Annotated in this window: 61 protein-coding genes (1 of these 61 cut by a window edge); 25 read left to right on the forward strand and 36 right to left on the reverse strand. The window is 60.5% G+C overall.

All coding sequences use genetic code 11. The features are described 5' to 3' along the window. The 6 genes from LH464_RS12885 to LH464_RS24550 all read left to right on the forward strand — a co-directional run. Positions 1 to 39, forward strand: the 3' portion of a protein-coding gene (locus LH464_RS12885; RefSeq protein WP_226786791.1) for a hypothetical protein. It extends 633 nt beyond the left edge of the window; 39 of the gene's 672 nt are visible here — the last part of the coding sequence; its start codon lies beyond the left edge, outside the window; its stop codon occupies positions 37 to 39. A 107-nt stretch (positions 40 to 146) separates the two neighbouring features. Further along, positions 147 to 2036, forward strand: a complete 1890-nt coding sequence (locus tag LH464_RS12890) for an ABCB family ABC transporter ATP-binding protein/permease (RefSeq protein ID WP_226786792.1) — start codon at positions 147 to 149, stop codon at positions 2034 to 2036. 15 nt (positions 2037 to 2051) lie between these two features. Further along, a complete protein-coding gene (locus LH464_RS24545; RefSeq protein WP_255648362.1) occupies positions 2052 to 2180 on the forward strand; it encodes a hypothetical protein in 129 nt (42 codons plus the stop codon). A 126-nt stretch (positions 2181 to 2306) separates the two neighbouring features. Next, positions 2307 to 3005, forward strand: coding sequence for a phosphatidylserine decarboxylase (locus LH464_RS12895; protein WP_226786853.1), 699 nt, complete (start codon positions 2307 to 2309; stop codon positions 3003 to 3005). A 19-nt stretch (positions 3006 to 3024) separates the two neighbouring features. Further along, entirely contained in the window at positions 3025 to 3846 is an 822-nt protein-coding gene (gene pssA, locus LH464_RS12900; RefSeq protein ID WP_226786793.1) for a CDP-diacylglycerol--serine O-phosphatidyltransferase, read from the forward strand. 172 nt (positions 3847 to 4018) lie between these two features. Then, a complete protein-coding gene (locus tag LH464_RS24550) occupies positions 4019 to 4150 on the forward strand; it encodes a hypothetical protein (protein WP_255648364.1) in 132 nt (43 codons plus the stop codon). Between the two features lie 8 nt (positions 4151 to 4158). On the opposite strand, the gene LH464_RS12905 is transcribed toward LH464_RS24550, so the two are convergent. From LH464_RS12905 to LH464_RS12915, 3 genes are read right to left on the reverse strand one after another with little or no spacing between them, the layout of a single operon-like run. After that, positions 4159 to 4776: a LysE/ArgO family amino acid transporter gene (locus LH464_RS12905; protein WP_226786794.1), complete on the reverse strand. Its 618-nt coding sequence runs from the start codon at positions 4774 to 4776 to the stop codon at positions 4159 to 4161. Positions 4777 to 4809: 33 nt separating this feature from the next. Further along, the gene (locus tag LH464_RS12910; RefSeq protein ID WP_226786795.1) at positions 4810 to 5577 is read right to left on the reverse strand and encodes an SOS response-associated peptidase; all 768 of its coding nucleotides are present in this window, start codon (positions 5575 to 5577) and stop codon (positions 4810 to 4812) included. Positions 5578 to 5621: 44 nt separating this feature from the next. Further along, entirely contained in the window at positions 5622 to 5945 is a 324-nt protein-coding gene (locus tag LH464_RS12915; RefSeq protein ID WP_226786796.1) for a YnfA family protein, read from the reverse strand. Between the two features lie 56 nt (positions 5946 to 6001). On the opposite strand from LH464_RS12915, the gene LH464_RS12920 reads away from it, so the two are divergent. From LH464_RS12920 to LH464_RS12955, 8 genes are all read left to right on the forward strand, one after another. Then, a complete protein-coding gene (locus LH464_RS12920) occupies positions 6002 to 6469 on the forward strand; it encodes an NUDIX hydrolase (protein ID WP_226786797.1) in 468 nt (155 codons plus the stop codon). Positions 6470 to 6524: 55 nt separating this feature from the next. Next, positions 6525 to 6890, forward strand: a complete 366-nt coding sequence (locus LH464_RS12925) for a TIGR02301 family protein (RefSeq protein WP_226786854.1) — start codon at positions 6525 to 6527, stop codon at positions 6888 to 6890. A 100-nt stretch (positions 6891 to 6990) separates the two neighbouring features. Beyond that, positions 6991 to 7248, forward strand: coding sequence for a hypothetical protein (locus tag LH464_RS12930; protein ID WP_226786855.1), 258 nt, complete (start codon positions 6991 to 6993; stop codon positions 7246 to 7248). Between the two features lie 16 nt (positions 7249 to 7264). Further along, entirely contained in the window at positions 7265 to 7999 is a 735-nt protein-coding gene (locus LH464_RS12935; RefSeq protein ID WP_226786798.1) for a hypothetical protein, read from the forward strand. Positions 8000 to 8075: 76 nt separating this feature from the next. Beyond that, a complete protein-coding gene (ygfZ, locus tag LH464_RS12940; RefSeq protein WP_226786799.1) occupies positions 8076 to 8921 on the forward strand; it encodes a CAF17-like 4Fe-4S cluster assembly/insertion protein YgfZ in 846 nt (281 codons plus the stop codon). A 32-nt stretch (positions 8922 to 8953) separates the two neighbouring features. Beyond that, positions 8954 to 9532 carry an HD family hydrolase gene (locus LH464_RS12945; RefSeq protein ID WP_226786856.1) on the forward strand — a complete coding sequence of 193 codons (579 nt, stop codon included), beginning with the start codon at positions 8954 to 8956 and terminating at the stop codon, positions 9530 to 9532. Beyond that, complete coding sequence (locus LH464_RS12950; protein ID WP_226786800.1) at positions 9529 to 10050, forward strand: tyrosine phosphatase family protein; 522 nt, start codon at positions 9529 to 9531, stop codon at positions 10048 to 10050. The genes LH464_RS12945 and LH464_RS12950 overlap by 4 nt, the downstream gene beginning before the upstream one ends. A gap of 125 nt (positions 10051 to 10175) precedes the next feature. Continuing rightward, positions 10176 to 11048: a mechanosensitive ion channel family protein gene (locus LH464_RS12955; RefSeq protein WP_226786801.1), complete on the forward strand. Its 873-nt coding sequence runs from the start codon at positions 10176 to 10178 to the stop codon at positions 11046 to 11048. 161 nt (positions 11049 to 11209) lie between these two features. On the opposite strand, the gene LH464_RS12960 is transcribed toward LH464_RS12955, so the two are convergent. The 3 genes from LH464_RS12960 to LH464_RS12970 all read right to left on the reverse strand — a co-directional run bounded on the left by LH464_RS12960 (position 11210) and on the right by LH464_RS12970 (position 14005). Continuing rightward, the gene (locus LH464_RS12960; RefSeq protein WP_226786802.1) at positions 11210 to 12028 is read right to left on the reverse strand and encodes an ABC transporter permease; all 819 of its coding nucleotides are present in this window, start codon (positions 12026 to 12028) and stop codon (positions 11210 to 11212) included. Next, positions 12025 to 12813: an ABC transporter ATP-binding protein gene (locus tag LH464_RS12965; RefSeq protein ID WP_226786803.1), complete on the reverse strand. Its 789-nt coding sequence runs from the start codon at positions 12811 to 12813 to the stop codon at positions 12025 to 12027. Before LH464_RS12965 ends, LH464_RS12960 begins: the two co-directional genes overlap by 4 nt. Positions 12814 to 12970: 157 nt before the next feature. After that, positions 12971 to 14005, reverse strand: coding sequence for an ABC transporter substrate-binding protein (locus LH464_RS12970; RefSeq protein WP_226786804.1), 1035 nt, complete (start codon positions 14003 to 14005; stop codon positions 12971 to 12973). A 241-nt stretch (positions 14006 to 14246) separates the two neighbouring features. Here LH464_RS12970 and LH464_RS12975 point away from each other — a divergent pair, with 241 nt between their 5' ends. The 5 genes from LH464_RS12975 (at position 14247) to LH464_RS12995 (ending at position 20811) form a co-directional block, all read left to right on the forward strand. Then, positions 14247 to 16955 (forward strand): DUF2339 domain-containing protein, encoded by a 2709-nt coding sequence (locus tag LH464_RS12975; protein ID WP_226786805.1) that lies wholly within the window; start codon positions 14247 to 14249, stop codon positions 16953 to 16955. Continuing rightward, complete coding sequence (locus LH464_RS12980; RefSeq protein WP_226786806.1) at positions 16952 to 17602, forward strand: HD domain-containing protein; 651 nt, start codon at positions 16952 to 16954, stop codon at positions 17600 to 17602. Before LH464_RS12975 ends, LH464_RS12980 begins: the two co-directional genes overlap by 4 nt. Before the next feature lie 9 nt (positions 17603 to 17611). Continuing rightward, positions 17612 to 18460: an MOSC domain-containing protein gene (locus LH464_RS12985; protein ID WP_226786807.1), complete on the forward strand. Its 849-nt coding sequence runs from the start codon at positions 17612 to 17614 to the stop codon at positions 18458 to 18460. A 125-nt stretch (positions 18461 to 18585) separates the two neighbouring features. Further along, positions 18586 to 19482 (forward strand): DMT family transporter, encoded by an 897-nt coding sequence (locus LH464_RS12990; RefSeq protein WP_226786808.1) that lies wholly within the window; start codon positions 18586 to 18588, stop codon positions 19480 to 19482. Positions 19483 to 19584: 102 nt separating this feature from the next. Next, positions 19585 to 20811, forward strand: coding sequence for an MFS transporter (locus LH464_RS12995; RefSeq protein WP_226786809.1), 1227 nt, complete (start codon positions 19585 to 19587; stop codon positions 20809 to 20811). 13 nt (positions 20812 to 20824) lie between these two features. On the opposite strand, the gene recO is transcribed toward LH464_RS12995, so the two are convergent. Further along, positions 20825 to 21577 carry a DNA repair protein RecO gene (recO, locus tag LH464_RS13000; RefSeq protein WP_226786810.1) on the reverse strand — a complete coding sequence of 251 codons (753 nt, stop codon included), beginning with the start codon at positions 21575 to 21577 and terminating at the stop codon, positions 20825 to 20827. Positions 21578 to 21725: 148 nt separating this feature from the next. Here recO and LH464_RS13005 point away from each other — a divergent pair, with 148 nt between their 5' ends. Further along, positions 21726 to 22091, forward strand: coding sequence for a hypothetical protein (locus LH464_RS13005; protein WP_226786811.1), 366 nt, complete (start codon positions 21726 to 21728; stop codon positions 22089 to 22091). A 5-nt stretch (positions 22092 to 22096) separates the two neighbouring features. On the opposite strand, the gene era is transcribed toward LH464_RS13005, so the two are convergent. The 7 genes from era to rpoZ all read right to left on the reverse strand — a co-directional run bounded on the left by era (position 22097) and on the right by rpoZ (position 28205). Next, positions 22097 to 23035: a GTPase Era gene (gene era, locus LH464_RS13010; RefSeq protein WP_226786812.1), complete on the reverse strand. Its 939-nt coding sequence runs from the start codon at positions 23033 to 23035 to the stop codon at positions 22097 to 22099. Between the two features lie 8 nt (positions 23036 to 23043). Next, positions 23044 to 23760 (reverse strand): ribonuclease III, encoded by a 717-nt coding sequence (gene rnc / locus LH464_RS13015; RefSeq protein WP_226786813.1) that lies wholly within the window; start codon positions 23758 to 23760, stop codon positions 23044 to 23046. Then, positions 23761 to 24507 carry a signal peptidase I gene (lepB, locus tag LH464_RS13020; RefSeq protein WP_226786814.1) on the reverse strand — a complete coding sequence of 249 codons (747 nt, stop codon included), beginning with the start codon at positions 24505 to 24507 and terminating at the stop codon, positions 23761 to 23763. Positions 24508 to 24580: 73 nt separating this feature from the next. Beyond that, positions 24581 to 24985, reverse strand: a complete 405-nt coding sequence (gene acpS / locus LH464_RS13025) for a holo-ACP synthase (protein WP_226786815.1) — start codon at positions 24983 to 24985, stop codon at positions 24581 to 24583. Between the two features lie 191 nt (positions 24986 to 25176). Beyond that, positions 25177 to 25329: a DUF3563 family protein gene (locus tag LH464_RS13030; RefSeq protein ID WP_226786816.1), complete on the reverse strand. Its 153-nt coding sequence runs from the start codon at positions 25327 to 25329 to the stop codon at positions 25177 to 25179. A gap of 140 nt (positions 25330 to 25469) precedes the next feature. Beyond that, on the reverse strand, positions 25470 to 27701 hold the full coding sequence (locus LH464_RS13035) for a RelA/SpoT family protein (RefSeq protein WP_226786817.1): 2232 nt from the start codon (positions 27699 to 27701) through the stop codon (positions 25470 to 25472). A gap of 102 nt (positions 27702 to 27803) precedes the next feature. Next, positions 27804 to 28205 carry a DNA-directed RNA polymerase subunit omega gene (rpoZ, locus tag LH464_RS13040; protein WP_226786818.1) on the reverse strand — a complete coding sequence of 134 codons (402 nt, stop codon included), beginning with the start codon at positions 28203 to 28205 and terminating at the stop codon, positions 27804 to 27806. Positions 28206 to 28489: 284 nt separating this feature from the next. Here rpoZ and LH464_RS13045 point away from each other — a divergent pair, with 284 nt between their 5' ends. Then, a complete protein-coding gene (locus LH464_RS13045; protein WP_226786819.1) occupies positions 28490 to 29065 on the forward strand; it encodes a LabA-like NYN domain-containing protein in 576 nt (191 codons plus the stop codon). Positions 29066 to 29118: 53 nt separating this feature from the next. Here LH464_RS13045 and LH464_RS13050 read toward each other — a convergent pair whose 3' ends face one another. The 4 genes from LH464_RS13050 to dapA form a co-directional block, all read right to left on the reverse strand. After that, positions 29119 to 30081: a lysylphosphatidylglycerol synthase domain-containing protein gene (locus LH464_RS13050; protein WP_226786820.1), complete on the reverse strand. Its 963-nt coding sequence runs from the start codon at positions 30079 to 30081 to the stop codon at positions 29119 to 29121. Between the two features lie 73 nt (positions 30082 to 30154). After that, positions 30155 to 30280 (reverse strand): hypothetical protein, encoded by a 126-nt coding sequence (locus LH464_RS24555; RefSeq protein ID WP_255648365.1) that lies wholly within the window; start codon positions 30278 to 30280, stop codon positions 30155 to 30157. 52 nt (positions 30281 to 30332) lie between these two features. Then, the gene (smpB, locus tag LH464_RS13055) at positions 30333 to 30809 is read right to left on the reverse strand and encodes an SsrA-binding protein SmpB (protein ID WP_226786821.1); all 477 of its coding nucleotides are present in this window, start codon (positions 30807 to 30809) and stop codon (positions 30333 to 30335) included. Between the two features lie 112 nt (positions 30810 to 30921). Then, positions 30922 to 31806: a 4-hydroxy-tetrahydrodipicolinate synthase gene (gene dapA, locus LH464_RS13060; protein WP_226786822.1), complete on the reverse strand. Its 885-nt coding sequence runs from the start codon at positions 31804 to 31806 to the stop codon at positions 30922 to 30924. 223 nt (positions 31807 to 32029) lie between these two features. Here dapA and LH464_RS13065 point away from each other — a divergent pair, with 223 nt between their 5' ends. Continuing rightward, complete coding sequence (locus LH464_RS13065; RefSeq protein WP_226786823.1) at positions 32030 to 34141, forward strand: lytic transglycosylase domain-containing protein; 2112 nt, start codon at positions 32030 to 32032, stop codon at positions 34139 to 34141. Between the two features lie 170 nt (positions 34142 to 34311). Here the strand turns inward: LH464_RS13065 and LH464_RS13070 are convergent, their stop codons facing one another. Then, positions 34312 to 35307 carry a porin gene (locus LH464_RS13070; RefSeq protein ID WP_226786824.1) on the reverse strand — a complete coding sequence of 332 codons (996 nt, stop codon included), beginning with the start codon at positions 35305 to 35307 and terminating at the stop codon, positions 34312 to 34314. 162 nt (positions 35308 to 35469) lie between these two features. Next, positions 35470 to 36453, reverse strand: coding sequence for a porin (locus tag LH464_RS13075; RefSeq protein WP_226786825.1), 984 nt, complete (start codon positions 36451 to 36453; stop codon positions 35470 to 35472). A gap of 539 nt (positions 36454 to 36992) precedes the next feature. On the opposite strand from LH464_RS13075, the gene LH464_RS13080 reads away from it, so the two are divergent. Together LH464_RS13080 and LH464_RS13085 are read left to right on the forward strand one after the other, a co-directional pair. Further along, positions 36993 to 37688, forward strand: coding sequence for a GntR family transcriptional regulator (locus tag LH464_RS13080; RefSeq protein WP_226786826.1), 696 nt, complete (start codon positions 36993 to 36995; stop codon positions 37686 to 37688). Between the two features lie 191 nt (positions 37689 to 37879). Next, complete coding sequence (locus tag LH464_RS13085; protein ID WP_226786827.1) at positions 37880 to 38842, forward strand: dihydrodipicolinate synthase family protein; 963 nt, start codon at positions 37880 to 37882, stop codon at positions 38840 to 38842. Between the two features lie 139 nt (positions 38843 to 38981). On the opposite strand, the gene LH464_RS13090 is transcribed toward LH464_RS13085, so the two are convergent. The 4 genes from LH464_RS13090 to LH464_RS13105 all read right to left on the reverse strand — a co-directional run bounded on the left by LH464_RS13090 (position 38982) and on the right by LH464_RS13105 (position 43092). Beyond that, a complete protein-coding gene (locus LH464_RS13090; RefSeq protein ID WP_226786828.1) occupies positions 38982 to 40019 on the reverse strand; it encodes an Ldh family oxidoreductase in 1038 nt (345 codons plus the stop codon). Between the two features lie 173 nt (positions 40020 to 40192). Next, positions 40193 to 41182, reverse strand: coding sequence for a TRAP transporter substrate-binding protein (locus tag LH464_RS13095; RefSeq protein WP_226786829.1), 990 nt, complete (start codon positions 41180 to 41182; stop codon positions 40193 to 40195). Positions 41183 to 41206: 24 nt separating this feature from the next. After that, entirely contained in the window at positions 41207 to 42472 is a 1266-nt protein-coding gene (locus tag LH464_RS13100; RefSeq protein WP_226786830.1) for a TRAP transporter large permease, read from the reverse strand. Further along, positions 42472 to 43092, reverse strand: a complete 621-nt coding sequence (locus LH464_RS13105) for a TRAP transporter small permease (protein ID WP_226786831.1) — start codon at positions 43090 to 43092, stop codon at positions 42472 to 42474. Before LH464_RS13105 ends, LH464_RS13100 begins: the two co-directional genes overlap by 1 nt. A gap of 76 nt (positions 43093 to 43168) precedes the next feature. On the opposite strand from LH464_RS13105, the gene LH464_RS13110 reads away from it, so the two are divergent. Continuing rightward, a complete protein-coding gene (locus LH464_RS13110; protein WP_226786832.1) occupies positions 43169 to 43831 on the forward strand; it encodes a GntR family transcriptional regulator in 663 nt (220 codons plus the stop codon). Between the two features lie 142 nt (positions 43832 to 43973). Here the strand turns inward: LH464_RS13110 and LH464_RS13115 are convergent, their stop codons facing one another. The 12 genes from LH464_RS13115 to LH464_RS13170 form a co-directional block, all read right to left on the reverse strand. Further along, positions 43974 to 44207, reverse strand: coding sequence for a hypothetical protein (locus LH464_RS13115; protein ID WP_226786833.1), 234 nt, complete (start codon positions 44205 to 44207; stop codon positions 43974 to 43976). Positions 44208 to 44307: 100 nt separating this feature from the next. Then, a complete protein-coding gene (locus LH464_RS13120) occupies positions 44308 to 44532 on the reverse strand; it encodes a hypothetical protein (RefSeq protein WP_226786834.1) in 225 nt (74 codons plus the stop codon). 68 nt (positions 44533 to 44600) lie between these two features. After that, positions 44601 to 44816, reverse strand: coding sequence for a hypothetical protein (locus LH464_RS13125; protein WP_226786835.1), 216 nt, complete (start codon positions 44814 to 44816; stop codon positions 44601 to 44603). A 195-nt stretch (positions 44817 to 45011) separates the two neighbouring features. Further along, positions 45012 to 46706 carry a S8 family serine peptidase gene (locus tag LH464_RS13130; protein WP_226786836.1) on the reverse strand — a complete coding sequence of 565 codons (1695 nt, stop codon included), beginning with the start codon at positions 46704 to 46706 and terminating at the stop codon, positions 45012 to 45014. Between the two features lie 43 nt (positions 46707 to 46749). Further along, positions 46750 to 47547, reverse strand: coding sequence for a phosphatase PAP2 family protein (locus LH464_RS13135; RefSeq protein WP_390624975.1), 798 nt, complete (start codon positions 47545 to 47547; stop codon positions 46750 to 46752). Positions 47548 to 47763: 216 nt separating this feature from the next. Next, the gene (locus LH464_RS13140; protein WP_226786838.1) at positions 47764 to 49575 is read right to left on the reverse strand and encodes an SARP family transcriptional regulator; all 1812 of its coding nucleotides are present in this window, start codon (positions 49573 to 49575) and stop codon (positions 47764 to 47766) included. A gap of 277 nt (positions 49576 to 49852) precedes the next feature. After that, complete coding sequence (locus tag LH464_RS13145; RefSeq protein ID WP_226786839.1) at positions 49853 to 50686, reverse strand: sulfite exporter TauE/SafE family protein; 834 nt, start codon at positions 50684 to 50686, stop codon at positions 49853 to 49855. Between the two features lie 127 nt (positions 50687 to 50813). Then, positions 50814 to 51521: a fumarylacetoacetate hydrolase family protein gene (locus tag LH464_RS13150; protein WP_226786840.1), complete on the reverse strand. Its 708-nt coding sequence runs from the start codon at positions 51519 to 51521 to the stop codon at positions 50814 to 50816. Continuing rightward, positions 51521 to 52273: an ABC transporter permease gene (locus tag LH464_RS13155; RefSeq protein WP_226786841.1), complete on the reverse strand. Its 753-nt coding sequence runs from the start codon at positions 52271 to 52273 to the stop codon at positions 51521 to 51523. The genes LH464_RS13150 and LH464_RS13155 overlap by 1 nt, the downstream gene beginning before the upstream one ends. Before the next feature lie 6 nt (positions 52274 to 52279). Next, a complete protein-coding gene (locus tag LH464_RS13160) occupies positions 52280 to 53086 on the reverse strand; it encodes an ABC transporter ATP-binding protein (protein WP_226786842.1) in 807 nt (268 codons plus the stop codon). Position 53087: 1 nt separating this feature from the next. Further along, the gene (locus tag LH464_RS13165) at positions 53088 to 53855 is read right to left on the reverse strand and encodes an ABC transporter permease (protein WP_390624976.1); all 768 of its coding nucleotides are present in this window, start codon (positions 53853 to 53855) and stop codon (positions 53088 to 53090) included. Between the two features lie 79 nt (positions 53856 to 53934). Next, the gene (locus LH464_RS13170) at positions 53935 to 54924 is read right to left on the reverse strand and encodes an ABC transporter substrate-binding protein (RefSeq protein ID WP_226786844.1); all 990 of its coding nucleotides are present in this window, start codon (positions 54922 to 54924) and stop codon (positions 53935 to 53937) included. Between the last annotated feature and the right edge of the window lie 258 nt (positions 54925 to 55182).

Raw genomic sequence — 55182 nt, forward strand, 5'->3', positions numbered from 1 at the left:
CCGGACGCCGCAAAGCCTGGCGTCAGCATTCAGATCTGAAGCCTTTTCGGGCGAAAACCGCCAGCGGAAGGGTGAAACCGTCGTTGCAAGATCCCGCACCGGAGCTTATGTGCGGGGTGCGCCTTGTACGCCGCGCGGAGAATTGAATGACTGACAGGAAGAAGACCGTCTCGGCGGATTCCAGCAATCCGATGGAGACCCTCGTCAACCTGTGGCCATACATGTGGCCACATGGCCGCCGCGATCTCAAGCAGCGCGTCATCTGGGCAACCGTCTTCCTGTTCCTGGCCAAAGTCATCCTGCTGGGCGTCCCCTATTTCTTCAAATGGGCAACGGATGCTCTGAATGGTCGCCTCGACATGCAGGGGATCCTGCCGGTCTTCATGCTCGGTGCCGTGGTCCTGGTGATCGCCTACAACCTGACACGAATCCTGCAGGTGGGGCTGAACCAACTGCGCGACGCCATGTTTGCGAGCGTCGGCCAGTACGCTGTACGGCAGCTCGCCTACAAGACATTCGTGCACATGCATAAACTATCCTTGCGCTTTCACCTGGAACGCAAGACGGGCGGTCTTTCGCGCATCATCGAACGCGGCACGAAGGGCATCGAGACGATCGTCCGCTTCACCATCCTGAACTCGGTGCCGACCTTCGTCGAGTTCCTGCTGACAGCCGTGATCTTCTGGCTCACCTACGGCCTCTCCTACGTGGCAGTCACCGCAATTACCGTCTGGGCTTATGTCTGGTTCACCGTGCGGGCGAGCGACTGGCGCATCGCCATCCGCCGCTCGATGAACGACAGCGACACCGACGCGAATACCAAGGCGATCGACTCGCTGCTCAACTTCGAGACCGTCAAGTATTTCGGCAACGAGGAGATGGAGGCGCGTCGCTTCGATACCTCGATGGAGCGTTATGAAAAGTCCGCCACGCAGGTCTGGACGTCTCTTGGCTGGCTGAACTTCGGCCAGGGCGTGATCTTTGGCCTCGGCATGACCGCGATGATGGTGATGTCGGCGCTGGCCGTGCAGCGTGGCGAGCAGACCATCGGCGACTTCGTCTTCATCAACGCCCTGCTGTTGCAGCTCTCCGTCCCACTGAACTTCATCGGTTTCGTCTACCGCGAAATCCGCCAGGGGCTCACCGATATCGAGCAGATGTTCGAACTCCTTGAAGTGGAAGCGGAAGTACTCGACAAGCCGGGTGCCGCGCCGCTTAAGATCGCACGCGGCTCCATAGCCTTCAGGGATGTCCACTTCGCGTACGATGCCGACCGACCGATCCTGAAAGGACTTTCGTTCGAGGTGCCCGCGGGCAAGACCGTTGCTATCGTCGGGCCATCCGGCGCCGGCAAGTCAACCATTTCCCGGCTTCTCTACCGGTTCTACGACGTCCAGTCCGGCACGATCACCATCGATGGCCAGGACATCCGCGATGTGACACAGACATCCCTCAGGTCCGTCATCGGCATGGTGCCGCAGGACACGGTGCTGTTTAACGACACGATCGCCTACAATGTCCGCTACGGCCGCCCGTCCGCCACGGACGATGAGGTCCGCGCAGCCGCCGAGGTGGCGCAGATCGGCACCTTTATCGAAAGCCTGCCGCACGGGTTCGAGACCATGGTGGGTGAACGCGGCCTCAAACTGTCAGGCGGCGAAAAGCAGCGTGTCGCGATTGCGCGAACGATCCTCAAGGCCCCGCCCATCCTCATTCTGGACGAGGCGACCTCGGCGCTCGACACCACGACGGAGCACGAGATCCAGACCGCACTGGACGTGGTTTCGGAGAACCGCACCACGCTGGTCATCGCGCATCGGCTTTCCACCGTCATCAACGCCGACGAGATCATCGTGCTTCGCGACGGCAAGATCGCAGAACGCGGCACACATGCAGCGCTGCTTTCAGCAGGCGGGCTCTACGCCTCCATGTGGAACCGCCAGCGCGAGGCGACCCAGGCGGAAGAACAACTCAGGAAGGTGCGCGAGAGCGACGATCTCGGCGTGGTCGAGCGCGGCGCACCAGCAGCCGAATAAGGAGAAGACCGGGTCATGAAATATTTATCCAAGAGATTGATCATCACTTGCAGCATTGCGCTTGCGTATATGCTGGTGCTGATCTTCTTCGGCTCGCCGCTTCTGGCGCTGACCACATGGCTGGGCTGGGTGAAGCCTCAATAGGCGTGCCCGCGGCGGAACAAGAACGCCGCCGTTCCATGGTCATAAGGGCGTTGGCGGAACCGCATTGCCCCCTTATCTGTTTGCCTGTAGTCAGCAACAACTGACAATTCGAGGAGAACCTTGTTGATCAACCTGTTCGACACCATCCGCAACACGCTCGTTCCGATCCACAAGGAAGGATACATCTTCGTTGCAGCCTTCTTCATCGCCTCCCTGATCCTCGGCTGGATTGCCGAACCGCTCTTCTGGGTCGGTCTCGTGCTGACGCTGTGGTGCGCCTACTTCTTCCGGGATCCCGAGCGCCTCGTTCCGCAGGATGATGATCTCGTGCTGAGCCCGGCCGATGGACGGGTATCGTCGGTGCAGATGGTCGTGCCGCCAGCGGAACTGAACCTCGGCACCGAGCCCATGCTGCGCATCTCGGTTTTCATGAACGTCTTCGACTGCCACATCAACCGCGCACCGATGCGGGGCCAGGTGACCGACATCCAGTACCGCGCCGGTCAGTTCGTGAATGCCGAACTCGACAAGGCAAGCGAAGACAACGAACGCAACAGCATGGTGATCGAATCCAGCCACGGAAAGATCGGCGTCGTGCAGATCGCGGGTCTGGTGGCGCGCCGCATCGTCTGCTGGGTCAAGCCGACCGAGCCGCTGACTGCCGGTGAACGCTTCGGTCTCATCCGTTTCGGTTCGCGTCTCGACGTCCTGTTGCCAGCCGGTGCGCAGCCGCGGGTATCCGTCGGGCAGCAGACAATTGGCGGCGAGACCATCCTTGCAGAGTTCGGCTCCACCAAGGGCCCGACAATCAGCCGCCGCAGCTAACAGCATAGAAGGAGACGTCATGGAGACGCCGGTACCGACGCCCGAGACATCCCGGACCGACACGAGCGGCCGGGGACCCCGGCTGAGGGAAATTCCGCTCCGTCTGATGGTGCCGAACCTGATCACCGTCCTGGCGATCTGCGCGGGCCTCACAGGCATCCGACTCGCCTTCGAAGGGCGTTTCGAGCTTGCGGTCGCCATGGTTCTCCTGGCCGCCTTCCTCGACGGCATCGATGGCCGGGTCGCACGCCTTCTCAAAGCGACGTCGAAGTTCGGGGTGCAGATGGATTCGCTCGCCGATATCATCAACTTCGGCGTCGCACCCGTTCTGGTCTCCTATGCCTTTCTGCTGGACAACGCCCGATCCTTCGGCTGGATCGCGGCACTCATCTATGCCATCGCGGCAGGACTTCGCCTCGCACGCTTCAACGTGATGGCCGAGCGTGAGGAAAAAGCGGCGTGGCAGTCTGAGTTCTTCGTCGGCGTGCCCGCCCCTATGGGCGCCATGCTGGTCCTCCTGCCCGTCTATCTCGGCTTCCTCGGCGTCGGCCCTTCGCCGATCTTCGTTTACGGCAGCGTCGCCTACACGATCCTCATCGGTTATCTTCTGGTGAGCCGCCTGCCGGTATGGTCCGGCAAGTCGGAAACCAAGATCCGCCGTGACCTGATGCTGCCCCTCCTTCTCGTCGTCGTTCTCTACGTCGCACTGTTGATGAGCTACACGTGGCAGGTCCTCGTCGTAACCGTACTGGCTTACCTCGCCTTCCTGCCGTTCAGTGCGCGCCTCTGGCACAGGCGCTACGGAACCCTTACGATCGAGGACGACAACGTCTCCGTATGATCCGTATGCAGGGTCGCCCACGCGGCGGCTCTGCAACATCTCATAGGGTCGATCGAGCAGCGCCGGCGGGCGTGGAACATTCGCCCCTCGCCGCCATTATTCCGCCGATTTTCGAGATGAAATCCCTGCGCGCAATCAGGTCCATTACCGGACTGGCGTGGAGGAGATACCAATGAGCAATGAAAAGCCGGCAGAGCACTCAAAGACCGAGCAGGCTCACCCCTATCGGCCCCTCGGAATCAAAGCCGTCATCGCAGCAGCCCTCATGCTGAAGCCGAAACAGGCACTTAAGCCGGCCGGCTGATCAATCGCTCAACTGTTCTGTCCGAGGCTGAGCAACAGCCCGCCCGCCAGCAGGCTCATGACCAGTCCGATCAGGACGTCCAGGACCCGCCAGGCTGAGGGCCTCGCAAAGAGTGGCGCGAGCAGACGCGCGCCATAGCCCAGTCCGAAAAACCAGACGAAGGATGCAGTGACGGCGCCTGCACCGTAGGCGACGCGCTCCTGCCCCTCGAATGCGGCGGACAGACTGCCAAGCAGGATGACCGTATCCAGGTAGACGTGCGGATTGAGGAAGGTGAAGGCGAGACACGTCAGTACCGCCGCTTTGAGCCCCATGCTTTCGGGAGCACCCGCCACCATCACGGCCGGGCGCCAGGCGCGACGGAATGCCAGGATCGCATATGCGGCCAGAAACGCCGCCCCACCCAGCGAAACGACAGCAATCAATGTCGGGGATCGCGCCACGATCGTTCCGAGACCGGCCACGCCGGCGGCGATGAGTAGGGCGTCCGACGCAGCGCAAATCAGGCTGAGCACGAAGACGTGGCTGCGGATCAGCCCCTGCCGCAGGATGAAGGCGTTCTGTGCGCCGATTGCTATGATGAGCGATGCGCCGAGCGCGAAGCCGGAAAGGGTGGCAGACAGCATGAGGAATGTTCCGAGTGAGGGCGTCCTGCAGGACTAGAAAAGCGACATCTGGCCGGAGCCCGTTTTGGCGGCTGCCTTGGGAGGCTGGGCTGGCTCGGCGAGAGGAACCGGCTTTTGGACGTCCGGCCCCATGTTGCTGACCTTGTTGACGAGATCGGAAACCGGGATGGCTTCGAAGAAGTCCTCCTGCACCGGTTGCATCAGATCGGCAACCGCCCGCGGCTCCTGTGTCCTGCAATCCAGCCAACGGGAGAATTCCTCCGGGGGGATGACGACCGGCATCCGATCATGAATGCCACGCATCGCCGCGTTTGCCTTCGTCGTCAGGATCGCAGCCGTATCGAGTTCCGATCCCTCGGCGGACGAATAGGTCTCCAGCAACCCTCCGAATGCCACAAGTCCGCCGGCCCTGGGACGTATCCAGTAAGCCTGCGGTTTGACGCCAGTGTCCTTCGGCGGCCGTCGCCATTCATAGAAACCGGAAGCGGGAATGAGGATGCGTCTATGCCGCATCGCGGCCCGGAAGGACGCCTTCTCGGACGCTGTTTCCATGCGAGCGTTGATCAGCAGCGGGAAGTCGGCGGGATCCTTTGCCCAGCCGGGAATGAACCCCCAGCGAGCCAGCAATGCTCGCCGGTCGGGCAGGTTGCTGCCCGGAGGGCCGCGCTCGGACGACGCGACGACGAGAATCGGCTGCGTCGGCGCGATGTTGTATCGCTGCGGAAAGTCTTCGATGTCGATGACGCTCAGGAAGTGCAGGATCTCTTCCGGCGTTGCGGTAAGGGCATAGCGTCCACACATGTGATTGTCATCGCACCGCCGCGAGGGGCGGTCAAGAACAAGCCTCAGCCGCGCGGGCCGAACAGAATGACGGTCGCTCCGGCAAGGCAGATCAGGCCGCCGCTCATGTCCCACCGGTCGGGAAGACGCCCTTCCACGAGCCAGAGCCAGAGGATCGAAGCGACGATATAAATGCCTCCGTAGGCCGCATAGGTCCGCCCCGCGGCTTCGCTGGGAACGAGGGCAAGCAGACCCGCGAACAGTAGCAGCGACACCATGCCGGGCGCCAGCCACCACACAGGCTTGTCGAGGCGCCACCATGCCCAGAAGGCAAAGCAACCGGCGATTTCGGCAAGAGCCGCAGCGGCAAAGAGGATGTATGTCTTCATGCGACGAGCGGTGTCCCCGGTTTCTCTTCATGGTGTTTCGTTCTACCTTGGCATCAATGACCGACCAAGCATCACCGGAACATTCGTCCGCATTTGTTCGACTGGCGTCCTCCGCCATCCTGGAACGGGAGGGACGCTTCCTGCTCATCCGCCGGCGCAATCCGCCTTCGGCAGACCTGTTCGCGTTTCCGGGCGGACGGGCCGAGCCGGGAGAGACACCGGAGCAGACTGCATTGCGCGAATTCCGGGAGGAAACGGGGATAGAGGCACACAACCCGGAACTGTTCGCCACATATGATCTGAAAACGGAAGCCGAGGACGGGGTCGAGAACCACTTCTTCCTGTCCGTCTTCCGCGTGAAGGCCGACGAATCGGCCGAAGCGGTCGCTGCGGATGATGCAGCCGATCAGGGGTGGTATACGGTGGAAGAGATTCGCGGCCTCCCCGTTCCACCCAGCGTGCTCGACTGCGCGGAAAAGCTTGCAGCGCTGGTCGCACCATCTGAGACAACGTCAAACAACTGAGAGAAACATGGCCTTTACACCGCGTGCGTGCGCAAGCCTGATCCTGCTGAGCGTCATGACCTCGACCGCTGTCGCGCAGGGTACCGCGCCCGCCCCGCAGCCGCCTGCCGAGGAGTTGCCTGCTCCCTACGACATGCAACTCTCCCGACTCGCCGAGGTTCTGGGCTCGATCCAATACCTGCGCTCGCTATGCGGAAAAGAGAGTGATGACTGGCGTACATCCATGCAGGAACTGCTGAGCGCGGACACGGCAAAGGAGCCAAAAAGGCGTGAACGCCTTACCGCTGCCTTCAATCGCGGCTATCGCTCCTTTGCTTCTGTGCATACGACATGCACGGACTCCGCACGGACAGCGGAAGAGCGATACCGTAACGAAGGCGCAACACTCGCCGCAGAAATTGCCGCACGCTTCGGAAATTAGAGCATTATTTACCTCTTTCGCCAGCACCCCGTGTCGTTTTGGTAAAAGGCTGCTAGAGTTCTTAACGGGGAAGTAACCCAAGAGTACCGAGGATGACATGATGCAGACAGGCCGCAACGAGATCGACGACATGATTGTCCACGAGAAGATGCAGGTTGCCCTGGAGTACCAGAATGAAGCCTGGGCTGACGGCGTAGCCGACGGCATCGAACCCGAAATCATTGCCGATGCGGCCTTCGCGCTCGCAATGCGGGAGACCATTCGCATTCATGGTGAAAATGGCGCTGAAGCCATGCTGGAAGCGCTTCGTGAGCGTATGCTTGCCGGTGAATTTTCTCCTGAACGCATCATTCAATAACTGCTGAGGCATTTCCATGCCAAGCGCGCGTGATTGTCAGCAAGAGCCAGGGCGAGTTTCGCTCGCCGCCTTCCTGATCAGCCTTACGATATTGCTGCTCCCCTTTGATTCTGCTGCCCTGTCAGAAGTCGGACCTGTTCGTGATTCGCGCGCTCAGGAGCAAGAGGCAATCGATAACGAATCGTCCCCCCACCTTCCCCTTCCCGATCCCCTCATCAATCGCTCGCCGGACGAGCCGACCGAATCATCGGACGGCGCAGACGAGACCGGCGCGCCCGCAGCTCCCGTCGACGCCGAAATCATTCTGGAATCATCCGCTCTTCCCGAGCCGGTGCGGCGGATGCGTGAACTGATTGTCGAGGCTGCCGCATCCGGGGATATAGAGAAACTGCGCACGCTAACCAATCCCGGCCCGCGTCAGACGCAAGTCAACGGCGAAATCAGCGATCCCATCGAAGCCATGAAAAGCTACTCCGGTGATCCGGATGGGCTGGAGATCCTCGCGATCCTCCTGGATATTCTCTCCACCGGCGCTGCCCGCATCGATGCAGGCACGCCAGAGGAGGTTTATGTCTGGCCTTATTTCGCCGGGAAGTCGCTCGCGACACTGACGCCTCCAGAGCGGGTAGAACTGCTGCGTATCGTGACCGCCGGCGACCTGATCGGGATGGAGGACGCCGGCAATTACAACTTCTACAGGCTCGCCATCACTCCCGACGGCGAATGGAAGTCGTTTACCGGCGGCGACTGATTCGCGCTCACCCCGAGCCCTTGCCGCGACCGCAGCAAATGCCTAACTGTCAGGCTTCTCAAAACGAGTTTTCCAGATGCCAGCCGCCTACCTTCCTGAGCGCCGCTTTCTTCGCACTTCCGGACAGGAGGCCGAGAGCTTCCTGCAGAATCTGATCACCACGGATGTCGCCTCGCTACCCTTGAGCGAAGCGCGTGGCGGCGCCCTCCTGACGCCGCAAGGCAAGATTCTCTTCGATTTCCTCATCTGGCGAGAGGCCGACGGCTTTTTCATCGAAACAGAAAGCTCGCAGCTCGAAGCACTCAGCCGTCGCCTGACCATGTACAAGCTGCGCTCTGCCGTTGAAATCGAAACGACCCCGGATGAAGGCGCGACTGTTTTCTGGGGTGAGCAGGCAGCCCGTGAGGGGGCCGCCGACGCCCGATTCGGCCAGGCAGGCATCCCCGTCATACGCGTTCGAGGCCAGGCAGGGGCCGAGAGCTTCGATGGGGACTACAATGCTTTGCGCGTGGAAGCCGGTGTTGCAGCCTCGGGTGCGGATTACGCGTTGCAGGATGCCTTTCCTCATGACGTCCTGATGGATATCAACGGCAGCCTTTCGTTCCGCAAGGGTTGCTATGTGGGCCAGGAGGTGGTGTCGCGCATGCAGCATCGCAGCACCGCCAGGCGCCGTCTCGTCCAGATCAGTGCCGAAACCGATCTTCCCGCCACGGGCACGGAAATTACGGCCGAGGGTAAAGCGGTCGGTACGCTCGGAACCGTCTGCGGGCGTTCGGGGCTCGCCATCGTTCGTACCGATCGTATCGGCAGTGCAATGTCGGCAGGAATTCCTGTGCTTGCCGGCGACGTGGCGGTGACGGTTGCGCTACCGGCGTGGAGCGGCCTTTCGTTCCCCAGCAGTGAAGAAGAGGCCGGACCGTGAGCCTGGGCAAATCGGCCCGCGCCTGGCAGCGCATGCTGTCGGGTCGCCGCCTCGATTTACTGGATCCCTCGCCTCTCGATATCGAGATCGCGGATATTGCCCATGGGCTCGCCCGCGTTGCGCGGTGGAACGGCCAGACACGTGGTGACCATGCGTTTTCTGTCGCCCAGCATTGTCTCGTTGTGGAGGAGATCTTTCGGCGAAACCATGGCGATGATTGCCAGCCGCTTCTGATGACCCTGCTGCATGACGCGCCCGAATATGTCATCGGCGACATGATATCCCCCTTCAAGTCTGTGGTCGGCGGCGGCTACAAGACCGTCGAGCATCGACTGGAGGCTGCCATCCATCTGCGTTTCGGCCTGCCCGCCCACGCCAGCCGGGAATTGAAGACGCAGATCAAGAAGGCCGATACCATTGCCGCCTTTTTCGAGGCGACCGAACTGGCCGGGTTTTCAGCCGAAGAGGCCCGCAAGTTCTTCGGGCAGCCGCGCGGCATCACGACGGACATGCTGCCGATCGAGCCCATGCCGGCGCGTGAGGCGCAGCAAGCCTTTCTCAAGCGCTTCGAGGAGCTGGAAGCCGGGCGTCGGCAGGATTGCGGGCCATGACCGCGATCGTCGTCTGTCCCCTCGGCAGCATCGCGGAACTGGCTGTGCGCCACAAAGCAAGCCACATGATCAGCCTGATGGCGGAAAAGCACGCGTTCCACCGCCCGGGGATCATTGCCGCGGACCGGCACCTCACGTTGAAGATGAACGACATCACCTTTGCCGGGACAGGCGACCTCATCGCGCCGGCGGAAACGCATGTGGAACAGCTCATTCAGTTCGCGCGCCAGTGGGACGGCGTCGCTCCGATTGTCATCCATTGCTGGATGGGTGTCTCCCGCTCGCCGGCAGCCGCAATGATCGCGTCGCTCGCCGTCGATCCGGAAGAGGACGATTTCGCTCTGGCCGCACGGATGCGCACCGTTGCGCCGCATGCGACGCCAAACACGCGCCTGATCGAATTCGGCGACCGCCTGCTGGAGCGCAATGGCCGGCTCGTGGCGGCAATCAAGTCCATCGGCCGAGGCGCTGAAACCGATGGCCGCGCATCGTTCGTGCTGCCGCTCCGGCTATCCTGATTCAGCGAAACATCAGCATTATCAACAGAAGGCCCCGCCTCCCTAAAAGTCTGGCTGCTTCGCTTGACCTCAACGACACCTGCTCCAATTAGGGGGCAGATCGAGGGAAAGGAACAGGCACAGGTATGGAACAGGCATCTGATGCAGTCGTCGCCACAAGGGCGGCCCTCGCGCAACTGATGGCACTGGCCGTCCAGTACTCGTTCTCGATTATCGGCGCCCTCATCCTCATCACCATCGGCTGGATCGCGTCCGGCATGCTGAGCCGCTGGGCTTTTAACGGCATGTCGCGCATCCACGGTATCGATGCTACCTTGGCGCATTTCTTCTCCAAGGTCGTGCGCTACGGCGTGCTGATCCTGGTGTTCGTGATGGCGCTCGGCCAGTTCGGCGTCCAGACGGCATCCATTCTCGCCGCTCTCGGTGCGATCGGCCTCGCGGTCGGCCTGGCGCTACAGGGCACGCTGCAAAACATTGCCGCGGGCATCATGCTGCTGGTGCTGCGTCCCTTCCGGGTGGGCGAGACGATCGAGACCAGCAGCGTCAACGGCACCGTCATCGAGGTCGGCCTGTTTGCCACCGAACTGCGCACCGCCGAGGGCGTATACCGACTGGCGCCGAATTCGACCCTGTGGAACGTGCCGATTACCAATTTCAGCCGTCTGAAGACCCGCCGCCACGAGGTCACCATCAGCATCGATGCCGGTGAATGCATCGACAAGGCGCAGCAAAAACTTCTGGCGACGGCGACCGCTGAAAAACACGTTCTGAACAACCCGGCGCCGACCACCTACGTCGCCGAGTTCGATTCCGGCAGCGCCAAGGTGACCCTGCGTTACTGGATGAATGCCAGCCAATGGTGGGAGACGAGCCGCCATGTGACGAAGGCGGTGAAGCTCGCCTTTGACAAGCAGCCCGAGCCTGAAAAGAAACCGGCAGCGAAGCCTGAAACCGCCCCGGAAAGCCTGTTTCCAGACCTTCAGTCGCCGACAGGATGACGCATGCGGACCCGTCGGGCCGGCCAACCGCTCGGCACGACGGCGTCATCGGCCTGATGGAACGGAGGCATCGGGTCCGGCTTTTTACGAGGAAGCCGGACCCGATGCCCAATTATCCAACTTAGGCGGCAGGCATGCGACCGCGCAGGGTCATTCTACGCTCAGTTCGCCATCGTGGAGCGATGCGCCCAGCCGGTCATGCGCTTCTCGATCCAGGCCATCAGCGCGTACATCGCGATACCCTCGATTGCGAGCGCCAGCAGTCCGGCAAAGACCAGCGGCACGTTGAACTGACTCTGTGCAGAACTCATCATGTTGCCAAGACCGTAGTTCGAGGCGACGGTCTCGCTGAGGACCGAACCGACGAATGCCAGGGTGATGGCGATCTTCAGCGAACCGAAGAAATAGGGCATCGAACGGGGGATGCCGACCTTCAACATGATGTCGATCTTCCTGGCGCCGAGGGCGCGCAAAACATCCTCCGTTTCCGGCTCGATCGTGGCCAGCCCCGTCGCCACGTTCACGACGATCGGGAAGAAGGAGATCAGGAAGGCGGTGATGACGGCGGGGATGGTGCCAATCCCGAACCAGATCACCAGGATCGGCACGACGGCCACCTTGGGGATCGCGTTGAAGCCGATCATCAGCGGATAGAGCCCGGCATAGATGGTCTTCGACCATCCGATGAACAGGCCGATCGCCAATCCTCCAACGACGGCCAGCCCGAAGCCCAGCGTAGTCGTAAACAGCGTTTGCAGCGAGTTCTTCAGGAGCGGCGACCAGTACTGCACCACCGCTTCGAATATGCGGCTGGGCGCCGGCAGGATCGTCACGGGCATGTCTAAGGCAATGACCAGCAGTTCCCACGCAAGGAACAGGCCGAGCGTATATAGCCAAGGCGCAGCCTTGACCCAGTTGATCCTGGCCGGCTCCCGCCTGGTGATCGACGCGGGCTTCGTGTTGTCCGTCACGATCGTCATGCCACTACCCTCGCCTGCGCGATCTCTCCGTGCAGCTGTTGCACGAGATCGTTGAATTCCGTGTGGTACATGATCTCGAGATCCCGCGGCCGGGCGAACGGCACAAGGTGCTCTCGAAGGATGCGGCCGGGCCGCGCGCTCATAACGAAGATCTTGTCGGCCAGGAATGCGGCCTCGCGTAGATCGTGGGTTACGAGAACGATCGTGACACCCTGCGCCGCATGCAGGTCGCGGATGACGCACCACAGCTCCTCACGGGTGAAAGCATCCAGCGCACCGAATGGTTCGTCCAGCATCAGCAATTCCGGCTCGTGGATCAGCGCCCGGCAGAGATTGGCACGCTGCTGCATGCCGCCGGAAAGCTGCCACGGAAACTTCGAACCGAACCCCTTGAGGCCGACGAGTTCGAGCAGGTGCTCGGCCTTCGCGACGTATTCCTTCTTGTTGGCGCGCAGCCGGTGGCGGTGTTTCTCCACGATCTCAAGCGGCAGGAGAATGTTCTCCAGCGTCGTGCGCCACGGCAGCAAGGTCGGGTTCTGGAAGGCCATTCCGACGATCGACACCGGCTTCGTCACATGCTGGCCGGCGACGATGACGGTGCCAGCCTGCGGAATATGCAATCCCGTGACGAGCTTCATCAACGTGGACTTGCCACAGCCGGACGGACCCACCACGGCAGCAAATTCGCCCTTGGCGACCCTCATGGTCAGTTGCGACACCGCCAGGGTGCCTTCCGCGCCGCCATAGCGCATATCGACATCGTCGATGGAAACGAGGTGGGACATATGTTGGTTCTTTCTTGAGCCAGCCTGGGTACGACCACCTCCCCCTTGATGGGGGAGGTTATCGCGAAGCAATGGGCGGGGATGACACATAAACGGCCGTTCACCCCACCCCCGGCACTCCGTGCCGATCCCCTCTCAAGGGAGGGCAATGCTTCGATCAGGGAAGCATCCGTTCTTCCTTGGCCGGCAGGAAGCTCGCATCGAACACCTGCTCAGCCTTGATGTCGCCCTTGAGACCCATGGAAACCTTGAGCGTTGCGATGGATGCGGTCAGGCGGTCCATATCGACACCGCCGAAGCCGTTCTCGACCACATACGGCGTCTTGATGTTCATGGCGTTGGCCATGTTCAGGCGCTCCAGCTCGATGTCGGAATTCAGGGTTTCATTGCGTGCGAGAACGGCAGCCACTCCTTCTTCGGGATTGGCAACGGCAGCAGCAAAGCCCTTGGCGAGCGCCTTCATGAAGCCCTTCACTGCTTCCGGATTTTCAGCAGCGAAATCAGTGTTCACCATGACAGCGTTGCCATAGAGGTTGAGACCATTCTCAGCCATCAGGATCGTCGCAATGTCGTCGTCCTCGATGCCCTGTGCCTTCAGGTTGAGGATGACGGAGAACGCGAAACCGAACACGGCATCGACATCGCCCTTGGCGAGCATCGGCTCACGGACCGGAAATCCGATCGATTCGATCGTGATGGCGCTGTCGTCGATCTTGGCCGCTTCCTTGAAGGCCTTCCACTGGGCAAAGGCGCCATCCGGCGGCGGCGCGCCTAGCTTCTTTCCTTCGAGCGACTTCGGATCCTCGGTGACGCCGAGCGACTTGCGGCCAACCACCGCAAAGGTCGGACGCTCGTAGACCATCATTGCGGCCTTGATCTTCTGCGACGGATCCTCATCCAGGAACTTGATGAGCGAGTTGATATCGCCAAAGCCCACCTGGTAGGTGCCGGTCGCCACCCGCGGGATCGCCTCGACCGAGCCGTTTCCGGTATCGACCGTCACATCCAGGCCTTCTTCCTTGAAGTACCCCTTGTCTACAGCCAGAAGGAAACCTGCGGCCGGCCCCTCGAACTTCCAGTCGAGCGTCATCTTGATGGCCGTCTCAGCGAATGCCGGTGCCGAGAACCCGGCACTCAGGGCTATCGCGGCGGCGGCGCCGAGTTTTGACAAGTGTCTGCGCGTCATCATCATTTCATTGGTCCCCTGCTGGTTGGAATTGCCACATTCAAAGCGGCAAACACCGACCTAAGCAAGCAATTTCTGCACATAAAATCATCGTTTTACATATTGCCTAAATACGAGCCATTGCGTGACGCAAAGTTGTGCAAGGAGCCCGATAAGGCGGCGGCAACCTCGTAGCCCGGCGCCTACTCTTCCCTTCCGGCAATCTGCGCATGTATAAGCAACTCACTTTTGCCGGGGGCGGGATCGAATGGAACTTCTACTTCTACTGCTGTTGGTGCTCGGCATCGCGTGGCAGCGAAAGACATCGCAGCGGTTGGCCAGGCTCGAGGACGAAGTCACGAAGCTGCGGGCGGATTTTTCGGCTGCGCCTGCATCGACGTCTCTCGGCCAGCACGAAGCCGTTCAGGTCGCACCACCTCCACAGATAGAGGCAAGCGAACCACAATCCGGAGAGGCAGGTGTCGTTCAGGCCGATATCGCTGCCCGGGAACCCATCGAATCGCCGCCGCTGGCTGAGCCTTCCGCAAAACCCGAGGGGCGCGAAACGCTGGAGAGCAATCTCGGTGCACGCTGGGCCGTGTGGGTTGGCGGCGTGGCGCTGGCGCTGGGTGGCATCTTCCTGATCCGCTACTCCATCGAAAGTGGCCTGATCGGCCCGGAGACGCGGCTTGTGCTGGCTGGCATCTTCGGCCTCGTCCTGATTGGTGCCGGCGAAATCGTCCGACGCCGCATCCTGCCACAGGTGGCGGATCGCTACGGCAATGCGATGATACCCGGTGCGCTGACGGCAGCCGGATCCATCACCCTTATCGGCGCAACCTATGCCGCCCACGGCTATTACGGCTTCATCGGCCCAACGCTTGCCTTTGCCCTGCTTGCCCTGGTCTCGCTTGGGACCCTCGCCCTCTCGCTTCTGCATGGACAAGGTCTGGCCGGTCTGGGCCTTGCCGGCTCGATGATCACCCCGGCATTGGTTGCGTCCACCGCGCCGAGTGCGACGGTTCTGTTCACCTTCCTCTCGATCTCGTGGCTGGCGACAGCAGCCGCTGCACGGGTCCGCAGGTGGACAATCGTGCCGGCGCTGGCCAACCTCGGACTGGCTGCCTGGGCCATCGCTTATGCGTTCGAGACCTATATCTTCGACCCGCTACCCCCGACCCTTGCCCTGCTCGCCATGGTGGCCGGAACGGGTTTCATCTGGCCGGCAGCACAGCTTGGCTTTGCGCCCGCAACGAATGAAACCTGGTGGCGCTTCCTGCGGCGCAGGCCGCTCGGCATCAACCTGTCGCTGTCGCTTGCCATTCTTCTGCCTGTACTGGCGTTCCTCGCGATCGGCGGCACGGATTCCATCCTGCCGGCCTTCGCAGCGGCATCGCTCGTCGCCGGCCTTGCCGCGATCGGGGCAAGCCGATCCTACGCCGTATGGCCGACGATCCTTTCCGCGTTCGGGGCCGTAATGTGCGTCGGCCTCATGGCCCTCATCCTTCTCGATTACGTCCCCGTCCCGGCCGCTGACAGTGGCACGGCACCTTTGGTGACATTCGGTCGGGAGATCGCGATCAGCCTGCTTTTGGGTGCAGTCTTCTCCGTCCTCGGCCTGATCTTCCTGCGCCGGCATGGGGACAACGATCCTAGGCTCGGCGCAATCTGGGCCATCCTGATGTCCGCGGTTCCGGTTACGTTGGCGACGATCAGCTTCCTGAATTTCGGCCTGCTTGGCCGCGACTGGACGCATGGCCTCTACGGCCTGGTCCTCGGAGGCGCCTTGCTGGCGGCGGCGCAATGGCGATTCAGGCGGAGCATTGCCGGCGAGTTCGACCGGCCTGCCAACCTCATCGTGCTCGGCTCGTTTGCCGGTTTCGCCTTCAGCCTCCACGCGCTGACCAATGGCATGACCACGACGATCCTGCTCGCCGTTCTCGGCTTTGCCTATGTCCTGGCGACCCGCCTGCGGCAGTGGCCCGCATTGCCGTGGGCCATGGCCGCGGCGCTTGTCCTCATCTTCGGGCGGATCGGCTGGGAACCGACACTTGTCGGGCCGAACCAGCTTGGCACGACACCGTTCTGGAACGCGCTGCTGGCGGGTTACGGCATCCCTGCCCTGTTGGCAGTCCTTGCAGCCTACGAGATGCGCAACTGGCGCAGCAGCCGCATCCGCAACGTCCTTCAGGCGCTGGCCTCGCTTTCGGTCATGATGGCACTAGCCGTACTCGTTCGCCATGCGATCAGCGGCGGCGTGCTGGACGATCGCATACCGACACTCAGTGAACAGTCGATCTACACGCTGCTCGCCATCGGCTTCTCGGCAACGCTGATGACATTGGACCAGCGCGCGCCGAGCCCGGTCTTCCGCTATGGCTCCATGATCGCCGGCGTGCTGGCCACGATCAACGTGCTCTCGCTGCACGTTTTCGCGCTCAATCCCTATTTCAGCGGCGAGAGCACCGGCGGCTGGCCGTTCATCAACCTGCTGCTCATCGGCTATCTCATGCCGGCGCTCGCCTATGCCGGGCTCGCCTATTTCGCCAGTGACAAACGGCCGAAACCCTACGTGATGATGCTCGCCATTGCCGGTGCGGCACTCGGCTTCCTGTGGGCGACGCTTTCGGTGCGCCGCTTCTGGCACGGCGAGAACATCGCCGACTGGAAGGGTTTCCTGGAAAACGAAACCTACACCTATTCCGTCGTCTGGCTGGTGATCGGCGTCGCCCTGCTCGTCCTCGGCTCCCGGTTCGATGCCCGCAGCCTCAGGATCGCGTCGGCAGCCCTCGTCATCATCACCGTACTGAAGGTCTTCCTGATAGACATGTCCAACCTCGAGGGTATCCTCCGGGCACTGTCGTTCATCGGCCTTGGCCTGGTGCTTATGGGTATCGGACTGTTCTACCAGAAGATACTGGCGAAGAAGTCCGCGGCCGCCATCAGGGTTGAAGCAGAACCGGAGGCCAAGGCGTGACCCCCTCTCTTGCAGCAGCGTTTTTCCCCTACGAGGAGCTGGCCGCGGCACTGCTGCCGCATGCCGCCGAAGGGGACGACGGATCCCACGATGTCGCCCACATCCTGCGCGTTTTCCGCAACGCAATGCGCATCCAGGCCGAAGAAGCCGGCGATGCACGGATACTCGCAGCCGCGGTTCTTCTGCATGACTGTGTCGCGGTCGAGAAGAACTCCCCGTTCAGGGCACAAGCATCCCGGCTTGCAGCCGAAAAGGCAGCCAAGGTTTTGACCAGCATGAGATGGGCGGATGCGGACGTCGCCGCTGTTGCGCACGCCATCACCGCCCACAGCTTCTCGGCCAATATCCCGCCGGAAAGCAAGGAGGCGAAGATCCTGCAGGATGCCGACCGTCTGGACGCAATCGGCATGGTTGGTGCCGCCCGTTGCTTCTATATCGCCGGCCGCATGGGATCCGGCCTCTACGACCCCGCCGACCCCATGGCCCAGGAACGCCCGCTCGATGACAAGGCCTTCGCCATCGATCATTTCGAGACGAAGCTCTTCAAGCTCGCGGACGGCTTCCAGACCGCGACCGGCCGGGCACTCGCCACCGAACGGCACGAGCGCTTGAAGCACGTGCTCGACCTCTTCCTCGACGAGATATGAGAGACTTCCATGCGGGTCAGTGAACTCAACTATTATCCCCTCAAGAGCGCCCGTGGCATCGCTTTGCCGGAAGCCGAGATCGGCCGCACCGGCATTCCCGGCGACCGCCGCATGATGATTACGGATGCCGCGGGCAAGTTCATCACGCAGCGCGAGCTTCCCCTCCTTGCGCGGCTGACGGTCACTCCCCGGGGCGCGTCGGTGCACTTGGCAATGGACGGCCAAGGAGATCACTACGCCCAGCAGCCCGACCCGCGGCGGCGCATCGACGTCGTCGTCTGGCAGTCGCCTGTAAGCGCAGCGCTGGCGGACGACGTCACAAACGCCAGACTTTCGGACTGGCTGGGCCGGGACACGCGGCTGGTCTTCTTCGACGATCAGGCCGAGCGCACCGCAAGTACGGAATGGGCCGGCGAAGGCACCCCCGTCACATTCGCCGACGGTTACCAGGTTCTCGTTACGACCACCGCTTCCCTCGCGACTCTCAACGCCGACATGCGCGCGCATGGCGAAGGGGAAGTCGGCATGGAGCGGTTCCGCCCGAACATCGTTGTCGAGAGCGACGAACCTTGGGCAGAAGATGGCTGGTCGTCGATCGAAATCTCCGGCGTGACCTTCGATCTTGTAAAACCCTGCGCCCGCTGCATCATGACCACCCAGGACCAACAAAGCGGCTCGCGCGAGGTGACCAACCCCATGCCGGCCATGGGCCGTCTGCGCATGTCTGCAGATCGCCGCGTGCCCGGCCCCCTCTTCGGCTGGAACGCCGTGCCCCGACACACCGGCCATATCAAGGTTGGCGATCCGGTGCGGGTCATCGCGAGCCGCGAAACGACGTGGGCGATCAAGAAACGTTGATTTTGGGCTTGCGCCTGCGACAAGATGGTCGTTATCTCTAGCCAAGGTTGTCATACAACCTTGGTTTTTTTTGTTTTTTTCGACTTAGCCGGTGCAGCCGCCAGCCATCAGGAATTCGATCCTTCATGACACCTCGGGCGACCGGCCTCGCATTCGCGCTTCTGGCAGTAACGATCTTTTCCATTCAGGACGGCATTTCCAAGCATCTGGCGGATAATTATCCCGCCATTTTTATCACGATGATGCGGTACTGGGCCTTCGCGGCCTTTGCCCTTCTCCTGGCCAGCCGGTCGCGAGGTGGCATATCGGGTACGGCGACGACACCTCGTCCCGCATTGCAGATTTTCCGAGGCGTGCTTCTGTCAGTGCAGATCGTCGTGGCCATCACCTCGTTCGCAGTCGTCGGCCTTGCGTCAAGCCAGGCGATCTTTCAATCCGCACCGCTGATCGTTGCCCTGCTGTCCATGCCGCTGCTGGGCGAGCGCGTAGGCTGGCGCAGGTGGACGGCCATTGCCGTCGGCTTCCTCGGCGTGCTCCTGATCCTCAAGCCTGAAGCGGGTGGTTTCGACATCAGCCTGCTGCTGCCGCTCACCGGAGCATTTCTTTACAGTCTGTATTCGATCACCACCCGGCTCGCGAGCCGCACGGATACGGCAACGACCAGCTTCTTCTACACGGGCGTCGCCGGTGCGTTGGCAATTTCGCTGGTTGGCCCCTTCTACTGGATAAGCTTCGAAGGCAACGACATCTACTGGATGCTCTGCCTCTGCGTATCGGGCGTGGTGGGGCACTATCTGCTGATCCGCGCTTTCGACTACATCGATGCCGTCATCGTACAGTCCATGTCCTATCTCCAGCTGGTGCTTGTCACCCTGATCGGCGTGTTCATCTATAACGAGACCCTGGGCTTCAACATGATCGTCGGCTCGATGATTGTCGTGTGCGCCGGGCTCTTCACCATCTATCGCGAAGCGCGCACCGGCCGCAGGGCAGTCAAGATCGATCCTCCCGGGGAAATCTGACTGCCATCAATTCGGGTGATAGGTCGCCTGAGCAAAACTGATTATGGGAATGGTCGGCTCGGCATTATGTTCGAGCACGTCAATCACACAGGAGACATCACGATGACCCAGGCCGCTCGAACATCAATGCCCTGGCTGATCATCGTCGCCGGCTCGCTCATTGCCATGCTGACCTTCGGCCCGCGCTCGGCAATGGGCTTCTTCCAGCTTCCAATGCTGGCGGAGACAGGCTGGGACCGTTCGACCTTCGGCCTCGCCATGGCGTTGCAGAACCTGTTCTGGGGCCTCAGCCAGCCCTTCTTCGGGGCGCTTGCCGACAAATATGGAACGGGCCGCGTGCTGGCTACCTCGGGCGTTCTCTATGCCGCCGGCCTTATCCTGATGGCCAATGCCGATGCGCCGATCTGGCTCCATGTCGGTGGCGGCATTCTTGTGGGCACGGCGATCGGTGCCGGTTCCTTCAGCGTCATCCTGTCCGCCTTCGCTCGCAACGTCACTCCGGAGCAACGCTCGATGGCGTTCGGCTTCGGCACGGCCGCCGGTTCTGCCGGCATGTTCCTGTTCGCGCCGCTGAGCCAGGCGCTGATCAGCAACTTCGGCTGGTCCGACAGCCTGGTCTACATGTCGATCATGATGCTGATCGTGCCGCTGCTGGCCTTTCCGCTCCGTGGCAACGCAAACTCCGGTACCCAGTCACAGAGCCAGTTCAAGCAGTCGGTGGGCGAGGCCCTGCGGGAGGCCCTTGGCCACAAGAGCTATCTTCTGCTGACGACCGGCTTCTTCGTCTGCGGCTTTCAGGTTGCCTTCATCACCGCGCATTTTCCGGCCTATCTCGGCGACATCGGGATCGATGCCCGTTACGCTGTCATCGCCATGGCGCTGATCGGCTTCTTCAACATCATCGGCTCGCTCGCCGCCGGTTTCATCGGGCAGCGCTATTCCAAGCCCTATTTCCTGGCATACATCTACGTTGCCCGGTCGATCGCCGTCAGCGCTTTCCTGCTCCTGCCTCAAACGCCTGCTTCCGTCGTCATCTTTGCGGCCGTGATGGGCCTTCTGTGGCTATCGACCGTTCCGCCGACAAATGCACTTGTCGCCATCATGTTCGGCACGCGGCATCTCGGACTGCTCGGCGGGCTCGTCTTCCTGTCGCACCAGATCGGATCATTCCTCGGCGTGTGGATGGGCGGCTATCTCTATGACCGGTTCGGCTCCTACGATTCGGTCTGGTGGCTGGGCGTAGCGCTCGGCATCTTCGCTGCCGTCGTCCACTGGCCGATCAGGGAACAGGCGGTCGAGCGTCCGGCCCTTGCAGCACAGCCGGCCTGACCGACTGCCTTGATCAACCCGCCTGGCGAGCATCCTGCAGTGCCAGAGCCTTCAACACCGCCTGGACAAAGCCGTCCCGGGCGGCGTTTTCCGTGATCCCGCGCGGCTCGTAAACGTGGCGGTGCAGGAAGAAGCCCGTGAGCCGGAACGCTGCCGCCATGTTTTCGGGAGTTGCCGCAGACTTCGCGCCTTCGCAGAGGAAGGCCGGCAAGGCGAGCATACGATCCGCGTAGGGTGCTCCCGCTTCGCGGCAGACGGCGCGGCCGGACTTCGGAGAGACGTATTGCAGGTTCTCTCTGGTGCCGGTCGCCGCGCATTCGGTCAGGTCCAGACCGTAGCCCAGGTCGTTGAGGACCGCGAGCTCGAAACGGATGAAAAGCTCTCCCGCATCGGCGGGATCGTCCATCGTCTCCAGGATGACATCCAGTGTCTCATAAAGATGTGGATGCGGGTCCCGCTCCGCGAGCAGCCGCAACAGGGCGCCCATAGCCTGAATGCCATAAACCGAGGTCGCCTTTTCCATCAGTCGGGCGGCGCGCAGGCGGATCGGTTCCAGCTTGAACTCGCCCAGATGCTCATCGAGCCGCGCTCGCCACACGACCTCGACGCGATTGCCCGGCTGGAGCACGGGCTGCATGGTGCGGGAGCGTCCGGAGCGGACAAGACCGAGGTGGCGGCCACGCGAACGTGTCATCACCTCGGCGACGACACTTGTCTCGCCGTGGCGCTTCACCCCGATGATGATTGCTTCATCCTGCCACTGCATGGCGCTTCGACTACTTCCTGATCCGATTCAACATTAGCCGATAAGCCGCTGCACCTGAATCGAATTTACCGAAACTTTATCGCGGAGATCTTGGAACAAATTGCCCGTCTCCGGAATTGCCCCGGCGAATTCCGACCCGGGAGCTTCCATGAGATATTTTCCGTTCGCCCTTCTCCTCGCAGCCTCGCCGGCCATGGCGCAATCGCCCGAACTCGAAAAGGCCTGCGTTTCCGTGGCGCAGAATTTCCTGCTCGTACCTGCGCTCAAGACAGGGGTCGTGCAGTCATTTCCGGAACTGGATCCGCCGGGCGCCCGGTTGACCTACTCCACGCGGGAGAACGCCACGGCAACCGATTTCACCAACGAGATCGAGTGCGAGTTCACCGGCGCCACCCCGCCCCTCAATCTCAGCCGCTTCTGCATTTCCGATACGTGCTATTCGGAGAACGAGCAGGAGCCGGAAAACCGGCGCCGCTACATGGAAGTCAAGGCATTGATGGACCGGCAGAAATAGCCGGTTCAACCCTTGGGGAATTCAAGTCCCATTTCGCGGAAGCGCGCCGGATCGTCGCCCCAGTTCTCACGCACCTTCACGAACAGGAAGAGGTGTACGGGCTGTTCGAGGATTTCGGACAGCTCCTTGCGGGACGCGGTCGAGATAGCCTTGATGGCATCACCGTTCTTGCCGAGCGCGATCTTCTTCTGGCTGTCACGTTCGACGTAGATCACCTGCTCGATGCGAACGGAGCCGTCCTTGCGCTCCTCCCACTTCTCGGTCTCCACATGCGAGGCATAAGGGAGCTCCTGATGCAGCCGCAGGAAGAGCTTTTCGCGGGTGATTTCCGCCGCGAGCTGACGCATCGGCAGGTCCGAGATCTGGTCTTCCGGATAATACCACGGGCCTTCCGGCAGACGCTTCGCCAGGAAGTTCATCAGATCGCCGCAGCCCGAGCCGCCTGTGGCCGAAACCATGAATGTCTGCTCGAACTCGACGGATTCGTTGGCCTTCGCGGCGAGTGCCAGCAGGTCTTCGTGCTTCACCCGGTCGATCTTGTTCAGCACAAGGATCTTCGGCTGCTTGACCTCCTTGAGGCCCTCCAGGATGGCTTCCGCATCACCGCGCAGACCGCGTTCGCTGTCGATCAGCAACATGATCAGGTCGGCATCCTTGGCGCCGCCCCAGGCGGATGTGACCATGGCGCGGTCGAGCCTGCGGCGCGGCTTGAAGATGCCGGGCGTGTCCATGAAGACGATCTGGGCATTGTCGTGAATGGCGATGCCACGAACGATGGCACGGGTCGTCTGCACCTTATGGCTGACGATCGATACCTTCGCGCCGACAAGGCGGTTCAGAAGCGTCGACTTGCCAGCGTTGGTGGGGCCGATCAGGGCCACGAAGCCGGAGCGGGTCGCAGCTCCTTCAGTCTCGGCGCCCTGGATGTTTTCGTTGTCTGTCATGGTTCCAATCAACCTTCGGCAGAATTTTTCTGCCATACGCGTTCGCGTTCGAGCATTTTCGTGGCGGCGACCTGTTCGGCAGCACGCTTGGAGCGATCAACGCCTGTCTCCGGCGCCACGCCCTTCACTTCCACGGTCACCGTGAAGCGCGGATCATGATCCGGCCCGGCACGGTCATCGATGCGGTAGGACGGGGTCAGGCCGAATTTGGCATGCGCCCATTCCTGCAGTTCTGTCTTTGCGTCACGCCGTGCACCGTCGGCTCGGGCGGCCCGTTCTTCCCAGTTGCGAAGGATGAAGATGCGGGCAGCTTCCAAACCACCATCGAGATATAGGGCAGCGATCATGCTTTCCACCACATCGGCGCGGACGTTCTGCATCCGTTTGTCCGTCAGCTTCTTCACATCCGAACCTGTACGAATGTAACGGTGAAGCTCCAGCTCGTCGGCGACCTGGGCACAGGTGTCCGCGCTTACCAACTGATTCAGGCGAACGGAAAGCTCGCCTTCGGCGGCCGTTCTGAACCTCTTGAACAGGAGTTCGGCAACGCAGAGACCGAGGACCCGATCGCCCAGAAATTCCAGGCGCTCATAGTTCGCGGCCTTGGCGGACCCGGTGCTGGCATGGGTCAGGGCACGGTCCAGCCATTGCTTGTCGACGAACTCGTAGCCAATCAACTGTTCGAGCTTGGACCTGTCCTCCGCCGATAGCGTCTTTGACTTCATTCAGTTGACACCCTTGAACAGGCGGTCCCAACGCATGTTGGCCGGCCACTTCCAGAACTCACGGAAGGACGTATCGTTACCGACGGAGAAGAAGATGACGCTAGCACGGCCGATCAGGTTTTCAGCGGGCACGAAGCCAACGTCGAAACGGCTGTCGAGGGAGTTGTCGCGATTATCGCCCATGAAGAAGTAGTGGCCCTCGGGAACGATGAATTCGCGGGTGTTGTCGCCGCGCGAATTTTCCACCTGGTCCAGCGTGTCGTAGCTCACGCCATTGTCGAGCGTCTCACGGAAGATCGGCACGTCGGCGCCCGGATCCAGCCGGTAGTCGGACGTGAACGTTCCGTTCGGCTGCCTCGGAATCGGCTGACCGTTGATTGAAAGCACGCCATCCGTCACCTGGATACGGTCGCCGGGCAGACCGACGACGCGCTTGATGTAGTCGATATCCGTATCGGTCGGCAGTCGGAAGACGATCACGTCCCCACGCTCCGGCTCGCTTCCGAAGATACGCCCCTCGAACAGGTCCGGCGAGAACGGCAAGGAATACTTGGAGTAGCCGTAGGAAAACTTGTTCACAAAGATGTAGTCGCCGACCAGCAGCGTCGGCATCATCGAGCCCGAGGGGATGGTGAAGGGCTGGAAGAAGACGGTGCGGATCACCATCGCCAGGAGCAAGGCCTGGATGATGACCTTTATATTTTCCCAAAGGGCGCTCTCGTGCTTCTTGTCGGCTCTATCTGACACGTGGGGTCTTTCTCTTCGGTCAACTCAAGTTGGTGCCGCTTCTCTAGACTTTTCGTCCAGCGGCGGCAATGGCTCAATCGGCCACGGGCAGCGCCTCGATTATCACGAAGGCCTGAGCATAGGGATATTCGTCGGTGATCGTCACGTGAATGACCGGATCGTGCTTGGCCGGCATCATAGACGCCAGTCGCTCGCCCGCCCCTCCGGTCAGGATCATAGTGGGTTTGCCGCCCGGAAGATTGACGACCCCCATGTCCTTCCAGAACACACCTTGCGCAAGGCCTGTCCCCAAGGCCTTCGAGCAGGCCTCCTTGGCCGCAAAGCGCTTCGCGTAGGACGCTGCGCGATTGCGGCGGCGATCCGACTTGGCTTTCTCGATTTCGGTAAAACAGCGGTCGGTGAACCGCTCGCCGAAGCGCTCAAGCGACTTTTCGATGCGGCGGATGTCTATAAGATCGCTACCCATGCCAATGATCACGGCCCCTCCTTCCGGGAGGGTCCCGGCGTCTTCGGATGCTTCATGGACATGAATTGAGCATTCCCTGACGTTACGTCAAGCTTCAAAGCTTGCGAGGCACGCTCATCAACGTTCAGGGTATCGTCCGGCGCGTACGCCGGAGACCAAATGCCGACCGGAATCCGGCCGGAAATTGCGAGCCGGCCTGAAGCTTAGAACCCGCGGCTGAACATGCCGCGGTCGATCTGCCGCTGACGGTATTCAAGGTCTACGCGATCAATTGCGCCGTTGAGGTAAGCAAGCTCGCGCTCCTGGATAGTCTGCCCACGGAGAGCGCGGGCGATCTTCTTTACAGGTCCAAACATTGTCGTATTCTTTCGTCTTCGATCTTTATTGCACTGCAGCAATATAAGATGTGCGGACGGGCTTTACCAACGCCGAGGATGCGAGCCTGCCCTGCTTGTGAAGCATGGCAGGTCGCATTTCATGCCCATAACGGAGGCAATCAGTCGTAGACGCGCTTCACAGTCGAGATGCAATCCAGCTCCTTCAGCTGCGTCAGCAGCTGGTTGAGCTGGCGAAGATCCCAGACCTCCACATCAAGCCCGATCTCCGAAAAGTCCGTGGCGACACGGCCCATGTCGAGATTGCGGATATTGATGTCCAGACCGGCGACCGTCTGGGCGACCGTCGCAAGAGTGCCCGGCTCATTCAGCGCGTTCATGAATATCCGCGCCATGAAGCGTGACTTGTTCTCGTCATCGAGATCCCAGCGCACGTCGATCCAGCGCTCCGGTTGATCGTCGAAGCGTTGCAGCGCCGGCGCCTGGATCGGGTAAATGGTAATTCCACTGCCATCCTCCACGATCCCGACAATGCGGTCACCAGGGACCGCGCCGCTTTGCGCGAAGGTCACCGGCACGTTTGCAGACAGCCCGCGGATCGGCAGCGGGCCTGCACCATCCGTTTCCATAGCGGCATGTTCACGCGCTTCAGCCGACCGGCCAGGAACGCGGAACATCATGCCCGAGACGCTGCGAACGTTGAACCAGCCCTCGTCCGCCGACGGCTTCACCGTGACGCGCTCGTCCTTATAGTCCGGATAGACCGCACGCATGACATCCAGCGACGAGAGTTCACCCCGACCAACGGCGGCAATGGCGTCTTCCACATCCTTCTGACCGAGACGATGAAGCGCCGGCTTCAGGCCCTCACGCGAGAAAACCTTGCCGGCCCGTTCGAACGTCCGCTCGAGTATCCGATAGCCGAGGCCGGCATATTGCTTGCGGATCGCCATGCGGGTCGCACGACGGATCGCTGCCCGCGCCTTGCCGGTTACGACGATCTCTTCCCAGGCAGCCGGCGGAACCTGAACGCCGGAACGGATGATCTCCACTTCGTCGCCATTGTTGAGGCGTGTCACGAGCGGCATGATCCGACCATTGATCTTTGCGCCGACGGTTGTGTCGCCGATATTGGTGTGGACGGCATAGGCGAAGTCGATCGGCGTGGCGCCGCGCGGAAGCGCGATCAGCTTGCCCTTCGGCGTGAAGCAGAAGACCTGATCCTGGAAAAGCTCGAGCTTCGTGTGCTCAAGGAATTCTTCCGGATTGTCACCCTCCGACAGCGCCTCGATCGTATGCCGCAGCCAGGAATAGGCGTTGGACTCCTTGGACAGGAGTTCAGCGCCCTCGCCACCCTCGCCATCCTTGTACAGCGTGTGCGCGGCGATACCGTATTCGGCAATCTCGTGCATCCGCTTGGTGCGAATCTGCAGCTCGATGCGCTGGCGGGAGGGGCCGACGATCGTCGTATGGATCGAGCGGTAGTCGTTCTGCTTCGGGGTGGAGATATAGTCCTTGAAGCGGCCTGGAACGACACGCCACCGCGTATGCACGATGCCGAGCGCTCGATAGCAGGACGGAATGTCGCCAACCAGGATGCGGAAGCCATAGACGTCCGACAGCTGCTCGAAGGAGAGCGACTTCGACTGCATCTTGCGAAAGACCGAGTACGGCTTTTTCTGCCGTCCCTTCACCATTGTGTCGAGAAGGCCGTTGGCGACAAGCAGGTCGCGCAACTCGTCCTCGATCTTCGTGATCAAACCTTCGTTGCGGGCGGACAGCTCGGCAAGCCGTTTGGTGACCGTCTCATACGCCTCGGGATTGAGGTAGCGGAAGGATAGTTCCTCCAGCTCGTCCCGCATGTCCTGCATACCCATGCGGCCGGCAAGCGGCGCGTAGATATCCATGGTCTCCTCGGAGATACGCGCCCGCTTTTCGGGGTTCATATGCTCCAGCGTACGCATGTTGTGCAGCCGGTCGGCAAGCTTGACGAGCAACACGCGCACATCGTCGGAGATGGCCAGAAGCAACTTGCGGAGGTTCTCCGCCTGCTTGGCCTTCTTGGTCACGAGATCGAGCCGCTTGAGCTTGGTCAATCCCTCGACCAGGCGCCCGATGTCTTCGCCGAAGATCTCATCGATCTCGGCGCGGGTCGCGGTGGTGTCCTCGATTGTGTCGTGAAGCAAGGCGACCGCAATTGTCGACTCGTCGAGATGCATGTCGGTGAGGATCGCCGCGACTTCCAGAGGGTGGGAAATATAGGGGTCGCCGCTGGCACGCTTTTGCTGTCCATGCTTTTGCATCGCATAGACATAGGCCTTGTTGAGCAGAGCTTCGTTGGCATCGCGCTTGTATTTCTGAACCCGCTCAACAAGCTCATATTGCCGCATCATGCCGGAAGTATTCCTCGCTTCGAAACAAAAAAGGCGCGCCAGTCGCAGACTGGCGCAGCCATCATAGTGCAGGCAATCTAATTCAGGCCAGACAATGAAGAATTAGTAATCGTCGCTTTTTTCCGGCGGGACAAGGCCTTCGATGCCAGCCAGGAGATCTTCTTCCGACATCTGGTCGAAAGTGACGGTCTCCGGCACATCTTCCTCGTCCGCGCCGCTTCCGGCACTTGCATTGGCGGCAACCAGGGAAGCCGGATCGGGCTCCGGCTCATCGATTTCCACATGCTTCTGCAGCGAGTGGATCAGGTCTTCCTTCAGGTCTTCCGGAGCAAGCGTCTCATCGGCGATTTCGCGAAGGGCGACGACCGGATTCTTGTCGTTGTCGCGGTCGATCGTTATCGACGCGCCCTGGGAGATCTGGCGTGCACGATGGCTGGCCAGAAGCACGAGCTCGAAGCGATTGTCGACTTTATCAATGCAATCTTCTACGGTGACACGGGCCATTGCCTGTCCTTTGCGGTCGTTATTTCCGGGAATCTACCCGCCCGATACAGCGATTGGGCACAGAATTCAAGTTTTTCCTGATCAGTCCGCCGGCGCATGAAACCACAGCACCTTTTCGGGAAGCGGGATTTCAACTGCAAGATGCTTGGATATTTGCGAATCGTGCCATACATGCAGCTACATGAATAGATGATAATGTACTGAAGATACTAGCGCTACAAGCTCAGGTTTTGATCTCGTGACGCCGCGCCTGCACGTCAGCACCAATCAAATGGACGGAAAACATGTTTGACCCCAGGGAGAAGATCGCACTCTTCATCGATGGCGCAAATCTTTATGCAGCTTCCAAGAGCCTTGGTTTCGACATTGATTATCGCAAGCTGCTCAAGGCCTTCCAGAAGCGCGGTTATTTGCTGCGAGCCTATTATTACACCGCATTGATCGAGGACCAGGAATATTCATCCATCCGCCCGCTGATCGATTGGCTCGACTACAACGGCTACAAGGTCGTAACCAAGCCGGCCAAGGAATTCACGGATTCGATGGGGCGCCGCAAGATCAAGGGCAACATGGATATCGAGCTTGCCATCGATGCCATGGAGCAATCGGAAACGGCAGACCATCTCGTCATCTTCTCAGGCGACGGCGACTTCACCACCCTGGTGGAGGCGCTGCAGCGTAAAGGGCGTAAAGTTTCGGTCATTTCCACGATGGCAACCCAGCCTCCCATGATCGCCGACGATCTCCGGCGGCAGGCAGATCACTTTATTGATCTCGTCTCATTGAAAGCGGAAATAGGCCGCGATCCGTCGGAAAGATCACCGCGCCCAACCGAACCGGTTGAAACGCCGGAGGGCTGATCATCGCCCCCTTGCCGAGCGCCGTCCTGAGCTGGCGGCGGCCAAGGAGAGCTTCAAGTCGCGGAGCCGGGCTCCGTGACCGAAGATGGCGAAGGTGACGACGCCTTGCGGGCACGGAAGACCGCTTCCGTTATCAGCGCAAGCGGAATGCCTATTGCCAGTGGGATGAAGAAGTAGATCACGCGGAACGCGACCAGCGATCCAATCGATGCCTGATCCCCCATCACATGGCGGACTGTTGCCTCAAGCACGCCAAGACCGCCCGGCACATGCGTGACGATGATCGCGACATTCCCCAGAACATAGGCCGTCGCGGCCTTGAGGTAGCTCACATCGGCCGTCGCGCCCATGACCTCCCGTAGCGCAGCAGCCACAAGCGCAAAGTTGGTTGTCCCGATCACGACCTGGGCGAGCGCAAGTCGCAGTGTTGGCATCTGGAAGGTCCATTTGCGGATACGCACTGGCGCGCGGGCAAACTTTGCCAGCGCCAGGTAGCCTGCGGTCAACAGCAGGCAGAGGATGCCAATGCCAAGCGCCGTCGCCTCGTTCAAACGGAACACTTGCGCCGCGTCGGCTGGGTTGAGGATCATCACGATGCCCGTCAGTACGGTCAAACCGATGCTGACGGTGACACCTGACAGAAGCACGATCTTTGCCACGTGTTCCGTGTTCAAGCCCCAATGGGCGTAGTAGCGATAGCGAAGAGCGCCGCTGCTCAGTCCGGCCAGGCCGACGCTCTGGCCTATCGACTGGGTGATGAAAGAGGCCAAGACGATCCTCGGATAGGCGAGATCCTTGCGGACATAGCGAATGCCCATCCAGTCGAATCCGGTCAGGCAAAGGTAGGAGCCTGCGGAAAATGCTATTGCGGCAAGCAGGTTGGCGGTCGGTATCTCCGCCACCGATGCGACGATATCGGACCAAGTATATTGGCTGAAGATATTCCAGAGAAGATAGGCCGCGAGACCAAGACCCAGGACGACCAGGCCGTAGGTCAATATCATTTTGCGATTCATGCGGGGCTCACCTGAGACTGTCGGCCTCAACGGCAGGAAAGGCTATTTGTTCCTCTTGCGGCAGCATGCGACGTCAATAGCCGGCAGCCGCCTTCGGGAATTTGCCGTTGGTGATCGACAGGTCGGTCACCCGATAGATGTGAAAGAGCCCCCAACCCGTATCCGTGTCGGCAACCTTCCATGCGCGGCTGCGCGGCATTCCCAAAGAACGGATATGCCGCGGAAAAGGTTTCCCCCAGAAGTGATTGGTCCTAGTGGGCTTTCAGCAGCCGGCTTTTCTCCCGGTTCCAATCGCGTTCCTTCTCGGTCTCGCGCTTGTCGTGAAGCTTCTTACCCTTGGCGAGCGCCAGTTCGAGCTTCGCCCTGCCCTTCTCGTTGAAATAGATCTTCAGCGGCACCAGCGTCATGCCTTCGCGGTTGATGCCGACGCGCAGTCGGTTGATCTCGCGCTTGCTCAACAGCAGTTTACGGCGGCGGCGCGGCTCGTGATTGAAGCGATTGGCCTGCAGATATTCCGGCAGATGCGAATTGATCAGCCAGATCTCTTCGCCTTCGTCCGAAGCGTAGGACTCAGCAATGTTGGCCTTGCCTTCCCGCAGCGACTTGACCTCTGTCCCCGTGAGAACGATGCCGGCCTCGTACGTATCCAGGATCTCGTAGTTGAAGCGTGCCTTGCGGTTCTCCGCTACAATCTTGCTCACCGTTCTCTGGCTACCTTTGGGGGCCATCTGTCATCCATCGCGCCCTTTGTTGATGTGTTCAATCCCCGCCCATGGGCCTTGGACGGGGTTTCCTTCATGTAATGCGCCGCCCTCATAAAGTGAAGCGGCAGCCGGAAGCCTAGTTGAGAAGACCTGCGTGGCGAAGCGCAGCATCAATGGCTTCCTCGGTCGCCGGCTCCAGCGTGGACAGAAGCGGCGAACGCACTGCCCGGCTCAGTCCCCGTGTCTTCGACAGACCGTATTTGGCACCACAGAGGCCCGGTTCGAGGAAGATCGCCTTGTGAAGAGGCATCAATCGATCCTGGTATTCGAGCGCGGCTGCATAGTCTCCGGCCAGTGTCGCGGCCTGGAACTCGGCGCACAGGCGTGGCGCGATGTTTGCAGTCACCGAGATACAGCCAATCCCGCCGTGCGCGTTGAAACCAAGCGCCGTTGCATCTTCGCCCGACAGCTGGATGAAATCCTTGCCGCAGGTGATACGTTGCTCGGAGACGCGCTCCAGCTTGCCCGTCGCATCCTTGACACCAGCGATGTTGGAATGTGCACTGGCGAGCGCACCCATGGTTTCCGGCGTCATATCGACAGCGGATCGCCCCGGGATGTTGTAGATAATGATCGGCGCCTTCACAGCCTCTGCAATGGCCGAAAAATGAGCGAACAGCCCCTTCTGGGTCGGCTTGTTGTAGTAGGGAGTGACGACCAGAAGCGCATCTGCCCCGGCCTTTTCCGCATGAACAGCCAACTCGATCGCTTCGCGGGTGTTGTTGGAGCCCGCACCGGCGATCACCGGAACCCGTTTGGCTGCAACCTCGATGCAAAGCTCAACGACGCGCTTGTGCTCGGCATGCGACAGCGTCGGTGACTCGCCCGTCGTGCCGACCGGCACCAGTCCGCTGCTGCCTTCCGCAATCTGCCACTCCACATGAGCGGCGAATGCCTTCTCGTCCACCGCGCCATCGGCGGTGAATGGCGTGACGAGCGCGGGCATCGATCCCTTGAACATGCATAACTCCCACCGGCCGGCAGTCCATGCTTCGGCCGTATTCCGTGATTAAGGTGGCGCACAATAGAGCGGTGGGAATGCGACGACAAGCGGATGCTGACGCGATTTCTGATGAAGGCCGCGGCGCCGAAAAGGCGTCTTTCCCAACCTTGGTAAGCTTTCGTTAATCATCGAAGCGGCTAATAGAAATGCGGGGTTCTGTCTACTTGTCGCGAGTCACCGGATGAAAAAGCCTGTGTTGTTGCTGACTGCCATCGGCCTTGGCTTGTCGAGTGCGTCTTCGCTTGCTGCGCCGTTGCCCGATGGCGGCGCGCCCCTTCCTTTTGTCAAACCCGACAGTCCTGCGGCGGCAACCTTTCCCATGCCGCTCGTCACCGGCACCATTCCTCGATCGGGGCGTCTTGCCCCTGCGCCAGTGCTGAAGGCCGGTCTTGACGCATTGTCCGACAATGATGCCAAGCGGGCGCTGGTCGTGCGCAACAGTCTGCCCGCAGGCTCGGTCGACCGACAGACGCTGACCTGGGCGCTTGCCTCGTCCGGCCTTTCCGGCATTTCCTCCACGGAAATTGCCGCAGCCCAGGAGGAGTTGAAGGACTGGCCCGGCCAAGACCAGCTCAGGACGCGTTTCGAGAGGGCCCTGTTCCGCGAAAATCCCGATGCGGCGACTGTTCTCGGCATTTTCACTGCCGCACCGCCCGAGACGCCCGAGGGCAGCTTCCTGCATGCCCGCGCACTTGGGGAGAGCGGCCGGTCCGATGAGGCCCTGCGCACGATCCGGGGCATCTGGGCTTCGGAACCGCTGGACACGGCGATGGAAAACCGGGTGCTGAAGGCGTTTGGTCCGCAACTGACGGCGCGCGACCACAAGGCCCGGATGGACTACCTGATGTATCGCAGCCGGGTGACGCAGGCGAAGCGTTTCGCCGATCTTGGCGAAGCGCAATCGCTCTACAAGGCCTGGACGACGCTCATTCGCGGGGCGAACAACGCGGAAGCGACGCTGAAGACGGTGGATGCCTCCTGGAAAAGCGACCCGGCCTATATCTTCCTGCAGGTCGAAAACCTTCGCCGGAAGGACAAATACCGCGAGGCGGCGGCCTTGCTGAATAAGGTACCGCGTGATGGAACCAAGCTCATCAATACATCGGAATGGTGGGATGAGCGGCGCATTGTGGCACGCGGACTGGCCGATCTGGGAGACTACAAGGCAGCCTACGCCGTGGTCTCTGCCCACTCCGCAACCAACCCCACCGATATCGCTGATGCCGAGTTTCACTCCGGCTGGTACGCGCTTCGCCACCTGAACGATCCGCAAAAGGCGCAAGGTCACTTCCGCCGCATCCTGGAAGCATCCAGCCGGCCAATTTCGGCTTCACGGGCCTGGTATTGGCTCGGACGCACTGCGGAAGCGACGAAGTCCGGCAATGCGCTGGAATACTACCAAAAGGCAGCCGAGTATTCCGGCGCATTCTATGGGCAGCTTGCAGCAGCACGCCTCGGTGTGACGTCGCTCCAAGTCGCACCACCGTCGCCCTCGGATGAAGACAGGCAAAACTACATTGGACGCGCACCGGTGGCGGCCATTGATCGGCTCGAGGCTGCCGGCCATGAAAAGCGGGCCGAAAGCCTGTTGCGAGCCCTGTCGGAAGATATCGCAAGCCCCGGAGAGCTAACGCTTCTCGTCGAGCGCGCCGAGCGGCGAAACAACCACAACCTGGCACTCTCCATGGGGAAGGCGGCGTTCGCAAAAGGGCGTAACGTGGCCGCACTTGCATTCCCGATCGGCGCCATACCGGCTGGCGCCAACATTGGCGGATCGGGCAAGGCTCTCGCCTACTCTATCGCCCGGCAGGAAAGCGCATTCAATCCGACGGCCGTTTCACCGGCAAATGCGCGGGGACTGCTGCAACTACTTCCCAGCACCGCCAAGGGCGTCGCCAAGCGCCACGGTCTGGCGTATGCGCCCGAAAAACTGACCACCGACCCCGCCTTCAATGCCACGCTCGGCGCGCATTATCTCGGCGAGCAGATCGATTCCTTCGGCGGATCATACGTTCTGACGTTCATCGCCTACAATGCCGGCCCTCGACGGGTCGGCGAATGGATCGAGCGTTATGGAGATCCACGCGGAAAGCCGATCGAAGAGGTCGTCGACTGGATCGAGCGCATCCCTTTTCCGGAAACGCGCAACTATGTCCAACGGATCATGGAGAACTACCAGGTCTACAAGACGCGCCTGGGCCAGAAGACGGACATCGTTGCCGATCTGAGGGTTGGCCGGCATCAAGCTCCGGCCCCCTCCCCGGATACGACGACGGACATGGCCGGGAACTAGTGCCCATGCTGGTCGCGCACCCGGCCTCCACTTTACGCAGTATGCCTTGGTCGCCGCCGCCTCCGACTCTCTAATTAGATCAAACTTTCACACGCTCACCGCGATTGCCGGTCTTCAGAAACAAAAAAAGCCCGGCATGTGCCGGGCTTTTTTGCATTGTTTCATGCGGATCAGAAATCGCGCTGGAGACGGAACAGGCCACCCCAGCTTTCCGTATCGTCATGGTAGGCGACGGAAACCTTCGTCGTCAGGTTTTCGACAACCGCGTAGTTCACGGTCGCGCCGGCAGCCCAATAGTCGTCGCCCGTAAAGCTGCCGTCAGCAGCTGCGGAGGACCAGAAGTACTGGAATTCCGGGATGACTTCGAACTTCTCGGTTGCCTTCCAGGCATATGCCGCAGCCACGGTCCATTCCGCACTCGAGTAGTACTCGTTCGGATTGGAAGAATAGATACCCGACAGGTAGAACGTGCCCGGACCGGCTTCGAGAGAACCAATAGCGCGAATTGCGCCTTCTTCTACGCCGAAGTCGTAGGAGCCGAGAAGTTCGGCACCGACCGGACCGACCGAAGCCTGAATAACAGCCTCAAGACCAAGTTCATTGTCGCTACCAGGGATGTCACTCTCTTGGATTTCGTCGAGCTGGATGCCAGCGGTGAAGGCGTCGCCCGTATAGATGTATGCAATCGAATTCAATCGGTTGGAACCGAGATCATCAAGCTCGCCCGGAAGGTCGTTGGCGTCCCACCAGTTCAGGTAGTTACCAGCCTTGAAGCCACCGAGCTGCAGGTAGGCTTCGTCCATGTAGAAATCGTCTTCCCCGGTCACCTGGTTCTGACCTTCGCCATGGATGGCGATGAAGCCGGTCAGTTCACCGAGCTCGGTGTCGCTCTTCGAGATCACCTCGAGACGACCGCGCGTAAAGGCGTCCCAATCGGAGCTGCCGGAAATGTCTTCACCGAAGTTGACTTCGAAACGAATGTAACCGCCCACCTTGAGGCAGGTTTCGGTGCCCGGAATATAGAAATAACCCGTGCCGAATGCGTCGCAAACGCGAACGTATTCCATCGGCTCAGGCTCAGCAGCGATGATGGCGTCGGCGGCTTGAGCGCCGGATACTGCTGCGAGCGCGGCAGCGGAGCCGAGAAGAAGGCTCTTGATGTTCATGTGAATTCTCCAGTCGGATCGAAGCTATGGCGCCCGCCTGAATAGCGGAAACCAAAAGAGGTCGCTTAGCGACCTTTCTCCACCAGTTCCCGTGATATGGTCTGCCCGACCACTTCCATAAAGAAATTCCCCCGGCACGCCGGGGGAATTCCAGATCAGCAATTAGAAGGAGCGCTGAAGACGGACGAAACCGTCCCAGAACTCGTCAGCGCCGTCACGGTCGTTGTAGTTCGCGGTAACCTTGACAGCCATGCCTTCGGTGACTGCGTAGTCAACCGTCAGGCCAGCGCGCCAAGCATCGTCACCCGAGAAGAGGAAGTTGTCGAAGTACTGAACACCAGGAGTGATGGTGAACTTTTCAGTCGCCTTGAAGGCGTACGAAGCAGCAATCGTCCACTCAGCGCCGCTGTAGTAGTAGTTCACGTCGCTTGCCCAGATACCTGCAGCCTGCAGGGTGCCTGGACCAACTTCAGCCGAAACGAGTGCGCGGATTGCACCTTCTTCAGCGTCGAAGTCGTACGAACCGAGCAGGTCGATGGAAGCAGCACCGAACGAAGCGGTTACGATAGCTTCGAGACCGAGGTCGTTGTCGCTGCCAGGAACAACGCTTTCCTGGATTTCGTCAAGCTGGATGCCGGCGGTGAAGGCGTCGCCCGTGTAGATGTAGGCGATCGAGTTCTGGCGGCTGCCACCGATCTGGTCGGTTTCGCCGTTGATGCCCTTATCCCACCAGTTCAGGTAGTTACCAGCCTTGAAGCCACCGAGCTGCAGGTAGACTTCGTCCATGTAGAAGTTGTCTTCACCAGTGAACTGGTTGTCGGACTGACCATGGATGGCGATGAAGCCGGTCAGTTCGCCGAGTTCGGTGTCCGACTTCGAAACAACTTCGAGACGACCACGCGTGAAGGCATTCCAGTCGCGAGCGCCATCGAGATTGGTTGCGTTAACCTGGAAACGAACGTAACCACCAACCTTGAGGCAGGTTTCCGTGCCCGGGATGTAGAAGTAGCCAGTGCCGAATGCGTCGCAAACGCGAACGTATTCCATCGGCTCGGGCTCAGCAGCGATGATTGCATCGGCAGCCTGTGCGCCGGATACTGCTGCGAGGGCAGCAGCGGAGCCGAGAAGAAGGCTCTTGATGTTCATTTTTGACCTCCAGTCAAAGTTTCGTATGGGTCTGGGTTCTTTTGCTGAAGGACAGCTTTCCCTGCCCCATCCCCGTCGATTTCCAGAAGACGGACGATCCACCGCCTCGCTTCCGAGAGTGAAAATACAAGACGGGCCTGCCCATGCAATCGGGAACTTGAGGGAACACACATTCCCATGCCTGCTTACGGCGATCCTGTTGCTGAAAGGACACAAATGTGGCGACCGGGGGCCCGAAAGGTTTACGCTTGATTAAGAAGTGACTGAATTGCAGCGACTTAGCCGCCTCCACAAAGGCCCGATCCACGTATCGCAAGGCCGATTCTTGCCGGATTCGTGCCGCAATGCCCGCATGCACCTTATAATGGGAACATCGGCCGGCGATGGCGGCGCACGCGACGAGACCGGCAAGCAGAACTGCCACGTCACGATTCGGCACGAATCTCCCTCGAGAGATTCGCCTGCTGATTCCGTCATCCCGCGTCGGTGGATTCCCATCGGCAAACGCATTATTGGTTCGGTCAGCGAGAGGCGCAGGCATGACGGAAAAGACAATCAGGGAACGCAAGCGGGGATCCGGCGCGCAGCTCGTCTACGAGACCCTGCGTGAAGAGATCCTGGATCTGGCCCTGGCACCCGGCACTCCGATCGACGAAAACCAGCTGGCCGAGCGGCTCGCGATGTCACGGACCCCAATTCGGGAGGCGCTGGTACGGCTCGCCGGCGAGGGCCTGGTAACCCAGTTGCCGAACCGCTCGACGGTCGTCGCCAATATCGACTTCTTCAATCTCCATACATTCTTCGACGCGCTTACTCTTATGTACCGTGTCACGACGCGGCTCGCCGGCGAATTCCACACCGCCCAAGACATACAGTCGATCCGCGCAAGGCAGAGGGAGTTTGCCCGCGCCGTCGAAGGACAGGATGCGCTGGCGATGATCGCCACCAACAGGGAATTCCATGCCGCGATCGCAGAGGCAGGCCGGAACCCCTACTTCACCGGCCTCTTCTGCCGGCTTCTCGATGAGGGGCAGCGGATATTGAGGATCTACTACTCGTCGTTCAACGACCAACTCCCGCATCGCTACGTGGTGGAGCACGAGCAGATCATCGCCGCCATCGAGGCGCGCGACGTCAACACCTGCGACCGGCTCGCAACCGCACACGCGGAGCAGATCGTGCAGCAGATCCAGAGCATGATTTCGCGGGGCGTGAGCCACAACATGCCCCTTTAGATCAAGGACAAAGACCCGCAGGACGACGTTGCGGCGAAATCCGGGATCCTTGCCGGTGGATATCGTCCGGTCACCTCACGTAGGCCGATGAATTTCTGTCGACAAAGAGAATACATGATGTAGAATAATCTCAATTCGGGCTGGCTGGATGCCGCCCGTTCATTGCTAACGCAGTTCAATGGAGATGACCGATGGCTTCCCAAATCTTCTCAGGTTGCATTCCCGCACTCATGACACCGTGCAAGGATGATCGCACCCCAGACTTCGACGCGCTGGTCCGCAAGGCAAAGCAGCTTCTGGATACCGGAATGTCGGCGGTCGTCTATTGCGGATCCATGGGCGACTGGCCGCTCCTGACCGACGAGCAGCGCATGGAAGGCATCAAGCGCCTCGTGAAGGCCGGAATTCCGGTCATTGTCGGCACCGGTGCGGTCAACACCAAGCAGGCCGTTGCCCATGCCGCCCACGCACAGAAGGTGGGCGCCCAGGGATTGATGGTCATTCCCCGCGTTCTGTCGCGCGGCTCTGTCATTTCCGCGCAGAAGGCCCATTTCAAAGCAATCCTGTCGGCCGCTCCGGATCTGCCTGCCGTCATCTACAACAGCCCCTACTACGGCTTCGCAACCCGCGCCGACCTGTTCTTTGCGCTGCGCGCCGAACATCCCAATCTGGTTGGCTTCAAGGAATTCGGCGGTCCTGCCGACATGCGTTATGCAGCCGAGAACCTCACCAGCCGCGACGACGGAGTGACGTTGATGATTGGCGTCGATACGGCCGTATTCCACGGCTTCGTCAACTGCGGCGCAACGGGTGCGATCACCGGCATCGGCAACGTATTGCCCAAGGAAGTGCTGCACATGTGCAACCTTTCAAAGGCGGCCGCAAAGGGTGATGCCGAAGCCCGTCGCCTCGCGCTTGAACTGGAAGCAGCGCTGGCGGTGCTCTCCTCCTTCGACGAAGGCCCGGACCTCGTGCTGTTCTTCAAGCACATGATGGTTCTCAAGGGCGATCGTGAATACACGCTTCATTTCAACGAGACCGACGAACTTGCCGCCAGCCAGCGCGGCTATGTCGAGACCCAGCTCGCCCTGTTCGATCAGTGGTATGCCAGCTGGAGCGGGTCGCTGCAGCCTGCATACAAAATGGCGGCCTAGCGCATCGATCCGAAACCGAAATCGGTTTCGGAAAGTACCGGACGCAGGCTCCAGCATTACAGCGTCGTTGACGCCGCGCCATCCATGGCGCGGCGCTCAAAGCGCCGCCACCTTTCGCCGTCCTTCCAACTTGGGGCGGTCAGTCGACGGACCCAAGTCCCATCTGGCGCAACCTTTCAAGCTGCTCCATTTCCGCCGCCGTGAGTTCGATGCCGTCGGACATCGATTTCGCCCGTGCATTGAACCGTCTTTGTGACGGCAGGCGGGCGCCCTGCCCTGCGATCGCCTCGAACAGAACTTCCGCCCGATCGAGCGGATTGCCGCGGCGCTGACCCGAGAAGCGGGCCGGATCGAAGGCGATGATCAATTCCCCATGATGCGGCGAAAGCGTCGTCGTTCCCAGATAATCCAGAACTTCCGGGCTCGTCAGATCGCCGAGCATCGTACCGGCGAGCAATTCGATCATCGTCGAGATCGCAGAGCCCTTGTGTCCGCCAAACGGCAGCATGGCTCCGGCAAGCGCCTGTTCCGGGCTGGTGGTAGGGTTTCCATCGCCGTCCAGGGCCCAACCTTCCGGGAGCTCCTTACCGGCGCGCCGATGCAGCTCGATCTCGCCTCGGGCGGCAACACTGGTGGCAAAATCGAAGACGTAGGGCGAATTTCCGTTGCGGGGCCAGCCAAACGCCAGCGGATTGGTACCGAGCAACGGCTCGCTGCCTCCAGCCGGAGCGACGGTCGCATAGCTCGGGCACATCGCAATCACCGCCAGGCCATGTTCGGTCGCAGCCTCCACCTCCGGCCACAAAGCCGAAAAATGCGTGCAGCCATTGATGACCAGAGCCGCCAGGCCGAGCTCCTTCGCTCGTTCGGCGAGTGCTGGAATGCCTACCTCATGGGCGGCATTTGCAAATCCGCTCTTGGCATCGACACGCACGATTGCACTGTCATCGACCTCAAGGACAGGCACTGCATCCGGCACGACCTTGCCAGCCTTTATCGTTCGCAGGCAGCCTTCGATTCGGTAGATGCCATGCGACTTGCAACCGTCGCGCTCGCCGGCAACGATGACGCGGGCCACGGCCGCCGCCTGCTGCCGGCTGCAGCCGGCATTGATGAAGATCGTTTCGACCCGTTCCAGCAGCGCAGGGACGGACAGGATGGATTTATTCTCGGTCATGACTACTCCGTATTCGACACGCTCGGACCGGAGCGATGCAACGCCAGCCTAGCGGCTGGAAGTGTGCTCGACCAGTGCTTCAAACGTGGACATGAAAAGGCCCGCGGATGCGGCATGATGCAACATCGCGGGCCAGTCGTGGATGCCGCTCCGCGGCGGAGCGGCAAGAAGAATCAGAGGCTAGCGCCCACCTTGCGGAGATCAGCGAGGATCGGAGCTTTCGGTAGCCAGATCTTGTCGTAGGCGTCGATGATCTTGCCGGCGTCCGCCACTTGCACATCCTTGATCGTGATGGCCTTGCCGAACTCCTCGAGCAGCTTTGCTTCGTTTGCGACAATCGCATCGATCTGCTCGTCCAGAGCGGTCTTTGTCAGGCGCGTGATCAGTTCACGATCGGCTTCCGGCATCGCCTGCCAGACTCGGCCCGAGGCCAGCGCGACGCACGGCATGAAGATCGCATTCATCTTCAGCATGGTCTTGGAGACCTTGTCAAAGCGCTGGTTCCAAGAGAAATCGAGGTCGGCTTCCAGACCGTCCACCTGGCCGTTCGACATGGCATCGAACACAGCCGGCGTCGGGATCGGCGTCGGTGCCGCACCGAGAAGCTCGTAGAAATCCTTGTAGGCCGGCGTCGTGTTGATGCGCAGCTTCATGCCATTGATATCTTCGAGGCCAGAAATCTCCTTCGCCGTGAAGACGACACGCATCGTGGTGATGCCCCATGCAAGCCCGATCGTGCCGGTTTCGGCCGGAAGAACCTTGAGGAGATCCATTGCGATTGGCTCACGAACCAGTTTCGCGACCTTGGCTGTCGAATCCACCACCCAGGGAGCGTTGATGGCCGCGATAGATGGAATGCGCGACCCAAGTTCCGCTGTCATGATCCAGCCCAGATCGAGCGAACCGGCCTGCATCTGCTGCATCATGGCGGCCTCGGTGCCGAGCTGGTTCGCCGGGAACACGGCAAGCTCCAGACGGCCATTACTTTCCGCCTTCAGCATCTCGCCGACCTTCAGTGCGGCGTTGTTCCACGGATGGCCGGGAGGTGTGGTGATGCCGAGGCGCAAGGTCCTGCTTTCCTGGGCACGTACGATGGACGGCGCGCTGAGAACAGCGGCACCGGCGGAGGCACTGAGAAGAAGGTTTCTGCGGGTTATGTTCATTGTTCTATCCTCTGGAGTTGTCGGTTATCCGGCAAAGTAGGTGGAGAGCTGGGGGAAGATCGAAAGCAGCACAAGCAGGACGCAGGATGCGACGAAGAACGGCAGCGTCACCAGGAACATCTTGCCCGGCTTGGCGCCGGTCACGGCCGAGGCCACGAAGAAGCAGAGGCCGACCGGCGGCGTCAGAAAGCCGAGAACGAGGTTGACGACGACCACGACGCCGAAATGGATCGGATCGATGCCATAGACTTCGGTGGCGATCGGTAGGAGGATCGGCACCGTCATAATCAGGCCGGGCGCGCCGTCGATCACCGTGCCGATGACCAGGAGGATGATGTTGACGAGCAGCATGAAGGTGATCGGGTCGGACGCCACTGTCTGCACCCAGGCCGCGACCTTCTGCGGCACCATGCCGTAGACAAGCACCCAGGAGAACACGGCGGCGGCGGCCACCAGGAAAAGGACGACGGCGGAATAGATGCCCGACTTGAGCAACATCTTCGGCACGTCCGAATAGGAAAGGTCGCCGATCCAGTAACGACCGACCACAAATGCTGCCACGACACCAACGGCGGCAGCTTCGGTGGGATTGGCGATACCAGCCAGAATGGAGCCGACGATGATGATGGGGATGGAAAGCGTTGGAAGCGCATTGAGCACGATCTTCCCACGCTCCCGAAGCGTCCACTGCTCACCCCTGGGGTAATCGTAGACGAAGCCCATCAATGCGATCACGATGCAGAAGATCAGCGTCAACAGGATCCCCGGTATCATTCCAGCCATCAGCATGTCCGCCACCGGAACCTGGGCGAGAACGCTGTAGACGACGAACATGATCGACGGCGGAATGATCGGCCCAAGCATGCCGGCATAGGCGGTGAGACCTGCGGCAAACGTCTTGTCGTAGCCCTTCTTCTCCATCTCCGGCACCATCATTTGCGCCATGATGGCAACCTGCGCGGTTGCGGACCCAAGGATGGAGGAGACGAACATGTTGGCGAAGAGGTTTACATAGGCAAGTCCGCCACGCATGGCGCCTATGAAGGCCATCGTCATGTCGATGATCCGGCGGGTAATGCCGCCACCGTTCATGACCTCGCCGATCAGCACAAACAGCGGAATGGAGATCAGACCGTAGTTGTCGACTCCCCCGAACAGTTGAACCGGCAGGCTCTCGAAAAGCAGAATGTTCCCTGTGTCGAGGATGTAGACCATGCTGACCAGCATCAGGCACAGTCCGATCGGAACACCGATCAGCATCACGAACAGAAATGCAGAAGTGGTCACCATCAGTTTACGCCTTCCGCATGGCTGAAGTCAGGTCGAACCTTCACCGGCGCCAGGCCGAGATCTTCGAGAAAATTCGCAAGTCCGTGGATGAGCATGCTGACCGCAAAGATCGGAATGACCATGCTGACCGCCCAGGTTGGCCAACGAAGCGTCTGGGTCTGCTCTGTGTAGAGAAAGTTGAAGGTAGCGCCGGCATAGGCTTTGGCATCGAAACCCGCAGCGGCGATGCCGAGCGGATCCATCCAGCGCCAGCACATGACGCCCAGCGCAAGAGCGAAGGCCGTGCCGAACAAGCTCGCAAAAGCCTTCATCCGGCGGGCGTTGGATACGGAAAGCTTGTCGGCGAGCAATGTGACCGAAAAATCCAGCCGCAGCCGGGTTAGTGCCGACGCGCCGATAAAGGCCAGCCATACCATGGCATAAACGGCAGCCTCATCGACCCAGTAAAGCGGCATGCCCGTGTAACGGGTGACGACATTCAGGAGAATGAGTCCGAGCACCAGCGCCATCAGCAGACTGACGAGCACCTTCTCACAGGCAAGCACGGCTTCGGAGAGCCCCACGACGAGCCGGACGGGCGCCAACGGCCTACCCCCAGGTGAAGACGACACGAGATCCATTCACGTTCCCTTGTTTTTTTATAAAGTAGATTTTATACATTTTTGGAGTCAATGCCCCCTAAGAGGTTTTTTATCGATGCGCCCAAAGCCGTCCCTCAAGCACCGGACCCTCTCAGGCGCTCTGCTTGAGGAAATCCGCCAAGGGATATTGTCCGGCCGCTATGAAGCCGGGACGCAGTTGCGCCAGGATGCATTGGCGGAATCCTTCGGGGTAAGCCGCATTCCCATCCGGGAGGCCCTTTTCCAGCTGGAGGCAGAGGGGCTGGTGAAGATCATGCCGCAAAAGGGGGCAGTGGTTTCGGACCTCTCACGGGACGAGATCGACGATGTCTTCGAACTGCGCATCCTGCTGGAGCCGCGCCTATTGCTGGCATCGGCCCCAAAACTGAGCGATGAAGACTTCGAGCGCATAACCGCCAAGCACGAGGATTACGTCCGGGCCATCTCGTCGAATGTCGTGAACGAGTACGGGAGATTGAACGCGGAGTTGCATATGGCAATGTACCATCATGCAGATATGCCGCGAACGCAGCAGATCGTGGCCTCGCTGCTGCAGACGAGCGACCGATACACGCGCATTCAGCTATCCAATCCAGCGGCGATGCAGCGTGCCATGTCGGAACATGCCGAACTCATCCAGCTCTGCCGCTCCGGCCGATTCGAACGCGCCGGCCGGTTCCTGGCGGAGCACGTAGCCGCTGTCCGGGACGATCTCGTCAACACCCTCAGCGTGGCATGACCCGGCCCCGGCCTTCCAATCAGCGATCGAGATAGGTGATCGCCGCAACTCTTCTCCTCAATCCTGAGGACGAAACCATGAAGAACGCCAGCCGAATGACCGGCTGGCGTTCTTCTGCGGTGACTGTCGGAATCCCCCAGCCTTACTGATCCCGACTGGCACCCGGATAGTAGTCTCCGCGATCGACGGTCCAATGGGTCGGCATGTGGCGAGGCGTCGGCGAACCGATGCTGCCCGTCATCAGCGGATCTGCGTGAAACCGTGTGGTTGCTGATCCAGCGCCTTCGTAATATTCGCCTTCCGCTGCAGATGCGGCCGTGCCGATAGACATTGCGGCAACGAGGGCGGCTGCAAGTGTGTTCATGGTGATGGTCATGATCTGTCCCTTTCCCTGTGTGAGATCGGCACAATGGTTGCGACCTGTGCTCGATCGGTGTCTTGAATTGAGTGGTTTTCTTCTCAGCAGGGCGACCGGGTTAGCGAGCGCCCTGTTTATCATTCAGTTTACGGTTGTCCCGGGATGTCGGCTTGCGCGTCAATTCAGGGTGTTTCCAGCCGACGCCGCCAGTCACGACTTGGTCGACAGGAAAGAGTACGGCCATCGGCTGGGCGCCTTGATAGTATTCGCCCTCGGTGGCAGATGCTGCGCCGCTGATCGCGAGGGTCGCGAAGAGCATTGCAGTGTTCAGTTTCTCTCGCATATTCATCTCCCTTCAGTTTTTGTATGTTCCGGCGGCATCGCCGGCCCATGAAGACTACAATCCGCGCCTCATTGCTGGGGCAAAGCGCCTTCGTAGTAGTCTCCGCTCTTGTTTGCTCCGAAGGCTGTGGATTCGCGTTTGGCGTTACTGCGTGCGAGCACGTGATCGCGCTGCATGGTCACGACGTCCTGGTTGACGTCGATGATGCTTTCGGCCTTGAGGGTGCTGCTCAACACGCCGGAAACGATGAAGGCAGGCGCCAATCTCAGAAGTTTTCCTGTCATGTTCTTACGCCTCCCTGGTTCCTTTCTGCGATCCGGTTCGTTTCCGGCTCGCTTCGTTGGAAGGGAGCATCGCTCCGCGGCGTCAAGTCAGCGCCAACGCCTCGTCAAAGCGGCGTCAAAAATGCATGAAAGAAGCGAAAGGCCCGCAAACGGGCCTGTCTAGAAGGTATCCAATGGCAGGAATGCGGGCTGTCATCACTGCAACAGTGCCAGCCGCACCGCCTCGTTTGCATGCGGAAGACCCGCACCGAAGAAATAGGTCACGCCGTGGGCGTCCTCCGCGTCAGAATTCATGCAGTCGGGGGTCAAGGGCCGAAAGCCCGGGGCAACAATCGAATCATGAGTGGAGGCTTCCGTCAGCAGCGTCTTGAGCTTCACGCCATTGAGACGCGAATTAGCCCCGTGGTTTATCTTGTACGCCCTTTGGACCAGAGCGCACACGCCACCAATGAGTGCTGCCGCTCCGGACGTTCCGCCGAACGTCGTGTAATAGCCACCGCCAATGCCAGGATTGTCGCTGAACGGAAGTAAGGACGACCACGGATTTGCGCCGCTGTCGTAGCCGAACCAACCGGGCAGATCCGTCGTCAACAGGCTGAAATGGGAATACCGGTATTGCTTGAGCTGACCGGGCGGATAGGCATGGCGGACGAAGAATGGAGAGAGCCTGTCGATGCGCAGCTGGTGGCGGTTGAAGACTTCGCCGTCGTCGGACGGCGCGACCAGCGTCAGTCCTTCGCCGTAGTTGCTGTAGCCCGAACGGAACCCCTCAACAGTGACCGCACCGACCGCAATGATGCCGTTGTTATCGGCGGCAAGGCTTGCCGGATAGATCATCTGGCTTTCGCCGCTGTTGCCCGCCGCACAGACGATCGGGATCTTGCGGCTGATCGCGACGATCAGATGTTTGAGGATCTTCCAGAGCCGCTGCGGGTTCGATCCTTCCTGGGTTGCGTGCGGATCGAGCTCCGCCGGTCCGTTGAGCGCCACGGCAATACGCGCGAACAGGTCGGCCGCATCACGGTTCCTGTACTGCTCGAGATCGGCCTTCAGTTCATTCTTCGGCTGCACGCGGGAGCGTTTGGGATCCGGCAGGCCACGTGGCAATACGATGACGTCGGCTCGCTGCTGGTAGGCGTAGAGAAAGGCCGCAATGAACTGCAGTGGGTCGCTTTCGAAAGACGTGCGGATCGAGACCAGCCGAGAGAACGGATCCACCCCGAAATAGGGCAGAACATTGCGGTTCCTGCTGGGCGCCGCATCCGGCCCCGAAGCGTCGAAGATCACTTCCGGCACCTGGGTCTCTCCCGTTGCCTCGACGATGGCCGCAGGCTCCCCGACAATCAGGCCAGCGCATGCGGTGCCATGCGACGCAAAGAGCGTTTCCGGATCGATCAGCCGGCGCAGGACGCCCTGCGAGGATTTGTACTCGGCCACGATCTCGGCGAGGTATTCGTCGTCGTCATTGGAAAGCCCGAGATTGCCGAGACCTGAAAGACTGAGGTTCGCGAAGAAGGAATACCTCTCTTCCGGCGTATGAGGATCGTCGTCGTTCAATTGCTCGGCAATGCGTGCCCCATAGCGGTGGCTGGCGAGATCGATGGATTCGCCCCTCTCGACGCGGGACGCGAGGTTGGGGTGATCACGGGAGACACCGACGTCGATCAGCGCAACCTTGGCCGGATGAACCGACCCTGCCGCTGCAATCAGATCCCAAGCGGTGGACGAAATTTTCGGGTCAGGCTTCTCCCTGATTGCACTGTCGTCCTCCCCCGGCATTTCCGCCGGCGGTTGCCCGAAGTCGGCCTTGATCACGCCGAGGGCGGCCAGATGCCAAAGGTAATAATAGCTTTGCGGGTAGGCGGGCGAAACTTCGGCAGCAACTGACATGTGAAACATCCTCCAGAAAGAGCAATGCAGACATCAGGCAAGGTTAGGTCCATTCGTCGTGAACCGCCTGGAAAACGGCGCCAAACGCATCATGCAGGTAAGGGGCGAAGCGACGCGCCAGCTCCCGGCCTGCCTGTGTGTCGCTCGGATAATGCAATCCCGCCCATTCGCGGTTTTCGGCAACCTTCTGGGCAATCCGGGCCAGTTCGTCAGTCACCGGATGTTCGGGCAAGATGGTGGCGAAGGCGAACGCAATGGAAAAGCACTGGAATGAGTGATTGCTCGGATAAGCCGCGTGCGACGGAACTGCCAGAAGCGGCCTGAGCAGCGGTTCGAACTGATTGGGGCGCTGACGGCTGAACTTGTCCTTGTACAGGAGCCCCACGTATTCACAGGCCATCAGAATGGACTGAAACAGTCCTTCGGTCTGAGGGAATCCGTCGATATCTTCGATATAGAGCGCCCTGGTGAATTCAGCGACCGATGTGGTCGCCTCCTTCTCGATGTCCGGCAGGCGGCGCGCACGCTCCCGGTCTCGCCTCTGCATCGACAACATCACAGTCGTCTCAAGCCGGGTGTAGTCCGGCCCGGGCGGAGGAAGAATATCGAGAACCTCCCAGCAGAAGCGCTTTGCAGCACTAAAGGCATTGCGGGAAGGTTGCTGGTGAAGCCGTCGCAACTCGAAGGCGGGGACCAGATGGGCCGATGCCAGTCCCGACAGTGCACCACTGACCTTGTTCTTGTTCTTATTTTTGTTTTTATTCTTGTTTTTGTTGAGCACCGCCTTGTTGGCAACGCTCTTGTTCATCACCGCCATAGCGGCAAAAGCCACAGCCACCATCGGCTCATCGGAAGATGCCCCTGACGACGACGGTTCCCCCAGATCAGAAACGAGTGGAGAAACCGGGGGTTCCTCCTCCGCGGAGGCGGCATCCTTGCATGGAATGACCGTGTCCGGCTCCACCTTGAAAGGATAGGTATTGAGAAACTCGACCACTCTCGATTGTGCCCCCGCCATGTCGTCCCTCCTTGGTTAACCGGCGTTATTGCTGTTGTGCTATCGGCCTTTGACCCCCGCTTTGATCAAACCGTCGATCAGCACCTGACCACCCTCGGTCCCGAGCAGCGGATAGCGGCTCTCGCGCAGGCTGGTAATCGAGAAGTCGGACTCAACAGCCTGAAGCCGTTCAAGGTATCGCCGGGCGGTATCGATATCGTCCGCATGGGCGTGACTGGATACCAGATACCGAAGCACCGAATTGAAATCGGGCCGAACCTTGAGCGCCTCCTCGCCGGCCGCAATGGCGACCGCATAGTCGCCCGCCAGTGCCGCGCTGACGCATCGGGTCGTATCGAAATAGTATTTGTAGCGGCTGTTGGCGACGAGCTGATCGACCCAGCGAGAAATGGCCACGGCCTTGTCGGCCTGCCCGACATAGCAGTGAAGCATGGCGTACAGATCCCAGCCCAGCGGTTGCACGGGGTTCAACCGGATCGCCTTCTCGAAAAGGCCCGCGGCATAGTCGTACTCTCCGAACAGGAAGGAATGCACGTGCCCCACGAGCGCCAGCGACACGGGGTTGCCCGGCTCGAGTTCCAGCGCCCTTCGCGCATAGGCCTGAGCCTCGTCGATGATCTGCGCATCGCGCGCGCTGAACCGCTGGCCGACCTGGAATGTGCGGATAAAAGAGAGCCACGCATAGGCCTGTCCCGTCGGCCATTGTTGCAGGCTCCGCTGCAGCAAGGCCTCGGCACGCTCCAGATCGACGCGGGAAAGGCGGAAGATGGCGTCCACGGCGTCGATGAGACTGCCCTCACCTATCAGCTTGCTTCTCCCGCTCTCGAACAGGATATACTGGGCGATCCGGTCGACCGCCTGCGCTATCATGGGATGGAGCGTGCTCAGGCCGCCGTTCTCCAGCGCCCGCCGGGCGGCAACATGGCGCGCGGACCACACGGTCATGCTGTCCACGATCCGCGTAAGGGCAATCTGTGTCAGCACCGAATCGCCCTCGAAAGTGAGATGCATTCGAACGGCCAGTGGTATCGTTACGGCCGGCACCGTTTGGCTGTTGTCCTGCTGGGGCGACATCAATCCGAACGAATGGTCGCTGACGCCGATACCAAGGTCATCGCCAAGCGACCTGGTCAGAAGATCATGCAATTGAAACGCGATGATCCTGCCATTGTCGCCGGAGCCGCTAAACGTCGGCGGGTGAAGCGTGATCAGCCAACGGTGCAGGAGGCCTGACAATGGCTTGCCGAACAGCCCCCCGTCCGGCTCCGCCAAGTCTTCGCCCCCTGCACCATCGCCGGCGCTGGATGCCGTGATCGGCAGCAGCGTAGAGTGATCCGAGCTTTCCCGAAGCAGCACCGGTTTCGGCTGGAAGCTCTCCAGCAATCGTCCCTTGTCCAGCCGGCTCTGCCAGTTCTGCCGTTCAAGCGTCAGCCAGTCCTCGAACTCCGGATCGCGTATATCCATTCCCTCGAGAAGATGCTCGCTGGCCAGTTCGCTTGCATCACCACGGTCCGCCATATCTCGCAGGTCGAGCGTGATCCGGTCCGTGTCCAGCCAGACCGTATTCTTGTCGGCGAGCAGAACGTCGCGGGCGGGTCCGAGCGCCTTTCTGATTTCCAGCAATGCCTGACGAAGGCTGGCCGCCGCCTGATCCTCGGACCTGTCGCTCCAGAGCTTGTCGCGCAGCCACACGCGCGATCGCGATCCGCGCCGCGACAGCGCAAGCATGGCAAGAATGGCCTGGGCCTTCTGTGATCTGGGTGTCAGCGAGCGGCCGGAATCGTCCGTGATCTCGAACGGACCGAGCAGGTACATGCGGTAGGACGCATGGTTGTGCTCCGTGCGATCCATCTCTCTCGGCCTCGGTAGGATACGATCGGTATCTTCCCTTACCCGCCTAACTGGCTCCCACCCATAATCTAGCATGAAAGCCGGCAGAGACGGTAGGCCTATTCCCCCGCCGAGCGCGGTACCTGCCTCCAGAACCTCGGCATCCATTACATTGAACACGAGCCATTCCCCTGACCGCACATCCTCAGCCGTCTGAGGTGTTAGTGCATCAGCGTCAACGCAGCGTGAGAGAAGCGTCAATCAGGGGATGAAATGATGCGTGAGGCGATGCTTCCGCTCAGAATAGGAGGTGGTAGCTGTCGAACAGCATCTTGGCGGACGTAATGGTGAGGAAGACACCGAAGAGCAGGCGGAGCGTACGCGGCTCGATGGAATGCGCCGTGCGCGCGCCCAGCGGTGCAAACCACATGCTGGTGAAAGCGATCGCCACGAGCCCGCCGAGATTGACATAACCCAGGGAGAACGCGGGAAGACCGGCCTTGCCCCAGCCATTGATCACGTAGCCGATGGTTCCCGGGACCGCGATGATGAGGCCGATCACCGATGCGGTGCCGACCGCACGGCGGACCGGATAGCTGCAGATGCTGAGTGCCGGCACCGTCAGCGTGCCTCCGCCAATCCCCATCAGCGTCGAAATCGTTCCGATTGTCGTCGCCATCCCCGCTTGGCCGGGCCGGGCCGGCAGGCCCTTGACGGGATGCCAACCCTCACGGGTGAAGAGCATGTAGAGCGCAACCAGTGCGGCAACGACCCCGAATATGGCGGTCAGAACCGTCGCCGTCGCATAGGACGCAATGACCACTCCGAGCAGGACGCCAACCGCGACAAACGGACCCCAGAGCTTCAGGAGTTCACCATCGACTGCACCCTTGGCCTTGTGAGCGCGGATAGACTGGATGGACGTGGGAATGATGGTCGCCAGCGATGTGCCGACTGCGATGTGGGCACGCAAGGCGACATCCACGTCGAACGCCGCGAGCACGTGGTAAAGGACCGGCACGACCACAATCCCGCCGCCGACGCCCAACAGTCCCGCCAGGAACCCCGACACGCAACCGACCAGCCCCAGAACGAGTGCAAACGAAGTCAACAGCATGAGAGATGCAGGCATGGCGGATCCCGGAGAATGAGGTGATGGACGTTCGCCCAGAAAGGGCTTGGAGGAGATACGAAGTGTGCCGAAGGCACACCTCGTCAATATAGGCGGCATGGCGACACCGCGCCATGCCTATGTGACATTATGCGACGCGGAAGCTTATGTCGTCCACGCCGGCCACATGCCCAACCATCTCGTCACCCTTGACGACGGCCCCGACGCCAGCAGGCGTTCCTGCGAAGATCAGGTCCCCTGCCTTCAGTTCGAACAGGCGCGACAGGTAGGCGATCATTTCCGGCACCTTCCAGATCATCTGGTTGAGGTCGCCGTTCTGGCGGATTTCACCGTTCACCTTGAGCCAGACGGCACCTTCCGTCGGGTGGCCTATCTTGGCGACCGGATGAAGAGGGCCACACGGCGCCGAGGCTTCGAACGCCTTGCCGGTTTCCCAGGGCCGACCAAGCTTCTTGGCTTCGCCCTGAAGATCGCGCCGCGTCATGTCGAGGCCGACGGCATAGCCGTAGACGCAGTCGAGGGCTTCCTCGACGGGAATGTTGATACCACCCTTCTGAAGCGCCACGACCAGCTCGACCTCGTGGTGAACGTCGCTCGATTCGCTCGGATAGGGGAAGTCCTGGCCCTGCGGCACGATGGAGTCGGGGTTCTTCTGAAAGAAGAAGGGAGGCTCCTTGTTGGGATCGTGGCCCATTTCGATGGCGTGATCGGCAAAGTTACGGCCAACGCAATAGATGCGGTGGATGGGGAAGAGCGCGTCGCTTCCGGCGACCGCCAATGTCGGCACCGGTGCCGGCTTGATGACGTAGTTCTTGAGTTGAGGCATTTCGTTCATTATCGCGCTCCTGCGTAGTATTCGATACGTTTTTCAAAGTGTTCCACCCCCGCGGACAACAGCATCGCCGCCGCGAAAAGAAGCATGGTAAGGGCCCAGAAACGCTCCATGTCGAAACTGCGGGAATAGAGCTCGAAAAGCTCTCCGTAGCCGATGATGGAGACCAGGATCTGCCCGATGACAACCCCCTTCACGCCGCGGATAAGACCGATCCGGATGCCGGCCAGTATCTCCGGCAGCGCGGAGAAGAGGATGATCTTGCTGAAAATCGTCCAGCGCGACGCACCGTAGCTACGTCCCATTTCGACGAGCGATGTCGGCACCTGCATGACGCCCGCCCGGGCATCCAGCACGATGATCCAGACGGCGAACAGGAAGACTGTGACCACCACGGTCGTCTCGCCCATGCCGAAGAGGATCATCAGGATCGGCACCAGTGCCGAGAGCGGTGCACTGACGAACATGTTCACCCAGAGGCCGAAGATGTTGTCGATGACCTTGACCCGCCCCATGAGGACCCCGAGCGGGACCCCGACGATGATGGCGAGTGCCATGCCGTAGACAAAGGAGCGCAGCGTGATCATCGATGCGCTCTGCCACGAACCGGTCTGGACGAGTTCAAAGCCTGCCGCGACGATGGAGGTGATCGGGGGAATGAGGAACATGACCTCAAGCCGCCCGACGATTTCCCAGATGAGCAACCAGAATATGAGCGACGTCATCATGGGAATGCGTGTGCCGTAGAAGTTCATGGCGCATTACTCCGCATATTGCCGCAGCCCCTGCCAGATCTCCTCGACCACGTCGAGGTAACCGGCATCGCGGCGAATGTCATCCGGCGAAGCGGAGCGGTCGATCATCGGGTCGATGATCTGTGATACGCGGCCCGGGCGCGGCGACAGAAGGATGATCCGATCCGAAACATAGACCGCCTCTTCAATCGAGTGCGTCACGAAGATGAAGGTCTTCTTCTCAAGATCGACCAGCCGCAGCAGGTCCTCCTGGAATTTGCGGCGGTTCTGTTCATCGACAGCCGAGAACGGTTCGTCCAAAAGAAGCACGTCCGCATTGACCGCAAAGGCGCGGGCGATACCGACGCGCTGGCGCATGCCGCCCGAAAGTTCATGCGGGTACTTCTGCTCGAAGCCTGCAAGTCCCACCTGCTCGATATAGCGGCGGGCAGTCCGATCCCGCTCGGCTGCGGGAACACCCTTCAGTTCCAGGCCGAAGCCGACATTGCGCAGCACTGTCGCCCAGGGCATCAACGCGAAATCCTGGAAGACGAAGGCGCGCTCGGGACCCGGTCCCGTAACTACGCGTCCGTTGACGCGGATCTCGCCGGAAGTTGCAGGAACGAGGCCGGCAATGATCTTGAGCAGCGTCGTCTTTCCGCAGCCAGAGGGACCAAGAAGCGTCGTGAGCTTGCCGCGCTCGAATTCGAGGTTGATGCCGCGGAGCGCTTCGACGTCTCCGTAGTTCTTGCAGATATCGCGGACCTGAACGACCGCGTCATTGCTGGTGGCGGACTTCACGCTGCCGCTACGTGCCAAAGCAGAATTGGCCATGTCACTTTCTCCTCTTTTCAGGACGCAGCAGGTGCGTTTCAACGTATTGCAATCCCGCAAGCGTCAGCGTCGATACGGCGATGATCGAGGCTACGGCGGCGTACATGTGAGCGTAATTGGCGACCGAACGGTGATAGGTGATCAGGTCGCCGATCCCGGTGGGTGTAATCAGCAGTTCGGCCAGCATGACGCCGATGAAACCGGCGGCGATGCCGAGACGAAGACCGGCAAACAGGACGGGCGACGCGTCGGGAATGATGATCTTGAAGATCTGCTGCATGCGCGATCCCTGGAAGGAGCGGCACATGTCGACCAGCGACGGGTTGACGTGGCGCACCGCCTTGTAGGAATTCAGCACAATCACCGGCAGCGCCAGCATGATGACGGCAAGCGTCTTGGCGGTCAGGCCGATGCCATAGACAAACGTGACAAGCGGAACGAGCGCGGCCATCGGCGCGGCCTGCAGGACGATGAAGACCGGTGCAAGCAGCCATTCCGCCTTGTCGGAAAGGCCCATGGCGACGCCGAGGCCAATGCCGACGGCCGCCGAAATCACCACGCCCAGCACCAAAGGCTGCAACGTCAGGAAGTACGCCTTGTGCATGCTCCCGTCCGCCACCATCTCGCCGAACGCCACGACGGTCTCGATGAATGTCGGGAAAGCAAAGCTGATCGGGATCCGACCAGCCACCTCCCAGGAAACGAAGAGAACTGCGAGCGATACGACGATCCAGAAGGATCGCCGCTCCTCGGCAAAGGTTCGGATCATCTCGACGACGGTGGGTGGAGCCTCTTTCGAGGCTCCGATCCCGTTGTCGAGTTTCGCAGGGGAAACGGACATCTGCATCCTACTTCGTACCGATCCTGGAGATCACACTGTTAAGAGCGGTCAGGTCCCAGAAATCTTCTACCTTCAGGTCCTTGGCCTCTCCTTCGAGTGCGCCGGAGATCGTGTAGAAGTCGAAGTCGTCCCGCGCGGCAGCCTCCCCGCCACCGTTGAGCGGCATGTTCGGCGCAGCTTCGGTGAAGTACGGCTCGATGTCGGCCACCATGTCCGGGGTCGCATCAGGAAGCAGCTTGTACTTTTCCTTCAGAGCCAGCGCCGCCTTCGGATCGGCAGCCACTTCCCGCCACGTGGTGAGGATGGCCTCGACGAGGATCTCCACATCCTTGGCATTGGCAGCGAGATAGTCCGTGTTGGCGAAGAGCGCCTCATCGGTGGCGCTGACCTCGCCGAGCGGCAAGAAGGCGAACTTGCCCGGCGCCTTGTCTTCCAACACCCGCTTGCCGGACGAGTCGACAATCGTCGCCTTCACATTGCCTTGCAGCAACGCGCCGGTGCGCACTTCGGCGCCTGGAACATAGGCAATGCTGGAATAGCTGATGCCGTTCTTTTCAGCCATCAACTGCATGATGGCCTCGGTACCGGATCCGCGCGAATGGACCGCGATCTCCTGCCCGTCGAGGTCCTTCCATTCCTTGTAGAACTCGGTGTTGACCACCGGGTAGAACTGCAACTTGCTCAACTGCATGAAGATGCGGATCGGCGCCTTCACTTTCTGAAGTAGCGCGTAAGGCCCGCCAACGCCGATATCCGCCTGGCCGCTGACCACCGCCTGAGCCGCGATATCCTCGCTCTTCAGAAAGGTGATCTGGACATCAACGCCCTTTTCCTTGGCGCGCTCCAAAGCGGCCAGGAGGTGGAGCGATTCCACGGTGGCGATGTCACCGAAGGCGACACGCATGGGATCAGCCCATGCCAGGCCTGGAACAGCGACGGCAAAGCAGATGGCGGCGGCAGAGACCGACGCCCGGATTTTCCTGGCTAATGTATTCATCATTTCCTCCCGTTATTGGGCCCTCCCCAGAACCCAATTGCAAACCAATCATCTATTAATGCCTTTGAGTGTCAACCAATTTCTTTGCGCTTTGTTAGCTCCCACACACGAAACACGCACTTCGAACCCTGCTTCCATCATTAAAATTATGTATAAACAGATACTTAAGCTTGCAATAACGCGTCCACAAGAGATTATTTGGCGTGTTGACAAGGATGGATTTGCTGATTAATGAAGAAACCAATTCATTATTGGTTG

This window comes from Pseudorhizobium xiangyangii (genome assembly GCF_020531965.1).
Lineage (GTDB): Bacteria > Pseudomonadota > Alphaproteobacteria > Rhizobiales > Rhizobiaceae > Neorhizobium > Neorhizobium xiangyangii.

Coding starts and splice junctions, on each gene's coding strand:
- LH464_RS13145 (WP_226786839.1), bottom strand. CDS start 50,686: ATGCCTGCATCTCTCATGCTGTTGACTTCGTTTGCACTCGTTCTGGGG.
- LH464_RS12955 (WP_226786801.1), top strand. CDS start 10,176: ATGGAACAGGCATCTGATGCAGTCGTCGCCACAAGGGCGGCCCTCGCG.
- LH464_RS13070 (WP_226786824.1), bottom strand. CDS start 35,307: ATGAACATCAAGAGCCTTCTTCTCGGCTCCGCTGCCGCGCTCGCAGCA.
- LH464_RS12890 (WP_226786792.1), top strand. CDS start 147: ATGACTGACAGGAAGAAGACCGTCTCGGCGGATTCCAGCAATCCGATG.
- LH464_RS13105 (WP_226786831.1), bottom strand. CDS start 43,092: ATGGATCTCGTGTCGTCTTCACCTGGGGGTAGGCCGTTGGCGCCCGTC.
- LH464_RS13155 (WP_226786841.1), bottom strand. CDS start 52,273: ATGAACTTCTACGGCACACGCATTCCCATGATGACGTCGCTCATATTC.
- LH464_RS13140 (WP_226786838.1), bottom strand. CDS start 49,575: ATGGATCGCACGGAGCACAACCATGCGTCCTACCGCATGTACCTGCTC.
- LH464_RS13110 (WP_226786832.1), top strand. CDS start 43,169: ATGCGCCCAAAGCCGTCCCTCAAGCACCGGACCCTCTCAGGCGCTCTG.
- LH464_RS13130 (WP_226786836.1), bottom strand. CDS start 46,706: ATGTCAGTTGCTGCCGAAGTTTCGCCCGCCTACCCGCAAAGCTATTAT.
- dapA (WP_226786822.1), bottom strand. CDS start 31,806: ATGTTCAAGGGATCGATGCCCGCGCTCGTCACGCCATTCACCGCCGAT.
- ygfZ (WP_226786799.1), top strand. CDS start 8,076: ATGCCAGCCGCCTACCTTCCTGAGCGCCGCTTTCTTCGCACTTCCGGA.
- LH464_RS12995 (WP_226786809.1), top strand. CDS start 19,585: ATGACCCAGGCCGCTCGAACATCAATGCCCTGGCTGATCATCGTCGCC.
- LH464_RS12945 (WP_226786856.1), top strand. CDS start 8,954: ATGCTGTCGGGTCGCCGCCTCGATTTACTGGATCCCTCGCCTCTCGAT.
- LH464_RS13080 (WP_226786826.1), top strand. CDS start 36,993: ATGACGGAAAAGACAATCAGGGAACGCAAGCGGGGATCCGGCGCGCAG.
- LH464_RS13100 (WP_226786830.1), bottom strand. CDS start 42,472: ATGGTGACCACTTCTGCATTTCTGTTCGTGATGCTGATCGGTGTTCCG.
- rnc (WP_226786813.1), bottom strand. CDS start 23,760: ATGAAGTCAAAGACGCTATCGGCGGAGGACAGGTCCAAGCTCGAACAG.
- LH464_RS24545 (WP_255648362.1), top strand. CDS start 2,052: ATGAAATATTTATCCAAGAGATTGATCATCACTTGCAGCATTGCGCTT.
- LH464_RS24550 (WP_255648364.1), top strand. CDS start 4,019: ATGAGCAATGAAAAGCCGGCAGAGCACTCAAAGACCGAGCAGGCTCAC.
- LH464_RS13035 (WP_226786817.1), bottom strand. CDS start 27,701: ATGATGCGGCAATATGAGCTTGTTGAGCGGGTTCAGAAATACAAGCGC.
- LH464_RS13045 (WP_226786819.1), top strand. CDS start 28,490: ATGTTTGACCCCAGGGAGAAGATCGCACTCTTCATCGATGGCGCAAAT.
- LH464_RS12950 (WP_226786800.1), top strand. CDS start 9,529: ATGACCGCGATCGTCGTCTGTCCCCTCGGCAGCATCGCGGAACTGGCT.
- LH464_RS13065 (WP_226786823.1), top strand. CDS start 32,030: ATGAAAAAGCCTGTGTTGTTGCTGACTGCCATCGGCCTTGGCTTGTCG.
- LH464_RS12925 (WP_226786854.1), top strand. CDS start 6,525: ATGACCTCGACCGCTGTCGCGCAGGGTACCGCGCCCGCCCCGCAGCCG.
- LH464_RS12920 (WP_226786797.1), top strand. CDS start 6,002: ATGACCGACCAAGCATCACCGGAACATTCGTCCGCATTTGTTCGACTG.
- LH464_RS12960 (WP_226786802.1), bottom strand. CDS start 12,028: ATGACGATCGTGACGGACAACACGAAGCCCGCGTCGATCACCAGGCGG.
- LH464_RS24555 (WP_255648365.1), bottom strand. CDS start 30,280: ATGCCGCGCAGCCGCGCATGGAAGGTTGCCGACACGGATACGGGTTGG.
- LH464_RS13125 (WP_226786835.1), bottom strand. CDS start 44,816: ATGACAGGAAAACTTCTGAGATTGGCGCCTGCCTTCATCGTTTCCGGC.
- LH464_RS13165 (WP_390624976.1), bottom strand. CDS start 53,855: ATGATCCGAACCTTTGCCGAGGAGCGGCGATCCTTCTGGATCGTCGTA.
- LH464_RS12965 (WP_226786803.1), bottom strand. CDS start 12,813: ATGTCCCACCTCGTTTCCATCGACGATGTCGATATGCGCTATGGCGGC.
- LH464_RS13120 (WP_226786834.1), bottom strand. CDS start 44,532: ATGCGAGAGAAACTGAACACTGCAATGCTCTTCGCGACCCTCGCGATC.
- LH464_RS13005 (WP_226786811.1), top strand. CDS start 21,726: ATGAGATATTTTCCGTTCGCCCTTCTCCTCGCAGCCTCGCCGGCCATG.
- LH464_RS13050 (WP_226786820.1), bottom strand. CDS start 30,081: ATGAATCGCAAAATGATATTGACCTACGGCCTGGTCGTCCTGGGTCTT.
- LH464_RS12905 (WP_226786794.1), bottom strand. CDS start 4,776: ATGCTGTCTGCCACCCTTTCCGGCTTCGCGCTCGGCGCATCGCTCATC.
- LH464_RS13135 (WP_390624975.1), bottom strand. CDS start 47,547: ATGGTGGCTGTGGCTTTTGCCGCTATGGCGGTGATGAACAAGAGCGTT.
- LH464_RS12985 (WP_226786807.1), top strand. CDS start 17,612: ATGCGGGTCAGTGAACTCAACTATTATCCCCTCAAGAGCGCCCGTGGC.
- LH464_RS13075 (WP_226786825.1), bottom strand. CDS start 36,453: ATGAACATCAAGAGCCTTCTTCTCGGCTCCGCTGCTGCCCTCGCAGCA.
- LH464_RS13090 (WP_226786828.1), bottom strand. CDS start 40,019: ATGACCGAGAATAAATCCATCCTGTCCGTCCCTGCGCTGCTGGAACGG.
- LH464_RS13030 (WP_226786816.1), bottom strand. CDS start 25,329: ATGTTTGGACCTGTAAAGAAGATCGCCCGCGCTCTCCGTGGGCAGACT.
- LH464_RS13170 (WP_226786844.1), bottom strand. CDS start 54,924: ATGAATACATTAGCCAGGAAAATCCGGGCGTCGGTCTCTGCCGCCGCC.
- LH464_RS12935 (WP_226786798.1), top strand. CDS start 7,265: ATGCCAAGCGCGCGTGATTGTCAGCAAGAGCCAGGGCGAGTTTCGCTC.
- LH464_RS12990 (WP_226786808.1), top strand. CDS start 18,586: ATGACACCTCGGGCGACCGGCCTCGCATTCGCGCTTCTGGCAGTAACG.
- LH464_RS12975 (WP_226786805.1), top strand. CDS start 14,247: ATGGAACTTCTACTTCTACTGCTGTTGGTGCTCGGCATCGCGTGGCAG.
- recO (WP_226786810.1), bottom strand. CDS start 21,577: ATGCAGTGGCAGGATGAAGCAATCATCATCGGGGTGAAGCGCCACGGC.
- LH464_RS13150 (WP_226786840.1), bottom strand. CDS start 51,521: ATGAACGAAATGCCTCAACTCAAGAACTACGTCATCAAGCCGGCACCG.
- LH464_RS13160 (WP_226786842.1), bottom strand. CDS start 53,086: ATGGCCAATTCTGCTTTGGCACGTAGCGGCAGCGTGAAGTCCGCCACC.
- LH464_RS13095 (WP_226786829.1), bottom strand. CDS start 41,182: ATGAACATAACCCGCAGAAACCTTCTTCTCAGTGCCTCCGCCGGTGCC.
- rpoZ (WP_226786818.1), bottom strand. CDS start 28,205: ATGGCCCGTGTCACCGTAGAAGATTGCATTGATAAAGTCGACAATCGC.
- pssA (WP_226786793.1), top strand. CDS start 3,025: ATGGAGACGCCGGTACCGACGCCCGAGACATCCCGGACCGACACGAGC.
- LH464_RS13115 (WP_226786833.1), bottom strand. CDS start 44,207: ATGACCATCACCATGAACACACTTGCAGCCGCCCTCGTTGCCGCAATG.
- LH464_RS12910 (WP_226786795.1), bottom strand. CDS start 5,577: ATGTGTGGACGCTATGCCCTTACCGCAACGCCGGAAGAGATCCTGCAC.
- smpB (WP_226786821.1), bottom strand. CDS start 30,809: ATGGCCCCCAAAGGTAGCCAGAGAACGGTGAGCAAGATTGTAGCGGAG.
- LH464_RS13085 (WP_226786827.1), top strand. CDS start 37,880: ATGGCTTCCCAAATCTTCTCAGGTTGCATTCCCGCACTCATGACACCG.
- LH464_RS12970 (WP_226786804.1), bottom strand. CDS start 14,005: ATGATGATGACGCGCAGACACTTGTCAAAACTCGGCGCCGCCGCCGCG.
- era (WP_226786812.1), bottom strand. CDS start 23,035: ATGACAGACAACGAAAACATCCAGGGCGCCGAGACTGAAGGAGCTGCG.
- LH464_RS12930 (WP_226786855.1), top strand. CDS start 6,991: ATGCAGACAGGCCGCAACGAGATCGACGACATGATTGTCCACGAGAAG.
- LH464_RS12915 (WP_226786796.1), bottom strand. CDS start 5,945: ATGAAGACATACATCCTCTTTGCCGCTGCGGCTCTTGCCGAAATCGCC.